This window comes from Candidatus Binatia bacterium (assembly GCA_029248525.1).
Lineage (GTDB): Bacteria > Desulfobacterota > Binatia > UBA12015 > UBA12015 > UBA12015.
Genome location: JAQWJE010000013.1, coordinates 57,672 through 115,342 on the forward strand (window position 1 = coordinate 57,672; position 57,671 = coordinate 115,342).

46 protein-coding genes and 1 pseudogene (2 of these 47 cut by a window edge) are annotated in these 57,671 nt (G+C 59.1%); 25 read left to right on the forward strand and 22 right to left on the reverse strand.

The genetic code is table 11. The features are described from left to right. Nucleotides 1-867, reverse strand: the 5' portion of a protein-coding gene (gene radA / locus P8K07_02905) for a DNA repair protein RadA (protein MDG1957468.1). 510 nt of this gene lie to the left of the window's left edge; 867 of the gene's 1,377 nt are visible here — the first part of the coding sequence; the start codon lies at nt 865-867; its stop codon lies beyond the left edge, outside the window. Nucleotides 868-971: 104 nt separating this feature from the next. On the opposite strand from radA, the gene P8K07_02910 reads away from it, so the two are divergent. Beyond that, entirely contained in the window at nt 972-2,882 is a 1,911-nt protein-coding gene (locus P8K07_02910; protein MDG1957469.1) for a glycoside hydrolase family 15 protein, read from the forward strand. Between the two features lie 65 nt (nt 2,883-2,947). On the opposite strand, the gene P8K07_02915 is transcribed toward P8K07_02910, so the two are convergent. The 3 genes from P8K07_02915 to P8K07_02925 form a co-directional block, all read right to left on the reverse strand. Continuing rightward, nucleotides 2,948-4,195: a cytochrome P450 gene (locus P8K07_02915; protein MDG1957470.1), complete on the reverse strand. Its 1,248-nt coding sequence runs from the start codon at nt 4,193-4,195 to the stop codon at nt 2,948-2,950. Between the two features lie 138 nt (nt 4,196-4,333). Continuing rightward, nucleotides 4,334-5,149: a Coq4 family protein gene (locus P8K07_02920; protein ID MDG1957471.1), complete on the reverse strand. Its 816-nt coding sequence runs from the start codon at nt 5,147-5,149 to the stop codon at nt 4,334-4,336. 77 nt (nt 5,150-5,226) lie between these two features. After that, nucleotides 5,227-5,382: a hypothetical protein gene (locus tag P8K07_02925; GenBank protein MDG1957472.1), complete on the reverse strand. Its 156-nt coding sequence runs from the start codon at nt 5,380-5,382 to the stop codon at nt 5,227-5,229. 210 nt (nt 5,383-5,592) lie between these two features. On the opposite strand from P8K07_02925, the gene bioF reads away from it, so the two are divergent. Genes bioF through P8K07_02940 form a run of 3 tightly spaced genes read left to right on the forward strand, consistent with a single transcriptional unit; the run spans nt 5,593 to nt 9,103 of the window. Beyond that, nucleotides 5,593-6,756: an 8-amino-7-oxononanoate synthase gene (gene bioF / locus P8K07_02930; GenBank protein ID MDG1957473.1), complete on the forward strand. Its 1,164-nt coding sequence runs from the start codon at nt 5,593-5,595 to the stop codon at nt 6,754-6,756. Further along, nucleotides 6,753-7,415 (forward strand): dethiobiotin synthase, encoded by a 663-nt coding sequence (gene bioD / locus P8K07_02935; protein ID MDG1957474.1) that lies wholly within the window; start codon nt 6,753-6,755, stop codon nt 7,413-7,415. The genes bioF and bioD overlap by 4 nt, the downstream gene beginning before the upstream one ends. Next, complete coding sequence (locus tag P8K07_02940; protein ID MDG1957475.1) at nt 7,412-9,103, forward strand: acyl-CoA/acyl-ACP dehydrogenase; 1,692 nt, start codon at nt 7,412-7,414, stop codon at nt 9,101-9,103. The genes bioD and P8K07_02940 overlap by 4 nt, the downstream gene beginning before the upstream one ends. Here P8K07_02940 and P8K07_02945 read toward each other — a convergent pair. After that, a complete protein-coding gene (locus P8K07_02945) occupies nt 9,090-10,547 on the reverse strand; it encodes a mechanosensitive ion channel (protein MDG1957476.1) in 1,458 nt (485 codons plus the stop codon). The two genes, P8K07_02940 and P8K07_02945, sit on opposite strands and share 14 nt — an antisense overlap. A gap of 58 nt (nt 10,548-10,605) precedes the next feature. Next, complete coding sequence (locus tag P8K07_02950) at nt 10,606-12,510, reverse strand: S9 family peptidase (protein ID MDG1957477.1); 1,905 nt, start codon at nt 12,508-12,510, stop codon at nt 10,606-10,608. Between the two features lie 29 nt (nt 12,511-12,539). On the opposite strand from P8K07_02950, the gene pgm reads away from it, so the two are divergent. Then, nucleotides 12,540-14,192, forward strand: coding sequence for a phosphoglucomutase (alpha-D-glucose-1,6-bisphosphate-dependent) (gene pgm, locus P8K07_02955; protein ID MDG1957478.1), 1,653 nt, complete (start codon nt 12,540-12,542; stop codon nt 14,190-14,192). A gap of 42 nt (nt 14,193-14,234) precedes the next feature. Here pgm and P8K07_02960 read toward each other — a convergent pair whose 3' ends face one another. From P8K07_02960 to P8K07_02975, 4 genes are read right to left on the reverse strand one after another with little or no spacing between them, the layout of a single operon-like run. Beyond that, nucleotides 14,235-16,148 (reverse strand): DUF3604 domain-containing protein, encoded by a 1,914-nt coding sequence (locus tag P8K07_02960; GenBank protein MDG1957479.1) that lies wholly within the window; start codon nt 16,146-16,148, stop codon nt 14,235-14,237. Continuing rightward, entirely contained in the window at nt 16,145-17,491 is a 1,347-nt protein-coding gene (locus P8K07_02965; GenBank protein MDG1957480.1) for a glutathione S-transferase family protein, read from the reverse strand. Before P8K07_02965 ends, P8K07_02960 begins: the two co-directional genes overlap by 4 nt. Further along, nucleotides 17,488-18,771, reverse strand: a complete 1,284-nt coding sequence (locus P8K07_02970; GenBank protein MDG1957481.1) for a metallophosphoesterase — start codon at nt 18,769-18,771, stop codon at nt 17,488-17,490. The genes P8K07_02965 and P8K07_02970 overlap by 4 nt, the downstream gene beginning before the upstream one ends. A 55-nt stretch (nt 18,772-18,826) precedes the next feature. Further along, entirely contained in the window at nt 18,827-19,705 is an 879-nt protein-coding gene (locus tag P8K07_02975; protein ID MDG1957482.1) for an SDR family oxidoreductase, read from the reverse strand. A gap of 100 nt (nt 19,706-19,805) precedes the next feature. On the opposite strand from P8K07_02975, the gene P8K07_02980 reads away from it, so the two are divergent. The 5 genes from P8K07_02980 to P8K07_03000 are packed head-to-tail and all read left to right on the forward strand — an operon-like array spanning nt 19,806 to nt 23,514. After that, nucleotides 19,806-20,603, forward strand: a complete 798-nt coding sequence (locus tag P8K07_02980) for an alpha/beta hydrolase (GenBank protein ID MDG1957483.1) — start codon at nt 19,806-19,808, stop codon at nt 20,601-20,603. Next, nucleotides 20,600-21,751, forward strand: coding sequence for an acetyl-CoA acetyltransferase (locus P8K07_02985; protein ID MDG1957484.1), 1,152 nt, complete (start codon nt 20,600-20,602; stop codon nt 21,749-21,751). Before P8K07_02980 ends, P8K07_02985 begins: the two co-directional genes overlap by 4 nt. A 4-nt stretch (nt 21,752-21,755) precedes the next feature. Then, nucleotides 21,756-22,157 carry a Zn-ribbon domain-containing OB-fold protein gene (locus P8K07_02990; GenBank protein ID MDG1957485.1) on the forward strand — a complete coding sequence of 134 codons (402 nt, stop codon included), beginning with the start codon at nt 21,756-21,758 and terminating at the stop codon, nt 22,155-22,157. A 37-nt stretch (nt 22,158-22,194) separates the two neighbouring features. Continuing rightward, on the forward strand, nt 22,195-22,827 hold the full coding sequence (locus P8K07_02995) for a PHP-associated domain-containing protein (protein MDG1957486.1): 633 nt from the start codon (nt 22,195-22,197) through the stop codon (nt 22,825-22,827). Nucleotides 22,828-22,839: 12 nt separating this feature from the next. Next, a complete protein-coding gene (locus P8K07_03000) occupies nt 22,840-23,514 on the forward strand; it encodes a 1-acyl-sn-glycerol-3-phosphate acyltransferase (protein ID MDG1957487.1) in 675 nt (224 codons plus the stop codon). Here P8K07_03000 and P8K07_03005 read toward each other — a convergent pair. Continuing rightward, nucleotides 23,494-23,667 (reverse strand): hypothetical protein, encoded by a 174-nt coding sequence (locus P8K07_03005; protein MDG1957488.1) that lies wholly within the window; start codon nt 23,665-23,667, stop codon nt 23,494-23,496. The genes P8K07_03000 and P8K07_03005 overlap by 21 nt on opposite strands. Before the next feature lie 241 nt (nt 23,668-23,908). On the opposite strand from P8K07_03005, the gene P8K07_03010 reads away from it, so the two are divergent. The 5 genes from P8K07_03010 (at nt 23,909) to P8K07_03030 (ending at nt 28,367) form a co-directional block, all read left to right on the forward strand. Next, nucleotides 23,909-24,829: a lysophospholipid acyltransferase family protein gene (locus P8K07_03010; GenBank protein MDG1957489.1), complete on the forward strand. Its 921-nt coding sequence runs from the start codon at nt 23,909-23,911 to the stop codon at nt 24,827-24,829. Nucleotides 24,830-24,869: 40 nt separating this feature from the next. Beyond that, complete coding sequence (locus P8K07_03015) at nt 24,870-25,292, forward strand: hypothetical protein (GenBank protein MDG1957490.1); 423 nt, start codon at nt 24,870-24,872, stop codon at nt 25,290-25,292. Between the two features lie 116 nt (nt 25,293-25,408). Beyond that, complete coding sequence (locus P8K07_03020; protein ID MDG1957491.1) at nt 25,409-26,656, forward strand: alkyl sulfatase dimerization domain-containing protein; 1,248 nt, start codon at nt 25,409-25,411, stop codon at nt 26,654-26,656. A gap of 47 nt (nt 26,657-26,703) precedes the next feature. Beyond that, on the forward strand, nt 26,704-27,363 hold the full coding sequence (locus P8K07_03025) for a TetR/AcrR family transcriptional regulator (GenBank protein ID MDG1957492.1): 660 nt from the start codon (nt 26,704-26,706) through the stop codon (nt 27,361-27,363). Beyond that, nucleotides 27,360-28,367 (forward strand): NAD(P)-dependent oxidoreductase, encoded by a 1,008-nt coding sequence (locus P8K07_03030; protein ID MDG1957493.1) that lies wholly within the window; start codon nt 27,360-27,362, stop codon nt 28,365-28,367. The genes P8K07_03025 and P8K07_03030 overlap by 4 nt, the downstream gene beginning before the upstream one ends. A gap of 50 nt (nt 28,368-28,417) precedes the next feature. Here the strand turns inward: P8K07_03030 and P8K07_03035 are convergent, their stop codons facing one another. Then, nucleotides 28,418-28,882, reverse strand: coding sequence for a nuclear transport factor 2 family protein (locus P8K07_03035; GenBank protein MDG1957494.1), 465 nt, complete (start codon nt 28,880-28,882; stop codon nt 28,418-28,420). A 171-nt stretch (nt 28,883-29,053) separates the two neighbouring features. On the opposite strand from P8K07_03035, the pseudogene P8K07_03040 reads away from it, so the two are divergent. Next, nucleotides 29,054-29,329, forward strand: a pseudogene (locus tag P8K07_03040) (HNH endonuclease). 36 nt (nt 29,330-29,365) lie between these two features. After that, complete coding sequence (locus P8K07_03045; protein ID MDG1957495.1) at nt 29,366-29,932, forward strand: CoA pyrophosphatase; 567 nt, start codon at nt 29,366-29,368, stop codon at nt 29,930-29,932. A gap of 17 nt (nt 29,933-29,949) precedes the next feature. On the opposite strand, the gene P8K07_03050 is transcribed toward P8K07_03045, so the two are convergent. Then, nucleotides 29,950-31,644: an ATP-binding protein gene (locus P8K07_03050; protein ID MDG1957496.1), complete on the reverse strand. Its 1,695-nt coding sequence runs from the start codon at nt 31,642-31,644 to the stop codon at nt 29,950-29,952. A gap of 321 nt (nt 31,645-31,965) precedes the next feature. Between P8K07_03050 and gor the strand changes: the two genes are divergently transcribed. Both gor and P8K07_03060 read left to right on the forward strand, forming a co-directional pair. Continuing rightward, a complete protein-coding gene (gene gor / locus P8K07_03055) occupies nt 31,966-33,321 on the forward strand; it encodes a glutathione-disulfide reductase (GenBank protein ID MDG1957497.1) in 1,356 nt (451 codons plus the stop codon). A 43-nt stretch (nt 33,322-33,364) separates the two neighbouring features. Next, nucleotides 33,365-34,597, forward strand: coding sequence for an LL-diaminopimelate aminotransferase (locus P8K07_03060; GenBank protein ID MDG1957498.1), 1,233 nt, complete (start codon nt 33,365-33,367; stop codon nt 34,595-34,597). Nucleotides 34,598-34,621: 24 nt separating this feature from the next. On the opposite strand, the gene P8K07_03065 is transcribed toward P8K07_03060, so the two are convergent. From P8K07_03065 to P8K07_03080, 4 genes are all read right to left on the reverse strand, one after another. Beyond that, complete coding sequence (locus P8K07_03065; protein MDG1957499.1) at nt 34,622-35,446, reverse strand: hypothetical protein; 825 nt, start codon at nt 35,444-35,446, stop codon at nt 34,622-34,624. After that, nucleotides 35,443-36,591, reverse strand: a complete 1,149-nt coding sequence (locus P8K07_03070; GenBank protein MDG1957500.1) for a DUF6077 domain-containing protein — start codon at nt 36,589-36,591, stop codon at nt 35,443-35,445. Before P8K07_03070 ends, P8K07_03065 begins: the two co-directional genes overlap by 4 nt. A 13-nt stretch (nt 36,592-36,604) precedes the next feature. Beyond that, nucleotides 36,605-39,616, reverse strand: coding sequence for a methyltransferase domain-containing protein (locus P8K07_03075; GenBank protein MDG1957501.1), 3,012 nt, complete (start codon nt 39,614-39,616; stop codon nt 36,605-36,607). 108 nt (nt 39,617-39,724) lie between these two features. Further along, entirely contained in the window at nt 39,725-42,631 is a 2,907-nt protein-coding gene (locus P8K07_03080; GenBank protein ID MDG1957502.1) for a S8 family serine peptidase, read from the reverse strand. Nucleotides 42,632-43,063: 432 nt separating this feature from the next. Here P8K07_03080 and P8K07_03085 point away from each other — a divergent pair, with 432 nt between their 5' ends. Beyond that, the gene (locus P8K07_03085) at nt 43,064-43,852 is read left to right on the forward strand and encodes a sulfite exporter TauE/SafE family protein (GenBank protein ID MDG1957503.1); all 789 of its coding nucleotides are present in this window, start codon (nt 43,064-43,066) and stop codon (nt 43,850-43,852) included. Here P8K07_03085 and P8K07_03090 read toward each other — a convergent pair. After that, the gene (locus tag P8K07_03090; protein ID MDG1957504.1) at nt 43,849-46,644 is read right to left on the reverse strand and encodes a M1 family metallopeptidase; all 2,796 of its coding nucleotides are present in this window, start codon (nt 46,642-46,644) and stop codon (nt 43,849-43,851) included. The genes P8K07_03085 and P8K07_03090 overlap by 4 nt on opposite strands. 93 nt (nt 46,645-46,737) lie before the next feature. Continuing rightward, entirely contained in the window at nt 46,738-47,091 is a 354-nt protein-coding gene (locus tag P8K07_03095) for a hypothetical protein (protein ID MDG1957505.1), read from the reverse strand. Between the two features lie 284 nt (nt 47,092-47,375). Here P8K07_03095 and P8K07_03100 point away from each other — a divergent pair, with 284 nt between their 5' ends. From P8K07_03100 to P8K07_03110, 3 genes are read left to right on the forward strand one after another with little or no spacing between them, the layout of a single operon-like run. Continuing rightward, nucleotides 47,376-48,080 carry a DUF1573 domain-containing protein gene (locus P8K07_03100; GenBank protein MDG1957506.1) on the forward strand — a complete coding sequence of 235 codons (705 nt, stop codon included), beginning with the start codon at nt 47,376-47,378 and terminating at the stop codon, nt 48,078-48,080. 45 nt (nt 48,081-48,125) lie between these two features. Beyond that, the gene (mfd, locus tag P8K07_03105; GenBank protein MDG1957507.1) at nt 48,126-51,689 is read left to right on the forward strand and encodes a transcription-repair coupling factor; all 3,564 of its coding nucleotides are present in this window, start codon (nt 48,126-48,128) and stop codon (nt 51,687-51,689) included. Beyond that, nucleotides 51,686-53,626, forward strand: a complete 1,941-nt coding sequence (locus P8K07_03110; protein MDG1957508.1) for a potassium transporter Kup — start codon at nt 51,686-51,688, stop codon at nt 53,624-53,626. The genes mfd and P8K07_03110 overlap by 4 nt, the downstream gene beginning before the upstream one ends. Here P8K07_03110 and P8K07_03115 read toward each other — a convergent pair. From P8K07_03115 to P8K07_03125, 3 genes are read right to left on the reverse strand one after another with little or no spacing between them, the layout of a single operon-like run. Next, nucleotides 53,623-54,498, reverse strand: coding sequence for a 5'-3' exonuclease H3TH domain-containing protein (locus P8K07_03115; GenBank protein ID MDG1957509.1), 876 nt, complete (start codon nt 54,496-54,498; stop codon nt 53,623-53,625). The two genes, P8K07_03110 and P8K07_03115, sit on opposite strands and share 4 nt — an antisense overlap. Continuing rightward, on the reverse strand, nt 54,498-55,724 hold the full coding sequence (locus P8K07_03120) for a HupE/UreJ family protein (GenBank protein MDG1957510.1): 1,227 nt from the start codon (nt 55,722-55,724) through the stop codon (nt 54,498-54,500). Before P8K07_03120 ends, P8K07_03115 begins: the two co-directional genes overlap by 1 nt. Then, nucleotides 55,721-56,617, reverse strand: coding sequence for a peptidylprolyl isomerase (locus tag P8K07_03125; protein MDG1957511.1), 897 nt, complete (start codon nt 56,615-56,617; stop codon nt 55,721-55,723). The genes P8K07_03120 and P8K07_03125 overlap by 4 nt, the downstream gene beginning before the upstream one ends. Before the next feature lie 124 nt (nt 56,618-56,741). Between P8K07_03125 and P8K07_03130 the strand changes: the two genes are divergently transcribed. Beyond that, nucleotides 56,742-57,317 carry an HD domain-containing protein gene (locus P8K07_03130; protein MDG1957512.1) on the forward strand — a complete coding sequence of 192 codons (576 nt, stop codon included), beginning with the start codon at nt 56,742-56,744 and terminating at the stop codon, nt 57,315-57,317. Nucleotides 57,318-57,440: 123 nt separating this feature from the next. Further along, nucleotides 57,441-57,671: the 5' end (the start) of a steroid 3-ketoacyl-CoA thiolase gene (locus P8K07_03135; protein ID MDG1957513.1), read on the forward strand. It continues 939 nt past the right edge of the window; 231 of the gene's 1,170 nt are visible here — the first part of the coding sequence; its start codon is at nt 57,441-57,443; its stop codon lies off the right edge, out of view.

Genomic DNA, 57,671 nt, shown 5'->3' on the forward strand with positions numbered 1-57,671 from the left:
CTCGGCGAGCAGGAGAGCAGACGGATTGTTCACATCGACAAGGCCGCGCTCTCCCATTTCGAAGACCCCGACTTCATTTGTGGGACCAAAGCGATTCTTTACGGCGCGGAGCAGACGAAGCCCGCCATCAGCATCGCCCTCGAAATAAAGAACCGTATCCACCACGTGCTCGAGAACACGCGGTCCGGCGATGGTCCCTTCCTTGGTGACATGCCCCACCAAAATTGTCGGGATGCTAGAGGCCTTCGCCCGGGTCACCAGAGTCGCGGCGCATTCTCTCACCTGTCCGACGCTGCCCGGCGCGGAGGTCAGTTCTCGTGAATGCACGGTCTGGATGGAGTCGATCAGCAGAATTTCAGGGGCGACACGATCGGCATGCAGCAGGATTTCTTCGACACAGGTCTCGGGCAAGAGGATGATATTCTCGTCAGCGCCAAGCCGGTCGCCGCGCAGTTTGACCTGCTCGGGAGATTCTTCTCCGGTGACATAGAGAGTTTTTTTACCGGCCTTGGCGAAACCGGAGAGAATCTGGAGTCCGATGGTGGACTTCCCGATACCGGGGTCGCCGCCTAAAAGGATCACCGAACCCGGAACGAGACCACCGCCGAGCACGCGGTCGAGCTCTTCGAGTTCGGTGCTGGTGCGCGCATGGCTTTCCGGAGTGACCTCGGAGAGCTTGATGGGCGCCGCGTTACGCGCAGCCCCGATAGCCAGAGAGGTTCGACTGCTTCCCGCGGCCTTGGTCGGAGGTAGAATGGTCTCCTCGACCACGCTTTCCCATGCCCCGCAATCCTTGCATCGGCCCACCCATTTGGGGTGCTGGCAGCCGCATTGCTGACATACAAAGCTGGATCGTGTTTTCGCCACTAGGGGTCTTCCAACCATATCTGCGCGAGAAGTACAGCTGATCCGGGTGCGGAAGGCGCTATTTGCCGTGACCTGACTCGAGACCTGCGCTACTTTGTTGGCACATGGATCTCTACAGCACCGCCAAACACATCGCCGATCCCTATCTGATTGATGAATCCCTCGATCTGAATCATCTTCCGATCGGGGCGCACGGCGTTATCGGGGACGGATACTCAGCGGCTCTGGTGCGGGTGGACGGGGCGATTGACTGGCTTTGCTGGCCTCGTTTTGACAGCCCCAGCCTGTTCTCGGCTCTGCTGGACCCGGAGCGTGGCGGGTATACAGCGATTACCCCCATAAAGCGGCCGTTCGAGAGCCTGCAGCGGTATGACCCCGACACGAATGTGCTGGAGACCCTGTTCAAGGTCCCCGGCCGCGGCGTGGCTCGATTGACGGATTTCATGCCATGGACAGATGATCCGCGCGCGTCGATCCATGAAGTGCATCGTCGGATCGAATGCCTGGAGGGGGAAGTCGAATTTTCGATCGTTTTTGATCCGCGCTTTGACTATGCGCGTGTGGCCCCCCTGATCGAGATTGCCGAGCACGGGGTGGTGGCCGAGAGCCCCAGTGGCGAGCGCGTGATCGCGGTGGTCGGGCAGGGTCCGCATTGGCAGCATCGCCCAAACGGTGGGGTAGAGGCGAAGGTCAAACTGCGAGCGGGTCAGCGAATCTGGATGATCATCTCCTGGGACGCGGCTGATCCCGAGCCGCCCGCGGCTTACCGCCCCTTCGATCTGCTGAGAACCACGCGTCTGCGGTGGCGACAATGGTCCTCCCAGTTGCAATACGATGGCCCGTTTCGTCATAACGTCGTGCGATCTGCCCTGACCATGAAACTGCTGACCTATGCGCCAACCGGTGGCATGGTCGCCGCGCCGACGACCTCGCTTCCCGAGTGGATTGGAGGTCGTCGAAATTGGGACTACCGCTACGCCTGGATTCGCGATGCGGCACTGGCGGTTCGCTCGAATAATCTGGTGGGTTGTCGGACCGAGGCACGGGACTTCTTTCACTTCATTCGAGATACGATTTCGACCGATAATGGCCTCGAAGTGATGTATGCGATCGATGGGAAGCGGGTGCCCGAGGAGGAGGAAATTCACCATTTGCGCGGGTATCGCCAGTCGGGCCCGGTGCGGATCGGCAACGGGGCCCGCGAGCAACTACAGATCGATTCGGCGGGCGCGCTCGTGGATGCCGCTCATCTCTACGAACATTTTGGCGGGACGCTCACCGTGCGAGCCTGGCGAAAGTTGCGCCGAATCGTGGAGGAGATGCGCCAGATTTGGCGAGAGCCAGATCACGGAATCTGGGAGCCGCGGGATGGCAAGCGGCAGAATACTCACTCCAAGTTGATGAGCTGGCTGGCTCTGGATCGAGGGGCGGGTATCGCGCGTGCTTTTGGCGATATGCCGCTGCATAATGCATGGCTGGAAGAAGCGCGGCTGGTGCATGCCGATATCTGTGCCAATGCGCTCGACAGCACGGGTAAGCATTTTGTCGCGGTCTATGGCGAAGACCGTGCGGACGCGACCCTGCTCCTTCTGGCGGGGCATGGATTTCTCCCTGAAGACCATCCCTTGATTCGCTCCACAGTCGATTTTGTTCGCCGAGAGTTGGCCACCGGTCCTTACCTGCACCGCTACCGGGCGGACGATGGCGTCGGGGGGGAAGAAGGTGCCTTTGTCCTCTGCGGATTCTGGTTGGCCGAGACTCTGGCGCTGCAGGGGCAACTCGATGATGCGCTGGAGGTTTTCACAGCGCATATCGATGCATCCAATCATCTTGGTTTGTTGGCCGAGGAGATCAACCCGTCGAGTGGCGAGCTTCTGGGGAACTTTCCCCAGGCCTTCAGCCACCTCGGTCTGATCAACGCAGCGATGCGATTGGATCAGGCCCTGCGTTTTCGTGATGAGGGCCTGCACTCGGTGCCCCATTTGATCGGTGGGACGCCCCGGCGCATCGGTTAGGTCCCTGGTCTCGTTTCGCTCGTGGCGTTACGCTTGTGGCGCGGCGGCCGGGCTTGCGGAGTTCTTTATGCGGCGCGGAGTCGGTACCGAATCGGCAGGCGTTTGATGCCCCCGACGAGATTGGAGTGCAGTCGGGAGGGTTCGCCGGCCAACTCGATTTCTTCGATCCGCGGAAGGAGATGCTTGAAGATCATCTCGAGCTCGAGCCGCGCGATATGGGCGCCTGCGCAGAAATGTTCTCCCACGCCAAAAGCGAGATGGTTGTTGGGAAACCGATCGATGCGGAACTTGTAGGGGTCCGCGAACAGATCTTCCTGGCGGTTCGCCGAGGGGAAAAAGATCGCGATATGGTCGCCCTGTTTGAATTTGGTCCCCTGAAGTTCGGTGTCGCAGGACGCGGTTCGTGCGAAATGAATGATCGGACTGGTCCAGCGCAGGATCTCCTCGAGCATCGGCTTCATCAGGTTATCCGGATCGCTTTGGAAGAGATGGAGCTGGTCCGGATTGTCGATCAGAGCCATGAGTCCGCGGCTGGTGCCATTGCGGGTGGTTTCATTGCCGGCGACCATGATGATCTGACACCAGGCGAGAATCTGAATCAGCTCGAGAGGCTTGCCGTCGACTTCGGCATTGCAGAAGAGGCTGATCAGATCGTCCTTGGGATCCTTCTTTCGTTTTTCGACGAGTCCGGTGAAGTAGGTGAACATTTCGACGAGCGCGCGGGTGGCCACCACGCTGGCGTCCTCTTCCCCCGAGTACTCCGGATCGTTGCTGCCGAGTTGCTGGTTGGTCCAATCGAAGATCAATTCCCAATCCGATTCGGGAACCCCCAACATCCAGGCGATGACGGCGATGGGGACCGGGGCCGAAACCCTGTCGACAAAATCAACTTCCGTATCACCACCCTGTTCGAGAAGGTCATCGACGATTTTGCCGCAGATCCGTTCGATATCGGGGTGGAGTTTCCGGACATTCCGTGGCGTGAACTTTTTGGCAATCAGCATTCGATGCTGAGCGTGCATGGGAGGATCCATTTCGATCAGGGTCGGCGGTCGATCGAAATCGAGATCGGTGGACTCCTCCATATTCCCGATGATCAGTCGGGGTCCGTTTTGCCAGATTTCCGGGGTTTTCCCGACCTGAGCGATCGCCTCATGGCGTGTGACGGCGTGGAAAGGAATGTCCCAGTCGAGAAACGGGTGAACTGGGGATTGGGCTCGAAGGATGTCCCATTCCCGCCAGGGGTACCCCAAGTTGCCGTAGGCATCGTCGCTGATGATCCGCTCGGCGGTGATTTCGCTTAACTCGCTCATTTGGCAGGCTCCCTTGCCGCGACCGGTTGGATGGTTGCGGATCCAGAAGGATATAAACGAACGATCGTTTGGGCAAGCCCGAAACGGCTGGATCAGGGCAGTTTTTCGACCGATTGGCGGCGAAATTGACCTGACGCGTCAAGCAGCTGTCGCGACCGCGGGTCGGCTCGGGAATCCCCACACAACTTCGCCCATGCCGGCGTTGCCTTTGCTCCCCTTGAGGATCGCAATCCCGGTCGGGTGGAAGGCTGCCGGCTCGGGGATTCCGAGGCGCTGGCGCACTTCGTCGAGCGGCAGCGGCAGGAGTTCTTCGTAGCGGACCTGAGGCAGGGTTTTGGCCAGAGTGCGCCCGCGACGCCAGGCCTGGAACAAATAGCGTCCCCAGGTCGCGGTCTTGAGGTTGGGTTGGACAAAGACTGAGGCCATCGCGATGAAGGCCATGCCCGGGTTGGGGAATTGCGAGACTGAAAAGGCGAGGTTCGCGGCTTCGCCGGCCTCGTCCATGCCGTAGCCGCTCAGAACGTGCCAGAGGTCGTGCTGATCGCGCAGGCGCTGGCCGAAAAATTCTCGATTGGGATCGATTTCCAAATCGTCCGGGCGATCCAGGCGCTCTCGCGCAATCTCGCCGGCCTCCATCAATCCCGCTGGGGTGATTCCGCCGCGTTGCATGAAGTCCGCATAGACCTGCCCGAAGGATCCTTCGGGCAGCCGCTGAAGGGCCTCCCGATCGGACAACGTCGCAAAAAGGTCGGGTCGATCCCGAAGCAGCTGCTGGCCACCGGAGGATTTGTAGAAGCGCTGGTAGGCTTTCTCGAAACTGGGCCCCGCGAGAGCATTGATGATCTCGATGATATCATCGGTTCTCTCGGGGTTTTCGATCACGCGCCGGATCACTCGAAAGGCTAAAGGCCAGTCTCTCTTGGGAATTTCGTAACGGGGGGGATCGTTTTTCATTTTATCACCTGATGCTTCGTCTCTGTTTTCGGGTCTTGCCGACGGGAGAACCTCTGCCGCAAAGCGATGCTGCTTGCCTAGGATTCGCTGGCCGGGATCTGGAGCACGAGGGCTTCCCGATCATCCAACCAAAAGTTTACCCCCACAATCAGGGTGATCACACCCCCGAGGAGTCCGATCGGTGAAAGTCCGGTGGTGAACAGTCCTAAAAGCGTTGCCAATGTAATTGTCATATTCATAACCTCCGATGCTCTGACCAATGCAGTTCCTGTGCCAACGAGTTCGGCGCCCCTGAGGGTTGGTAAATAAGGGCTTTCGCGCGGGGATCCCAAGCGGTCTGCCTAATCCGTTGTGCAGAACTGTATGTTTCCATTGGCAGCCATGCGGTTGGTGAATCTTGCCGGATCCCATGCGGTTGTGGGGATTTTGGGGTAGATTATCCCATGACCTTGTCCCACGATCTCGGCACCGAGCTTGCCGCTCTCGAGGATCAGGACCTGCGACGAATCCGCCGGACGGTGGGCGGATTGCAAGGTCCGTCGATCGAGTTGCATGGCCGACGCGTCCTCTGTCTGGCTTCGAATAATTATCTGGGGTTGGCGGGCGATCCGCGCGTGGTTGCGGGCGGTGTCGCGGCACTCGAGGCGGGCGGCGCGGGTGCAGGAGCTTCGCCCTTGATCAGTGGCCATATGCAGGCGCATGAAGCCTTCGAGATCGCTCTGGCTGATTGGCAGGGAACCGAAGCGGCTTTGGTCTTTGGTTCGGGCTACCACGCCAATATCGGCGTGATCGGAGCTCTGGTCGGAGCGGGAGACGTCGTTTTCAGCGATGAATTGAATCACGCCAGCTTGATTGATGGTTGCCGGTTGTCCAAGGCGCGGCGCGTGATCTACCGGCACCGCGATCTGGCGGACCTCGAGAGCAAGCTGCGCGAATCCCCGGGGCGAAGGCGCCTCATCGTTACAGACTCGGTATTCAGCATGGACGGAGATCTCGCGCCCCTGGAAGGGCTGGTTTCCCTCGCCCGACAATATGATGCTGAAATCCTGCTCGATGAGGCTCACGCGGTGGGCGTCTTTGGTGACGAGGGTGGGGGGTATGCGGATGCTCTCGGCCTCGGAGCCGAGGTCGCGATACGGATGGGAACTTTGGGCAAAGCGTTTGGCAGCTACGGCGCCTTCGTCTCGGGTTCCCGCGAGTTGATCGATTTGTTGGTGAATCGCGCGCGAGCCTACGTGTTTTCAACGGGTCTACCGCCTGCGACCGTGGGTTCGGCGGCAGCGGCCCTCGAAATCATTCGCAGCGAACCTGAAATCCGCGAACGGCTCTGGCGCAATGCTCGCCGACTGCATGCCGGATTGGCCGAACGAGGGTGCGCGATGCAACCCTTCGAGAGCCCGATTCTCCCCGTGGTCATCGGTAGTTCCGCCGACGTTCTGCATGTGGCGCAGCAGTCTCTTGCCGAGGGCGTTTTCGCGCCGGCGATTCGTCCGCCGACGGTCGCCGAAGGTACGGCACGGCTTCGCGTGACACCGATTGCCACGCATACCGAGGCTGAAATGGATGCCGCGGCGCATATTTTGAACGCCGCCAGAGAGCGTCGATGAAGGGCATCTTTCTGGTGACGGGCACCGATACCGGGTGCGGAAAGACTCACGTGAGTTGTGCCCTTCTAAATGCCTGGCGGAGGCAGGGGTACTCGGTCGCGGCCCGCAAGCCGGTGGAGAGTGGTTGCGCTGCCGACGGGGAGAATCTGGTGCCTTCCGATGCGGTCGCCCTCCGGATCGCGGCCGGCGCTACGGAATCACTCGAGACCGTCTGCGCGCTTCGACTGGAAGAGGCTCTCGCGCCCGGGATAGCGGCAGCGCGTGCGGGCACCACCCTCGATCTGGAGGAAATTGCCGCATCCTATCGCAAGCGTGCAGATGCCGTAGATGCTCTTTTGGTGGAGGGAGCCGGCGGATTATTGGTACCTCTGGCCGGAGACATTGATTGCGTCACTCTCGCTGGGTGGCTCGGCGCCCGCTTGATCGTGGTGGTGGGCGTTCGGCTGGGAGGCCTCAACCACGCCCTGCTTACCTTGCAGGCGGCCCGTGCTCGGGATTGTCCGGTCGAGGGCGTCGTCCTGAACCACCTGCAAGAAACACCTGATTCGGCGACAGTGACATTCCGCGAATCTTTCGCCACACTTGATCCTGCGCCTATACTGGCAGAGATTCCCTTCGCCGATGATGGCATTGAACTCCTGGAAAGGTACCTCAAATGATTCTTCTCGACCCTCGTAAATTGAACAAGAAATACGAAGATCCTCGATCGACCGAGGTCATGGAAAAAACGATCGATTTTTTCGAGAACAAAGGGAAGAAGAACCTGCTGAAGGACTACTACGGCCAAGGTTGGTATGATGATTTCATCACCTACGCCGGCAAGGAAGGCCTTTTTGCGACCATCAGCACGCCCAAGGGCTATGGTGCCGACGACTCTCGTTGGGACACTTGGCGCATCTGTGAGTTCGCCGAGATCCTGGGCTTCTATGGCCTTCAGTATTGGTACGTCTGGCAGGTCTCCGTTCTGGGCCTCGGTCCTATCTGGATGAGCGATAACGAGGAAGTCAAAGAGAAGACAGCGCGCTATCTCGAAGAAGGGGGGATCTTCGCCTTCGGTCTTTCCGAGAAAACGCATGGTGCGGACATCTACTCTACCGAAATGGCCCTCGAGATCGTGGACGAGGGACGCTACGTCGCCAACGGGCGGAAATACTATATCGGCAACGGCAACAAGGCTTCGATCGTTTCCACCTTCGGTCGACTCGGCGAGGACTATGTCTTTTTCGCAGCGGATCCGAAGCACGAAAATTACGAACTGGTCAAGAATGTCGTTGCCAGTCAGAACTATGTTTCTGAGTTTGCGCTGAACGATTACCCGGTGACCGAAGCGGATATTCTGCACAAGGGGCAGGACGCTTGGGATGCAGCCTTGAACACCGTGAATATCGGCAAGTTCAATCTGGGCTGGGCCTCCATCGGTATTTGCACCCACGCCTTCTACGAAGCGATCCAGCACTCAGCGAATCGGATCCTCTACGGGATGCCGGTGACGGATATGCCTCATGTCCGCAAGATGTTTGTGGATGGGTGGGTGCGCCTGATCTCGATGAAGCTTTTTGCATTGCGTGCGTCGGATTATCTCCGGGCGGCCTCACCCGAGGACCGCCGCTACCTTCTCTTTAATCCGATGACCAAAATGAAAGTGACCACCCAGGGTGAGGAGGTTGTGGACCTTGTCTGGGACGCAATTGCCGCCAAGGGATTTGAGCGAGACCAATATTTCTCGCAGGCAGCGATCGATATTCGAGCGCTTCCGAAGCTTGAAGGTACCGTGCATGTGAATATCGCCTTGTTGGTGAAGTTCATGCCCAATTACTTCTTCAATCCGGGCGAATTCCCCGAGGTTCCGCAGCAGAACGCGGCGGTGAACGACGATTTCCTCTTCGAGCAGGGCCCGACTCGGGGCCTCAGCGGCATTCAGTTCCACGACTATAATGAGGCGTTCGAACTTTTCGATACCCCGAACGTGCAGCTGTTCCGGCGCAAGATCGAAGTCTTCAAGGGAATGCTGCAGGATTGTCCGCCGACCAAAGAGCAAAGTCGCGATGTCGATTACCTTCTCGCTGGTGGCCAGATCTTTGCGCTGATTGTCTATGGCCAGTTGATCCTGGAAAACGCCAAGATCCACGGCCTCGGCGACGATCTCGTGGACGAAATGTTTGACGTATTCTGTCGCGACTTCTCTCGCTACGCGCTCGAACTACACGACAAGCCCGGAACCAACGATGACCAGATGGCGCGATGTCTTCAGATGCTGGAGAAACCGAAAGCCAACGATGCCCGCTACCAACGTGTCTGGGAAGAACACGTCCATCCCCTGAAGGATGGCTACGTCATGTCTGACTGACCGGGGAGGGGTTCACGGCGCGTAGGTCGGAGCCCGTGGGGCTTTGGAATACGCGCAAGCCGAACTCGGGTGCTGCGGCCAGCAGGTGATCGAAGATATCAGCTTGAATATCCTCGTATTGGGCCCAACGGTTGTCGTTCGTGAATACGTAGAGCTCGATGGGCAAGCCGGCGGCCGTCGGCTCGAGGTGTCGGACAAGGAACGTGAAGCCTAATTGGTGAATTTTGGGGTGAGCGTGGAGATAGGCTGCGCAGTACGCTCGAAAAACACCCACATTGGTTTGTCGACGGAAGTTGATCTCGGCACGGTCCTTGGTCGCACATTCGGAGTTCCATGTTTCGATCTCGGAGATTTTCTTGTCGAGGTAATCGCCCAAAAGAGAAAAGCGACGAAAATTCTCGAGCATTTCAGTGTCCACAAATCGAATCGAACTCATGTCGACATGAATCGACCGCTTGATGCGCCGACCGCCGGAATCGACCATGCCACGCCAGTTGACGACTGTTTTGGAAATCAGGTCGTAGGCAGGCACGTGTACCGTTGTTCGATCGAAATTCTGTACACGCACGGTCGTCAGCGTAATGCTGGTGACGTCACCATTGACCGGAGTTCCGTTGATTTCGATCCAATCGCCGACGCGCACCATATCATTCAGCGCGAGAACAATACCGGCGACCAGACCCAGGATCGTGTCCCGAAAGATCAAAACGACGACTGCGGTCAGGGCACCGAGACCGGACAGGAAGAAGATCGGGGTTCGGTTGAAGATGACGCTCAGGGCGCAAAGGATCGCGATCAGGGCGAGGAAGAGCTTGGAGGCTTGCTCGATGGTGTTCAGCGGCAGCGAGTTCATCTCGGGACGAAGCTGGAGCAGTCCCAGCACAAGTCCGACGATGGCATTGCAGAGTGTAAGCAGGATCCAGATGCCGTAGAGTTCGATGATCAGAAGAAGCGCGCCGTCGAAGCCGAGGACTTCCATGATCGGCATGGCGCCTGCCAGCAGCGCCAGAGGGGCGATATGGGCGAGGCGGTCAAGAACCTTCTCTTCCTGAAAGACGCGAGCCCAGTCTTTGCTCCATCGGCTGAGCAGCTTGACGAGAACGAGCGGGATGATCCGCGCGGTCAGCCGAAAGACGAGATTCGCGAGAACCGCGAGAGCAATCAGGCTGACAAGTGCCGATATGAATGCCGGCCATGGATCCGGAATGCCCAATGAGCCAAGCCAATCCGCAAAACTGGCATACGCCTGCGCAACATATTGCGAGCCTCCGGCTGACTGGAGCCGAGCGACGGTTGCCTGCTGGAACCCCGTGAAAGCTGCGGTGGGGCTGGGCAAGGGCGAAGGGGTCGGGGTCAATGCGATGGTGGCGATCGGCGACGCGACGGGTGCCAGGTTTGCGGCTTCGACCGCAGCGACCGCGGGCGCACTCATTTCATTGGGCATGAGAGCTTGTACAACGCCCGCCAGCCCGGGTCGAGTTCTCTCGGCCGGGCGGTTTGGCTCAGTCCGGATTTCGGATGCCCAGGACCTCCCTGAAGAATTTCAATTCGGCGCCGAGAACGGCACTGATCGATTCGGCGCGCCGAAAGCCATGGCCCTCGCCGGCCAAAGGCATATATTCGACGCGAATCCCCTTCGCCTTGAGTGCGGCGACCATTTCCTCGGCCTGATTGGGTGGGACGACCTTGTCCTCCAGGCCCTGAAAGAAGATTACCGGACAACCGAGTCGGTTGGTATGCGCGATAGGGGACCGTTCCCGGTAGACGGCCTCGCCCGCAGGCCAGGGTGCTACCAGCGAGTCCGTATACCTTGACTCGAATTTATGCGTGTCGCGCGCGAGTGCCGCCAGATCGCCGATGCCGTAATGGCTGGCACCGCAGGCGAAAGTCTCGGTGAAGGTGAGCGCGGCCAAAGTTGTATAGCCGCCGGCACTGCCGCCACTGATGGTCAGCCGGGAGGGATCGACCGATCCTCTTGCGGCGAGGAATTTGGCGGCGCTCTCGCAATCGTCGACATCATGGATGCCCCAATTTCCCTTCAGAGCATCCCTGTATGCACGCCCGTACCCGGTGCTTCCGCGATAATTGACATCGACGACGGCGAAACCTCGGGTCGTCCAGAATTGGATTCGGGGGTCGAAGTCGGGCCGCGCGGCTCCCGTCGGCCCGCCGTGCGATTTGACGCGAAGGGGAGGGAGTTCGCCGGGGGGCGCTTCGAAATCAGGGTTGCGGGGCGGATAGTAAAAAGCGAAGGCCACCTCGCCATCGCCGGTCGGGATCTCTACAGGTTCCGGGATCGAAACGAATTCAGGGTCGAGGATACGTGCGCCGGACTCGCGCAGGATTTCGATGCTTCCGTCTCCAAGATCGAGTTGTGCGAGAGCTGAGGGACCGCTGCTGCGACTTCCAATGAAGCTGGCGCGTCCTTCGCACACCCGAAGCCCGTCGAAGCCGCTGAATTCGGTCGTCAGAACTTGAAGCTCGCCGCTGGCGATCTGCAGTCGCGCGAGGTTCCAAAAACCATCCCTGCCAAAGGTGCAAATGATTTCCTCCGTACCGACGAAGGCATAGGTGCGCATTCCGAATACCCACTGCGGCAGTCCGAATTCGGCGTCCATCGCGCAGAGATTGCGCGGCCCGGACGGCTCCATTCGGTAGAGATTCCACCAGCCGGAGGCGTCGGAAACAAAATGAAGGATACCGTCGGGCGACCATTCTGGCTGAAATACCGATTGATTCGACCCACCCATGATTTGCTCGGGCTCGCCCGGGTGGCCGTCGGCGTCGAGGGTGACTTGCCAGAGCTCGGAATCATCCCAGGGCATATTGGGGTGATCCCACGCAATCCATGCCAGATTGCGGCCATCGGGCGAGATTCGCGGTGCCGCAACGAAGTCGCGTCCGGTGACGATCGGCACGATCTCGCTGCCATCGAGAGCAATCCGGACGATCTCGTTGGCGGGCTCGCCCTCGCGGGTATGGTCTTCCCGGACACAGAAAAGAAAGCGGTCGTCCGGCGAGAGGCTGATATCCGTCCAGGAAAATCGGCCTTCGGGTGTCAGGGGTACGCGCCCCTCGCCGTTCAGGTCCATCGTGTAGAGGCGTCGATCGCGATCCGACGAGTAGACGATTCGATGCTCGCTCGCCGCCAGCGCCCCGCCGCCATATTCATGGACCCTTGTGCGGACACTTCCGTCCGGTGCCAGCAGGTCCTGAACGAGTCCCTCTGACGAGCGGGCGAGGAGAGCGACGCGCCCCCCTTCGGTCGGTCGAGACTCGGTCCATAGAAGGGATTTCCGCAGCGGGTGAGGTGCGCCCAAGCCTACCTGATCGGCAAGCATGGCCTGCGATGAAAGAGGAGAGGTCCAGGCCCCGAAGGGAGCGATTTTTTTTGTTGGAGTCGTCATCGGATGACTTGGGTGGTACCTCCTGATCGATGGCAACGCACGAACTTGCCGGCAAGCCGGCTCCCCCTGAAATTCTGACCAATATACCTCGGCTCGTCACGGCCTATTTTACCCGGCGCCCCGATCCCGAGAATCCTGCCGAACAAGTGGTTTTCGGCACCTCGGGTCACCGAGGTTCAGCGCTGCACGGTGCTTTCAACGAGGACCATGTGCTCGCCATCACGCAGGCTCTCTGCGAGGTCCGAGCGGCCGACGGGGTCGATGGCCCACTCTTTGTCGGAATTGATACGCACGGGTTGTCCGAGCCGGCGCTCGTGACAACGGTCGAGGTTCTGGCCGGCAATGGTGTTTCGGTTGTCCTTGAGGAGGGACTGGGGGCCACACCGACACCCGTGATCTCACATGCCATTCTCTGCTGGAATCGTGGTCGGAGCGGCGGGTTTGCCGACGGAGTGGTTATCACGCCGTCGCATAACCCGCCTGAGGATGGAGGGTTCAAATACAACCCTCCGAACGGAGGGCCTGCGCCCAGCTCCGTTACGAGTCGGATTCAGGATCGCGCCAACGAGATTTTGTCGCAAGATCTCGCCGGGGTGCGACGTCTGCCCTGGAAGCAGGCCATGGCCTCGAGCGATGTCTGCGAGCGTGACCTGACCGGACCCTATATTGAGGACTTGCCGAGCATTCTGAATATGGAGGCAATCCGGGGCGCGGGTCTTCATCTGGGCGTGCACCCTCTCGGCGGTGCCGCGCTGGATACCTGGACCCGTCTTGCTGATCGCTTTGATTTGAATATCGAGATTGTGGATCGCCGGATCGATCCTAGTTTCTCGATGATGACGGTGGATCGTGACGGTAAAATTCGGATGGACTGCTCGTCCCCCTGGGCGATGGCGAGCCTGGTCGAGTTGCGGGATCGATTTGATATTGCGTTCGGCAATGATGGCGATGCGGATCGCCATGGGGTCGTTACCCGCGGATCTGGCCTGCTCGCACCGAACCCCTACCTCTCGGTCGCGATTCAATATTTATGCGAGACACGCACGGCTTGGTCGAAGGATGCCCGAATCGGCAAGACTCTGGTCTCGAGCAGCATGATTGATCGCGTAGCGGGATTGGTTGGTCGCTCGGTCGCCGAGGTCCCCGTCGGCTTCAAATGGTTTGTCGACGGATTGCTTTCTGGCGCGTATGCGTTTGGCGGGGAGGAGAGCGCAGGGGCCTCTTTCTTGCGTCTCGATGGAACCACCTGGACCACCGACAAGGATGGACCGCTTTTATGCCTGCTCGCGGCAGAAATCCTTGCCACCACAGGGCGCGACCCGGCCGAGCATTATGCCGCGCTGGAAGAGAGGTTCGGTAGCCCGGTCTACGATCGAATCAGCGCACCAGCTTCACCTGAGCTGAAAGCAGCCTTCAAATACCTCGACGCGGGCAGCGTCGTGCGGGACGAATTGGCGGGCGAGAAAATCGAGGCAAAGCTGACGGAGGCTCCGGCGAACGGCGCCTCCATCGGTGGCCTCAAGGTCGCGACCGAAAACGGTTGGTTTGCTGCTCGGCCATCCGGAACCGAGGCGATTTATAAAATCTATGCGGAGAGTTTCCGCGGGGCCGACCATCTCCAGCAGATTCAGCAGGATGCGCAGGAAATTGTGGATGCTGCGCTGGCGAGTTCCCTGAAGTAGATCGCCCGGCCGGGTGCGTCGCGCACCTCTCGACGCGAGCGATCAGGCGGCGGGTGCGTACCAGATGGGGGAGGTCCAGGCGCGTTCCTGCTGGACCTGGGCGACACTTCCGTCATCGCAAGCGGGTGGTCGCTGGCTGCCGGAGAGTTTCAGGCATTCCCACGCGGAGTAGCGGCAGCTGGGATTTTCCAGAATCCGGGCATAATAGACAGCCTCGATGGCCGGATCGAAATCGGGGTCTTGCCACACGGCACAGAGGCTTTCATGACCAGACCCTCGAGGCTGGCAAGTCTTGGGGTCGATATCTGCGTCGTTGGCGCCGCCAGCGATGTCGAAGATGGCTTGATGCGTTCGTCCCTCGGCATCCGCCCATCCTTTGATGATCTGAATTCTCTGCAGTAGCCCACCGGCGGAGTCTTCGGTTCCCGGATCGCGGAGTGCGGTGAGGAGAAACATTGGAGTCTTTCCCTCGGGCGGTTTTGAGAGTTCCGAACCCATCGGCACACCTGTTGCGTAGGCCCTCGAAATCATCCGCGGGTCGTCGCAGAGAGTTGAAGGAAACTCCCAGCCGGCAAAGAACCGCGGGCGGATGCGTGGGCCACTCGTGCCAAAAACTTCTCTCCGCCGCATCGAATCGAAAAGCGAGTCTCGCGAATTTTCTTCAGCCCAGATCCCGATCAGACCGCCGGGGTTGTTTGAGGTGTTGCCATCTTCGGTGTTGAGCGCTGCGCGTTGGGTAGCAGAGGCATCGGCTGAGCCAAGATGTCCGGCAAAGCTTTTCTCCTCGACAGAACCCGGCATTGCGTTGTGCGTGTCCGTGCTGGCCATGAATCCGAATTGAAAGGGGTTCAAGCCGAGCCGTCGTTTTTCCTTCAGCCCCTCTGTCAAGGCATACCGTGCATAGCTCAGTTTCGAGATGCAATCGGGGCCCAAGTGGGGCACCCAATCCGCGAACGACCCCTCGTAACATTCACTGGGTGCCCCCCAGCGCTTCAGCGGCAGGTCCTCGAACTTCTCAAACCCACAGAACTCATCTGGTCCGCCAAGGACAGAGGAGATTCCGTTGCGGCATTCCGAGTCGCCCTTATGTTGCATGACCTCGATAATCCGCTCGAGGCGCATCCGCAGCCGTACGCGCTCCCGTTGTTCCTCGCGGGAATTGGTGTCGGGATAGTCGACGGCGAACATACGCCCGTTACTGAGGTTGGAATTATGTGGGATCGCAAGAACGTCGCAATCCCCTTCCGCGTCCAGGCACTCGGAGCGGAGACGTTCCCAGAGTTCCCATTCACGTGTGACCTCCAGATAGCTGAGGGGATGTTCGGGCACATTGGCGTTTCGAAAAATGATATTCCGATGAAAATTCGAGCCCAGCCGATGCGAACTCCATTCGTATGCGGGGAACGTGACATGAGCGCATGAGGAGCTGGTGTCATTCCAGGCTTCGGCGATCGAGACGGTATCAGCCCAGGTCGAACGTGAGGCAGTGATGCAATCCTGATCCTTGTCGCCACAGAGCTCGCTGTCTCGCCAGACGATGGGGCTCATGATCCGCAAAAGCAGCTGCGGATGCCGGCCGCCAGAGTTGATGATTTCGCAGAAAGAGGAATTCTTTTTGGGGTGGTCCGGATCGACGCATATCGCACTTTCGCCCAAGAATTCCGCATGATCTGTGACCGCTGCGAAGTCGAGAAGGCGATCGATTTTTACCCCGCGTGTGCCTCGTCCCTCCCGGTCGAGCGGCGGTATGTGAATGGTTTCCCCAAACGCGTACCGATAGGCGTCGTCGGGACCCAGCCGTACATCGAAGCCGAAGGCATCACTTGATAACGCTGTATGGACGTGGAGATCGCCAAAAAAAGCTTGCCTCAGGGGCGTATGATGAGCACACCGGGAGTCGCCATGGGCGGTTCCCGAGATACCGATGAAAAAGATCAGGAGGCAAATTGTCTTCAAGCGATCTCCTCGGAGAAAAGGAGGCCCCCTTCCTTGCGGATCCGACATCCGCGTAGAGCTCGTTCGAGCTCCAGGAAATTCCGATGCCCGGGGAAATCTTTCAGCATGGTTTCGATAGAGATCCTGGCGGCGGGTGTGGCCACGCAGGCTTCGAGAACCGGCAGAAGTCGCTGCAGCATCCAGGATTGATAGGGAATAACCATTCTCTCTCCTGCGACGCCTCCCAGTTCGAAATCGTGAGTGAGGGCTCCCGAGCCGGTCTGGAATTTTTCGAATCCGGGCGTGACCGTAAAACTCTTCCCCGGTAATTCCTCGCCCGGGCGATGATCGTCGCTGGCTATAAACGAGGTGAGCGTTCGCAGGCTGCACTCCAGTGTGGGCCACATCTCTTCAAAAAATATTCCGAGCAGGGGTAGCAGCGTCTCGGGGACCTGATCGTCGGGCAGGATGAGACCCTCGTCGGAGGTCGCGGGCTCAGCCTGCAGTTCTCCATCCTCGCCCAGACGATAGATTTTTTGGTCGTAGGTTCGTGCACTGAGCGCATTGGTATGATTGGTGCGGTCGACCCAATCCGCGATGAAGGGGAAATGAGTCCGCAGGAAATAGCCCGGGACGGGATCCCGATACAGATGCGGATAGAGCGGTGCCATCAGCGCGAAATCCGCCAGAGTTGGCTGTCCGCCGAGGCAGAAATCATGTTCTGCGAAATGGTTGTCGAGAACCTCCAGGATGCGCACCATACTCAAATCCCAAGCGCCTTCGGTCTGGGGTGTCACGCCGAGCGCTTGAGCTCCGGCGTAGGTGCCTATGGGCCTGGTGCGCGCATGGGATAATCCGAAGAGGACTTCGAAGAGGTTTTCGCCCGCAGCGAGCCGCTCTCGTGCATTTTTGGTCTGGCTGTCACCGGAACCCCATTGCAAGGCATTGTAGCGCGCGTGATTGGCGCTGACGTCTGGCAGGGTGTGTCGCCAGCGTTCCCAGAATCCGAGCGGCAACATCCACTCATCCGCCAGAAGTTCGATGATCCAGACGGCAAGGCATTGTCGCGGGGATTTGATGGGGTCGGGGGCTACTGCCGGTGTGGGGTGTGCGCGCTCGATCTCATCAATGATTTCGCTGGAGTCCTGAAGGAAGGTTCCATCTGGTTTCTGGAGTTGTGGGACGGCCATGGTTCCGGTCGCCGGCAACAGGAGTCCGGCCAATAAATCGTTGGTGGCGAGGATATCCTCGAAGCCCTGCGGCAACCCACCGAGCCGCTCCTTCCATCGCATATAGGCGCGGACTTTCCCGGAAAAATAACTCAGTTCCCAGGAGAAGAGTCGATAACCATTTCCGTCCGTCATATGCCGTCCTCGGTGGCCAGGTGGATGTCGAGTCGAGAGGCTTCACCCGGCACGCCGATGCGCAGGGGGAATCCATAGAACCCGGTTCCACGATGCACGTAGAGTCGCGATCGCCCTCGCACGAACAAGCCATTATCGGGCCAGCGCGTTTTGGAAAGTACGGTCCAGTCGATTCCGAGACTGATCAAGCCAACTTGTCCGCCGTGCGTATGTCCGGAGAGGACGAGGTCAACATTATTTTCTGGAACATGGTCGAACGCGGCCGGATCGTGCAGCAGGAGAATGCGTGCGTGGCCGGCGCGGCGAGGGCAATTTTCGAGAAGTGCGGGGATTTGTTCGCTGCGAGATTTGCCGCGCCAGTCCGCTCCGACCAACTGTACGGGCCCCGCAGGCGTTTCCACGAGAGCTTCGGCATCATCAAGCAGACATACCCCGGCAGATTCGAGAGCCGAACGGACTTCGGCCGGCCATTCGTGATCGTGGTTGCCGAAAATGGCGAAGCATTGGCCGGGGAGGCGCCTCAAGGGCGCGAGAGAGCGTGCCAGTGCTCCCGGGCTTCCGGCCCCTTCCATGGTGAGGAGGTCGCCGGTGATCAACACCAGATCGGGGTCGAGATCGATCAATTTTTCGATCCGATCGCGCAGCCGATGAATGGGTTGCCATGGCCCCAGGTGCGGATCGGTGATCTGCACAACGCGGAGCACGCCTGTCTCTCTGGGCTTGGCAGATTTTAGCGAATTGCGGGTCGCCTCAGCGCGGTGGAGCTGGTTGGATTCTTCTCCTGCCAGAGAGAAAGTGACGATCTCCCATCGAGCGCCGCGGGATGTGGATACCGATGCGAGGGCGATCGCGGCCGGAATCAGATCCAGCCAAATCATCGACTGGCGCAGCTCGTCGGCACCGAGAAGAGCCAGCAGGAGTCGCAGCGGGAGCAGGACCAGGAGCCAGGGTACGGATAGTGCTCCTCCGGCCATGAACGCCATGCCGGGCATGCTGATCCCGCGGCGGAAGGCGGGAGTCCGGAGGCGCGGTCGTGCGAGGGCGATCATATGGGTTGCGGTAGCGGCGAGGCCCCAGGCGTAGATCAGAGAGGCCATCTCGGCGAGTCCGGGGGATAGAATGCCGTGAATTCGCGTGAAGACGATACAGGCGGCGGGCAGCGAAAGCACCAGCGTGATCAGCGAATAGATTCCATAGGGACGGCCCCGGGCGCGCAGTGCCACGAGCGGCACGGTCAGCATCACCGCGATTGTCGCAAAAATCAGGAAAGGTACGGGCATCTCGAATCTCCAGACAACCTTTGCGGACGGAATGCTGCAAGCACTGAGATAGGAATCAATCGGGCAGAGAAAAAGGCTCCAGACCGCAGAGCTCTTCGCTGATCTCCCACAACCGCCGGGCTGTTTCCGGATCCTTTGCGAAGGCCTTGGGTTTGCTGATCCGGCGATTGGCGAAGTAGAGGCCGGACGTGTCCGAGAGGGAATCTGCCATGGCGAGATGAAGCGAGGTTCGCGCACCTTTTGCGGGTGTTTTCAGAACGAACATGGCGACGGGACGAATCAGGTTGGCCAGCCAGCTGGTATTATTGGACCCCAGTCCGGTGCTGACACCCCCCGGATGCAGGCTGTTGGCTGTAACCCCGGTTCCTGCGATCCTCCGAGCCAACTCGCCGGTAAAGAGAATATTGCAGGCCTTGGAGGCTCCATAGGCAGAGATGCCGCTGAAATTTTCGAAAGGCTGCAGGTTTTCGACGTCGAAGCTGACGAATTTATGGGCATGAGAGGCGACGTTGACGATTCTTGCGGGGGCGGATGTCAGCAGGCGGGGCAGGAGGAGGCGGGTGAAAAGGAAATATCCCAAATGATTCACCCCGAAGGTCGACTCGATCCCGTCCTGCGTCTCTTGCCGGTCGAGCACAAAGACGCCGGCATTATTGATCAGGCAATCGATTCGAGGATAGCGCGTGAGGATTTCTTCGGCAGCACCGCGGATCGAAGCGAAAGAGGCAAAATCGCAGAGGATGATTTCTGCCGGCACCTCCGGGGCCTCGATCAGCAGCCGCTCCCGAGTCTCTTCAGCCTTGGCCGCATTACGGGCAACCAGAGTCACATGGGCTCCGGCTTTTGCGAGTCCAATCGCGGTCGCCTCGCCGATGCCTGATGTCGCGCCCGTCACAAGGCAGCGCTTTCCTTCCACGTTCCACTTCGAAGCCATCCTCTGATCCTAGCCGGGAATGTGGGCCATGGGAAAAGGAACCCGATAAAACTGGATGCATATATTGCTCTTGCGGGTGGTCGAAGGATAGACCGGATTCGTGCCGACGAAATATCTCTCATGGGACGACGATACCGCGCTGCGATATCTGCATGCCGGGCCGACCACGCCGCCGGATGTCGTCCCGGACTGGACTCGCGGGGCTACCGTGGTGTTTCTTCATGGGGAAGGTGGCAGCGCCTCTCATTTCGATCCCCAAATGGCGTTCTTCGGCGAGAGCAACAGCCCGCTGGCTCTGGATCTGTTCGGTCACGGGCGGTCGACCGGGTTGACCGGGGCGGGGGGGATCGAGGCCTCCGCCATCTTGTTGCTCGGAGTCCTGAAGAGATTGTCCACGCCGCCAGTGGTTCTGGTGGGGCATGGCTCCGGGGGCCATATCGCCTTGCGGGCAGCAGCCATCGGGCCCGACCAGGTGCGGGCGGTCGTCACGTTGGGGGTCGGGGAATCCAGTGAATGGCCGGAGGCGGAGTTCTCCAAGTTGGAGGCCGTGGTGGCTGGACGAACGGGTCAGTTCTTTGACACGCCATTTTTTGCTCCGGAGACATCGCCGGATGTGATGCGAGCCTTCTGGGGCGGCATGTTGCAGACAGATCCTCGTGTTCGGTTGGAGGACCTTCGCGATTTCCGATCCTATCGATCGGAAGGACGCTTGCCCTCATCGAGTCTTCCCGTTCGCATTCTGAGGGGCGCGTCAGATGCTCTTTGTTCTGCTCCGGGTGCGGCGGCCTTGGCGGCAGCGTTGGGGGCTTCGGTCACGGAAATCCCCGACGCGGGACACGTGCCCCAGCTGGAAAACCCGGCCGCCGTTCACGAGGCAATTCTCGAGGTGTCCGGATGAGTTTTGCCGGAGGGATTGCTGTTGTGGGCGCATTTGAACATCCCACTCGTTTCGCACCGAATCGCACCGCCTACCAGATCGCCGCCGAGTCGGCTCGGGGAGCGCTTGCGGACGCGGGCCTGACGTTGGGGGATGTCGATGGCTACGCGACCAGCGGTGTCGGGCCCATGGGTGTTCTGTCCATGTGCCATCACCTGAATTTACAGCCCGATTGGGTGGACTCCACAAATATCGGCGGCTCCTCCTTTGTCGCGCAGGTCGCGAATGCGGGCGCGGCGATTCAGGCGGGTCTGTGCACGACGGTGTTGATCACTTACGGGAGCACTGCTGCTTCAGATCGTTTTGCGGTCGGTACCGGGGGCGGGATGAGCGGGGACCCCACGGATGCATTCGTCTTGCCCTATGGGCCGACCATTGTCGGCGCATACGGAATGGTCGCACAGCGTCATATGCACGAGTTCGGAACGACAGCCGAACAACTCGCGGAAGTTGCGGTCACCATGCGGAACCACGCCGCTCTGAACCCACGAGCCAAGTACCGCAACCGGATCACTGTCGAAGATGTTCTGGCCTCGAGGATGGTTTCTTCCCCGCTGCATCTTCTGGATTGCTGTCTGATCTCGGATGGCGGCGGGGCATTGGTCGTGACTTCGGCCGACCGCGCGCGCGATTTGCGCCAAAAGCCCATCCCCGTTCTGGGTAGTGGTCAGGCTGTGCGCCACTCCGGAACCGGTCACCGGGACCTCGTCGATATCGCTGCCCGACAATCCGGGGCTCATGCGTTTGCTCAGGCGGGGCTCGTTCCGAAAGATATCGATTTCTGCATGATTTATGATTCCTTCACCATCACCGTCCTCGCGACGTTGGAGAATCTGGGTTTCTGCCCGATGGGGGAAGGTGGTTCCTTTGTCGAAAACGGTGCCATTGGTTTGGGCGGTCGCCTTCCGCTGAACCCTGATGGTGGCGGACTTTCTTCCAATCATCCGGGGATGCGAGGGATCTTTTTGGTGATCGAAGCGGTTCGACAGTTGCGCGAGGAAGCCGGAGATCGACAGGTGGCAGGTGCGCGGACGGCTCTTTGCCATGGCACCGGTGGTTGGCTTGGGGTGATGCACTCCGGTGCCACATTAATTCTGGGAGAAGGGTAGGTCGATGTCGGAGCGTCCATTACCGCGAGTCGACGAGGAGTCCCGAGGGTACTGGGAAGCTGCCCGACGTCATCAGCTTCTTCTCCAGCGCTGCCGGGCTTGTGGGGCTTATCGACACCATCCACGGGCGGTTTGTCCGAATTGTCTCTCCTCGGAAGTCGAATGGGTGGTTTCTGTCGGGCGGGGCGAGATTTATACGTTCACGGTCACCTACCAAAACCAGTCCCCCGGTTTTGCTGGCCGCGTCCCCTACGTGCTTGCCTATGTCCTTTTGGAAGAGGGCATCCAGATTCTGACAAATATCGTCGATGCCGATCCGGCGGAGATCCGAATCGGTCAGGCGGTTCGGGTCTGTTTTGAGGATCTTGCGGAAGAGATCTCGATTCCTGTTTTTCGGCTTCTTTAGTGCAGGATCCGTCTGTCCGGGTTAGGTTGATCGAAAGATGATCCTCGATCTTCATGTGCATTCGGAACTGTCCGACGATAGCCGCGCCGGCGTGGAGACTTATCTCAAGGTTTTGCAACGCAAACGGGAGGAACGCCCTCTCGACGGGGTCGTTTTGACGGAGCATCGTCAGTGGAACGAGGAAGTCGACTATCGCCCTCTCGAGGATCAATACGAGATGAAAATCTTGCGGGGGGCCGAAGTCGAAACGGATTACGGACACGTCCTGCTTTATGGAGTGACTCCAGAGATCGCTTCACGGTTCGATTTTGCGGATGTTCGGCTGCCCGCCCAGAAGTTGGTAACCGAGGTCGAGGCGATGGGCGGCGTAGCGGTGCCGTGTCACCCGGGTCGAACGAATATCGGTCTATGTGCGCATTATGAAGACAAACCGCCGCTTGAGGGCGTCTGCGCTGTGGAGGCCATCAATGGTGGCAGCCGGGGCGACGAGGATGCACAAACCGCGTTGTTGATCGAAGAGCAGGGGTACGCGAGTTTTGGTGGAAGCGACGCTCATCTGGTGGCCTTCATCGGCCTGTGTGCGACAAAATTTCAGGATCCGATCGATACGGAGCAAGACCTGGTCGCAGCGCTGCGTGCAGGCCGATGCAATGCCGTCGATTTTCGCTGAGAAGGGATAGTGATGGCGGAAAATTCCGAAAGCGACCGCAGTGCAGGAGAATCAGTTCAGCGCCGTGGTAAAGATGCTTCCAAGCCGTACGGAATTTTTCTGCGGACCCTTGGTTGGCTTCTTTTGAAGTTGGGAGGATGGACGGTCACCGGGGAACGCCCCACGGCCAAGCGCCTGGTTGTCGTTGCCGCACCCCATACCTCGAATTGGGATTTCGTTTGGGTTCTGGCATTCGCGACGCATTACCAGCTGCGCATCTCATGGTTGGGAAAGAACACCCTGTTCAAAGCCCCGTTTGGAGGCTTTATGCGCTGGCTGGGAGGGATTCCTGTCTATCGCCAGAAAAAGACGAATCTCGTGGACGAGTTGGTCGAAACCTATGGGGAGTATGAAGCTCTGGCACTCACGGTTCCGCCCGAGGGAACCCGGGGACAGGCCGACTATTGGAAATCAGGCTTCTATCATATCGCCAAGGGAGCCGGAGTGCCGATTCTCCTGTCCTACCTTTGCTACGAGAACAAGATGGGCGGGTTTGGTCCGGAACTATGGACGTCGGATGATGTGCGCGCGGATATGGACAAGGTTCGGGCTTTCTATGCGGGCAAAGTCGGCAAACGTGCGGATCTAAGCTCGCGGATTCGATTGCGCGAAGAGGACGCGGCAGCCTCAGCCCCGGTCGAGCAGTGAGGGGTTGAACACCTCGGGTGGGCCCGGGTAGGGGTTCTTCTGACGAGCGGGGCAGCCTGCCAGCAGGAAGGTCATCACCACAACGAGGACCAGAGCCGTCGGTTTCTCGGAGCACGCAATCCTTTCCCCAAGGCAAATCATCGATCGCAACATTGTGCGTGAATATACACGTCGGACCATCGGGAAGGAAGGTTTGTCGGTATACCGCCGGCACTGATTATCTCCTGTATCTGGACAATCCAGCTCATGAATGAGTGGATCAGGAGCCTGTCGAGCGTTTCTCGGCTTGAGGGTCTCGATCGGGCAAGCAGGCTGGCAATCGTCATTCCCATGGATAAGGTTCGGACGGGCGCACGCTTCTTGTGGAAGAAGCCTCTCGGCCGAGAGTGCAGGGATGGAGGGAAACTTTGTGGGTGGTCTTCGGGGCAGGAATCTGAGTGATCGAGCAGAAGCGGTCGGCTTGCGGCTTCTGCTAGGGACTCTCGGCAGCCTGCCGGAGCCCTGGTCCGTGGGGTTGGCCTCCGGCGTTTCGCGAGGAGCGATGCGCTTTCTCGAGCGGCTCCATGGCCTCGGTTTGGCCAATTTGGAGATTGCCTTTCCCGACAAGGACGATGCCTGGCGGGAGGCGACCCTGCGCGATTCTTTTGACAATTTGGGCCGTCTTGCCGGCGAACTCGCACACTTTTCGGAACTGAACACCGGCAATATTCGGGATCGCGTTGGTTTTGCTTCGCCGGCGGACGAGCAGCGCTGGCGAGAGGGCGTCGTTCAGGGGCCATGCGTGGTCGCGACCGGTCATTTTGGTAATTGGGAAATGTTCGCGCAGGCTCAGGGGTTTCTCGGGCACCCGATTTCGCTGGTCTATCGCCGATTCAAGAACCCGCTGGTCGAAGCGCAGATCGCGGCGATCCGCAGTCGTCCGGGCACTCGGATGCTCGCCAAGCGATCGGCTGCCCGGGAGTTGTTGCAGCGCCTCCGTGGTGGCGAACTCGTCGCGCTGCCGATCGATCAGCACGAACCAGCGGGGCATGGTTTTCCCGTGCCGTTTTTTGGCCGGCCGGCCTCAACCACGCTTGGTCCGGCACGACTGGCACAGCTGGTACAGGCACCGCTTCAAGTGGCGGTGATGGCGCGAGTCGGCCGCACGAATCAGCACGAGATCATCGTGCAGGAGCCGATCGCTCCGCCGCCCAAACGCGACAAGGATCCGGCTCTGCTGATTGAAATGATGACGAAGGTGAACGCCTCCTACGAAGATTGTATTCGCCGATATCCGGGCCAATGGCTCTGGATGCATCGCCGCTGGCGAGGCTGAGGCCTTTGTCGGCTCGCGGATCTCCTGATAAGCAAAATCCATGGCTACAGCGGCGAAGCGAAAGGCAGGGGGGGAGGCGGGAAAGCCTGCTCGGGGTTCTTCCTCCGACGAGCTCGCTCTTCTCCGCAAAGAGGTCGAAGGTGCCGAGGCGAAAAAAACGCGAGCTATCAATCGAGCCACCAAGGCGCTGCGCGTCGAGAATGAGGAGCTGGAGGCTCACCTGACCCATGCGGTCAAGGAAATCGGTCATTTGCGATTCGTTCTGGAAAAGGTGGTCAGTCTCGAGAGCGAATTGCGCTCACGTGATCAGGAGATCCAGCGGCTCAAGGATGAAATCGTGCGCCTCGAAGCGGCAGTGGCCAGTGGTCGGCCGACGGCGCTCGCGGCGGCGGCGGCGGCCGGTTCTACCGGCTCTCGGGGGATGGATGCCCTCCTGGGTCGCAAGCGCGCCCCGGGCTCCTGACCACTTTCGACCGAGATTTCCAACCGATTTTCCGCCGACTTGTCGACAAAATAGCCGTGCCAGTCGACTTCCAACCTCCGGGGGCGAAAATCCGGAACAGCTGATAGGTTGGCAGCATGGCTATGGACTCCAATCCGATTCTCGCACCTTCATTTTTGGGCACGGCCGCACCGGGTGTGCATGTGCTTGGTGGCATGGGCAACGCACTTTCCGTGGAGATGGAGCAGGGGGTCCTCCAGCTCGACACCGGGAATTCCGCCGAGAAGGCACGCGAGATGTTGGATCGTTTGCGGGAGATCACCGAGGCGCCAATTTTTGCGATTGTCTATTCGCATGGTCATCTGGGGTACAACGATGCGATCGCGACCTGGTTGGAACATTGCGAGGAACGAGGTGATCCTCGGCCGCGCGTGATTGCCCACGAGAACCTTGTGACTCGCTGGAAGCGATATCGCGAGACTGAAGGGCTGCAAAAGTTTTTTGCCGAGATCCAGCTCCGGCTACCTGTGGGAATTCTCGGCGATCATCCTCTCACCTTGGAGATGCCCAACGAGACTTTTACCGACGCGATGGTTTTCGATGATGGCAATCGACGTGTCGAGCTGCTCTGGGCTCCCTCGGAAACCGACGATGCAGTGGCCCTTTGGTTGCCGCAAGAAAAAGTTCTCTACGGGGGAGCGGCGGTCACACCGAATATCCCCAATATAGGCACACCTCTCCGCACCCAGCGCTATGCGGTGCGATGGGCCGAGACTCTTGAGAGACTGGCTTCGCTGGACGCCGAGCTGATGGTCATGGAATTTGGGCCCTCGGTGGAAGGAAGCGAAAAGATTCGTACCGTCTTGCTGTCCATGGCCGAAGCGCTGCGATGGGTGCGGGAACGAGTGGTCGAGGGCCTCAATGGGGGGATGGGGATCGAGGAAATTCTTGCCGGTATCGAGTACCCGGAAGCCCTTTTCGGCCTACCCTGGATGACGCCAACCTATGGACATCCCGATTTCATTGCGCGGGATATTTTCCGTTCCGAGACCGGATGGTGGGACCGAAATCCGACGAACCTGCATCCGGCGACCCCGGATGCGTCTGGCCGGGCGATCTTGTCGGCAATTGCCGACAAAGGCGCGGTTCTTGCCCGTGCGCAGGAGTTGCTCGATGCAGGCGAACCGCAATTGGCACTGCACGTGATCGATTTGCTCGCGCTCGCCCCGGGCGACACCGCCGAAGTCATCGACGCTCGCAAGCTCAAGGCTCGACTTTGCCGTATTCTGGCCGAGGAGGCCCCGAGCTTTGTTTCCCAAAGCCTGTATATATCCAGTGGACGAATTTTGAAGCGCGGCGCCCCGCATCCGACGGGTATCCGTTGATATCTTCGAAGCGCCCTCCCCTGAATTTACAACATGAAAAAAACGCGATGAAGACTGCCAATCAATCTGCACAACCGAAAGTTTCGACCAAGGAGAAAATCCTCGCCGCCGCGCAGGAAGTTTTTTCCGAAAAGGGTTTCAAAGGCGCCTCCACGCGTGAGATCGCGGCTCGCGCCTCGGTTAATATTTCGAGTCTCCACTATCATTGGGATTCGAAGGAAGTTCTTTTTACGGCGATCCTGACCCAGGTGCAGGACCAGTTGGTATCGCGACTGACGGATGTCGTCGGCGATCGCACCCCGGAGACGCCTGTCGAAGCGCGTCGCACCGTCGAAGTCGCTATGGGTGCTGCCTTCGATTTCTTTGCTGAAGATTTGACGGTTCCGCGCTTGCTGATGCGAAGGATGATCGACGGGACCGAAGACATGAGTGAGGGCGAGCGCGAGGCGCTCGACAACTCCTGGTCGACTTTCCTCGATTGGGTGCGAACCTTCACGGGCGGCAAGGTGGATCCGGCCGAAGCGACCTTTTATATGGTAACCATCCAGTCGGTTGTTCTGGTCTTGATGTTGGACAGCCCGATGGTTTCTGCGGCTGTCGGCGGCGCTGTCGAGGAAGATTCCGTTCGTCAGGAATTACGCCAGCGCGTAATTGCACTGGTCGAAAAACTTTTCGATGTGGACGAAGCCTCGGGAAGGTCATTTTGAAAGCTTTTGTCACCGCGCCGTTTGCGGCGGATCAGCTGGAGCGGCTGGGGAGCATCATGCCGTTTCATCATGAGGATTGGCGCGAGACGAAGAATATATTCTTCGAAGGAGCTGCATTCGCGGAAAGGCTTCGTGCGGAAGGTTGTGATGTCATCATCACTGAAGCCGACGAAATTCGGAAGGAACTACTCGACCTCGTCGATATAAAGATGATCGGAACTTGTCGCGGTAGTCCGGTGAACGTGGACCTCGACGTGGCTGCGACCCGCGGTATACCTGTCTTCCATACGCCGGCTCGGAATGCCGAAGCGGTTGCGGATATCACGCTCTGCTTTATGTTGATGATCTTGCGCCATATCCATCCGGCCATCGAATGGGTAAAGTCCGACCGGTCGTCGCTCCCGGATGCGAACGAGTTCATCACGATGTACGACGCGATGACAGGGTCGGAGTTGCACGGACGAACGGTCGGCTTGATTGGTTTCGGCGCGATCGGCCAGCGAGTGGCGCGTCGGGTGCAGGCATTTGGTGCTCGAGTCGTTGCTCACGATCCGCATGTAGCGGAAGCGGTTTTCGAGCAAAACGACGCTCGCTGCGGAAGCCTGACCGAAGTCTTGCAGCAGGCCGATCTTCTCTCCTTGCACGTGGCGGACGTGCCCGAGACCAAGAATTTGCTCGGACCCGAGGAGATTGCCCAAATGAAGCCGGGTGCTTATTTTATCAATACGGCCCGGGCGGCGTCGGTGGACGCCGATGCTCTTTATGACGCTCTCGCGTCGGGCCGCCTTTCCGCGGCCGCGCTGGATGTTCTCTGGGAGGAGCCCGTCCGTTCAGACGATCGGTTCGTGCTGTTGCCCAACGTGATAGCGACTCCACATATCGGTGGCGCCAGCCGAGATGTGATCACGCACCAGTCTGCGATGATTGTCGACGCAATCGAAGCCTGGCTGCGTGGCGATCGACCGAACCATTTGGCCAATCCGGCGGTGCTGGATCATCGTTAAGCAGCTTGGCCGAGGCACGCGTTGATTGCCGCTGCGGATGCTGTTCCCACTCAGCGCGGAACCGGGCTTGGCGGGGTTTTCATCGGGCCGGCGGGTTTCCAGCCGCTTTCCTTCATGACCTCGAATACGTGCACCATATTCAGATGATCGTACTCGGAGGAGAACTTTCCGTCCCCGGCATAGTCGAGAACGGAGAGCCCGGGGGCTTCATAGAAGCTGCCATCAGCGCGCTGACCGGGTAGCCGATTCATCCAGGCGGACACCAGTCGATTCCCATCGACCATCGACCACTGGTGCGGGAAGGTCCAGCCTTCGAGTCCTTGCATGGAATCTTCGAAGAAAGTTTCGATGGCCTGCCGGCCGTGGACGCGTCCCCAGGCAGGATCGACAAAGGTGGCATCCTCGGTGAAGAACTCGGAGAGAGCAGACCAGGGAAGTTCCCCGGTTTCGACGCGATCGCGCGTTGCGACCAGCCGTTTGTAGGTATTCAAAATTTCCTCATCAAGTTTGCTCATTGAGATGAACCTCCGGCACCTAACTCAGGACAAATCGGATCGAAGTGCAAGCAGATCCAGTTTTTCGAACGAGATCGGGCTTGATGGAGGATCTCTCATGGACGTTGAACTTCGCTTTATGCGGGCAGCGTGACTTGCTGGCAGCCTCTCAGCACCCTTAGACTGCTGATAATGTCTCCCGAGTCAGGATTTCTCGTGCCGGTCAGCGAAGAGCAGATTCGTCGCGAACGCCAGAAGGCTCGCGAGATTCGGAAAAGTCCCTGGTGGAAACGGCGAAAGTCGTCGGGCCTCTGCCACTATTGTGGCGCGGATGTCGGTGCCGCAGAATTGACGATGGATCATATCGTTCCGGTGATCCGTGGCGGGCGATCCGCGCGCGGGAACCTTGTGGCGGCTTGCAAGCCCTGCAACACCGAGAAGAAACACGCTTTGGATTTTGAATGGGAACCCAAGGGCGAGATGTTGCGCTCCATCGAGTCCCGGATGCGAAAAGCGGAGGCGCAACTTCTCGACGAGAAGGACCCGCACCGTGCCGCTGTCGCCATGGTTCTCGCCCCTCATCCGGATGGCCCCAAGGTGCTGATGATCCGGAGAGCCGAGCATCCCGAGGATCCTTGGTCGGGGCATATGGCTTTTCCGGGCGGCCGCAGCGAGCCTGAAGATCTGTCGCTGGTCCAAACGGCGATTCGGGAGACGCTGGAAGAGGTAGGCGTTGACCTGACGAGTCACGGGGAGTTGATTACCCCGATGAACGAGTTGCCAGCCTATTCCAGTGGTCGCCCCGTCGGGATGGTGGTCAGCCCATTTCTGTTCAGTCTCGACCGCGTCAGGGAGACCAAAATCGACCCGGAGGAGGTGGCCGCGGCACTCTGGCTTCCGTTGGCGTCCTTCCGGGATAAATCAAACCACCGTCAAACGCTTATCGATACGCCGAAATTCAAGTCGGAGGTTCAGGCTTTTGTGGTGGAGGAGCAGATCGTCTGGGGACTGACGCACCGCATGATCGAGAATTTTCTGGCCGCCGCCTTTGCGGAGGGACCCGATAGCTAGCGCGGTCGGGTTGGCACTCAGAGCGCGGGATCGATCGTGAGTTGAAAGTTCGATCCCTGACCGAGCCGGGACTCAACTACCAGATCGCCGCCGAGAAGTTGCGCCAGGTGTCGCGAGATTGGCAGGCCGAGGCCGGTTCCTTCATGGGTGCGTGTCGTGGACATATCGCCGAGAGTGAAGGGCTCGAATATTCGATCGATCTGGTCTGCGGCAATGCCGGGGCCGGTATCCTCGATATCGAACCGGAGGCGACGCCCTTCGGCGATTGAAGAGACTCGGACCACGATGGACCCCTCTTCGGTAAATTTGGTGGCATTGCCGACCAGATTTACCAGAGCTTGTCGGAGTCGGAGAGCGTCGGTGTGGACGAGTACCGGAACATCGGCCTCGATTTCGCAGCGGACGGCCAGGCCCTTCTGTTCCGCCTTGACGCTGACAAGCTCCACGACTTCCTGAAGGATTTCCTTGGGGTCGCAATCTGCCTTGGCCACAGGGAGTTTGCCCGATTGAATCGCGGTCAGATCAAGCAGGTCGTTGATGATATGTAGCAGATGGCGACCGCTTTTCTCGATCGAGCTGGTGAATTCAAGACGCGAATCCTGTGGCAGGCCGTCGTCTTGCAGAATTTCGGCAAAGCCGAGAATGGCCGAAAGAGGAGTTCGCAATTCGTGGCTCATATTGGCGAGAAACTCAGTCTTCGCCCGGCTGGCATTTTCAGCAGATGACAGGGCGCTGCGGAGGTGATTGGTCACCTGCTGGCGCTGCTCAGCCTCGGTCTCGAGCTGGGTCGTGGTGACCTCGAGGTCACGGGTGCGCTCGGCAATCTGTCGCTTCAGACGTTCTTGTTCGCGGAGCTCGGCTACCATCACGTTGAATTCCTGAATCAACGGGCCGAACTCGTCGGCGCGGAGGAGGTCGATCTGCACGTCCAGGTCTCCGGTCGCTACGCTCTGTGCGGCGTGGCGCAGTTTTTCGACGGGCTCGACCAGCAGTCGAGACATCAGCCAGGCACTGACCAAAGCGAAGCCGACGGCCATGAACGAAACCGCACCCGCAAAAAGTCGATCTGCTCCCATATTGTCCGAGCCGAGAACCAGAAGGAGCAAGGAGAAAACCGGACAGACCGCGGCTGTGACCAGCCAGAGCATACCGCGACCACGCAGGGAAAGCGGATGGACACCGGCGGACTCCGAGGGGGCTATGTTCTGGAAGAGACGCCCATAGAGCCAACGCTCCGTTGCCAGTTCGACAACGAACACCCCCTGGCTGACCGATGTCAGACCGGCGATCGCAATCGAGATCGGCATATGAGTCAGGAGCCGGGGGTCGAGAGGGGTTTCGGCCATCAGCATGAGCGGAATCAGCAGGCCCGGAATACAGAGCAACCACCCGGCCGCGGTTACGCCACCGAACCACCAAGGCAGGTGAACCGCACGGCGTTGCGCTCGCTCCAGCATCGGCTGAGACAGAGTCTCGCCTTTTTCCAGACGGCTCAGCGGGCGATAAAGCCAAGCGACCGCGAGGAGCCAAATTCCTGTTAATACAGGGTAAATAGTAATATTAAAAAGGAAGATCGTGCGCGTGAAGAGCTTGATCTGATCGCCCACCAGGAAGGGCGTGACGTGGGTCGTATTGTACCAGATGTTGAAAATGCTGCCGATAATCTGGGTCAGGAGGGGCAGGCCGGCGACCATCAATAATGTGCGGCTCACAGAGCGGCCGGGGACCTTCCAGTAAGGGGAAGAAGATGCGTCGCTGCCCCGGGAAGACATCTGCCCCCTGCCTGCCGACGCCTGACCGAAAGGACTTGAAGGCGTGACGATCGACGCGGCATGGCTGCCGATTTTTGGAATCATTTCCCCCACAGGGTAAATTATCGGCCCTCTGCGAGATTAAAGAGTAGGTGTAAATACCTACTTCGGCCTTTTTTTTCCGATTTTTGGGCCATTCTCGCTAGAATTCGCCATCGAGTCTGCACGAATCCGCCCACAGACGATTGTTCCTGCGGGCATTAATCGCGAGAAGGAAGAGTTATGAGCCGTTTTGATTTTGATCTTTTCACGATCGGTGCCGGGTCCGGAGGCGTCCGCGCCAGCCGTATGGCAGCGAGTTATGGGGCGCGCGTCGCGGTTGCCGAAGAGCAAAGGTTGGGGGGCACCTGTGTCAATGTCGGCTGCATCCCCAAAAAACTATTGGTCTACGCCTCACATTATTCCGAAGATTTTCATGACGCTGCAGGGTTCGGATGGACCGTCGGAGAAACCTCCTTCTCGTGGTCGGCCCTGATTGCGAACAAGGACGCGGAAATCCTCCGCTTGAACGGGATCTACCAGTCCATTCTGGAGACAGCCGGCGTCGAGATCATTCACGGTCATGCGAAGCTGGTGGATCCGCATACTGTCTCGGTCGATGGCAAGCTCCATACGGCCAAACACATCCTTCTCGCGACGGGTTCGTCGCCCGTTTGGCCGGAGATCGAGGGCTCCGAGATCGCGATTACCTCCGATGAGATGTTTGCGCTTCCCGATCAGCCCGAGCGGATTCTCGTCGTTGGGGGCGGCTATATTGCGGTGGAATTTGCCGGCATCATGCGGGGGTTGGGATCGTCCGTGACGCAGATCTATCGCGGGCCGCTTTTTCTGCGTGGCTTTGATAACGACGTCCGCGCGGCGCTGGCTGAGGAGATGCGAAAGAAGGATATCGATCTGCGCTTCGACACGGACGTGGTGCGACTCGAGCGCATGGAGACCGGGATCCGAGTCGTTCTGAACAACGGCCAGGAGCTGGAGGTCGATCAGGCTCTCTATGCGATTGGTCGTCGTCCCTTGACCCGCGATTTGGGTCTGGCTGAAGCCGGTGTGGCGGTCTCTCCCCAAGGAGCTGTTCTGGTGGACGAATACAGCTGCACCAATATTCCGAGTGTCCATGCGATTGGCGATATTACCGACCGGATTCAGCTCACTCCTGTGGCCATCCATGAGGGCATGGCCCTCGCGGCGACGCTTTTCGATGGCCGACCGACCCCGGTCGACCACGCGAATATACCTTCGGCTGTGTTCAGTCAGCCCAGTTTCGCATCCGTCGGGATGACCGAGGAAGAGGCTCGCGAGGTATCTACGGAGGTGGAGATTTTCCGATCTCGTTTTCGCATCTTGAAGCATACCCTCACGGGCAGCGATGAAACCATGATGATGAAGTTGATTGTCGAGCGGAATAATCGGCTTGTTCTCGGGTTGCATGTGCTGGGTCCCGAGGCGGGGGAAATCGTGCAGGGATTTGCGGTGGCGATCAAGGCAGGACTGACCAAGGAGCAATTTGACGACACCGTCGGGATCCATCCGACGGCCGCCGAGGAACTGGTCACCATGCGGACGCCGGTAGGCGAGTAAACTTCCGGTTGGCAGAGCTGCATTGGTTGGTTAACTCTTGGCCATGGCACGGATCAACGAGAACTATCTCAAGCTGCAGGCAGGTTATCTCTTTCCCGAAATCGGACGCCGCGTCGGTGCGTTCAGCAAGGAGAACCCGAAGGCCTCGATCATCAAATTAGGTATCGGCGATGTGACCGAGCCTCTGGTCCCTGCGGTGGTCGAGGCGATGCATGCCGCGGTTGACGAGATGGCAACTCAGGCTGGTTTTCGGGGCTACGGCCCCGAGCAGGGCTACGACTTTCTGAATGAAACCATTCGGGAGCATGATTTTGCGGCTCGCGGAGTCGAGCTGTCTGCGGATGAATTATTTATCTCGGACGGATCGAAATGTGATAGCGGCAATATTCAGGAGATCTTCGGGCTCGATAATATTGTCGCCTTGACCGATCCGGTCTATCCCGTCTACCTCGACACCAATGTCATGGCTGGTCGCAGCGGCCCTGCGGGTGATGACGGCAAATATGCAGGAATCGTCTATATGCCGGCGACTGCTGAAAACTCCTTTACGCCGACGCCTCCCGATGTTCCGGTCGATCTGATTTATCTATGCTCCCCGAATAACCCGACAGGGATGGCTGCGACCCGGGAGCAGTTGGCGATGTGGGTGGCGTACGCCAAGGAGAATAGCGCCGTCATTCTCTTTGACGCTGCGTATGAGGGCTTTATCTCCAACCCGGATATTCCGCACTCGATCTATGAGATCGAAGGCGCTCGAGAAGTGGCCCTGGAATTTCGAAGCTTCTCGAAAAGTGCCGGATTCACCGGGACACGTTGCGCCTTTACCGTCGTTCCGAAGGAAGTCATGGGAACGACTGCCGCAGGCGACAAGGTGCCGCTCAACGGACTGTGGAACCGTCGGCATTGTACGAAATTCAACGGGGTCTCCTATCCCGTCCAGCGCGCGGCTGCAGCCGTCTATACGCCCGAGGGGCGACAGCAGACGCGCAAGATCGTCTCGTTCTATATGGAAAACGCAGTCCGGATTCGTGAGGGACTTGCGGACTCGGGGTTCGAAGTCTTCGGTGGGGTGGATGCACCCTATATCTGGTTCCGGACGCCGACCGGCACGACTTCGTGGGACTTCTTCGATCAATTGCTGACGCAGGCCGAAGTTGTCGGGACGCCTGGGTCAGGCTTTGGCCCTTCGGGTGAGGGGTATTTCCGACTCAGTGCCTTCAACTCTCGGGAAAATGTCGAAGAGGCGTTGCGCCGGATCTCTGCGGTCTCCTGGTAGGAGAGGAATCGGCCGGAGGAAATGTCAGGGGTCGACCGGCCTTCTCCATACTTCGTATCGATCGCTCATCAAAATTTTCTTGCACCCAGCGTCCTGAGCAGTCTCGCGTATCTCGTCTGTCCAGGGGGTCCCGCGGTGAAAGACGACCACATCGATTTCCCGATCGCGAAGAATTTGCCGGAGGGCCGTGGGCCCCATCCGGAACCTTTCCATGCCTTCGACGTACTGCATGAGTTTCCAGCGCTTTTGAGACTCACGCCATCCGAGGTGGGCACCTAGTCGGTGAGCCCAATACAGGCGATTCAGATAGGGGTAGTCGTGGCCGCGGGAGACCGGAATCCAGGTCGCGATGGCATCGGGAGCGAGAACAATGAGCCTGCCCGCGCTTGCGGCCGAAATTTCTCGCGCCAGATCGAATTCGGCTGGAGGGACTTTCAGTCCGGGGAACCCGAAGCGCACTCGATTTTCGGGGCGCATCGTACTGGTGGGGCCAATAAACGCTGCCACCAGGAGGGCCAGTACTGCCGTGCCCGTCAGGAACCCGCGGAGGCGTGCGGAGGTGGCGCAGGCGAGCAAGCTCAGGAGGCCCGCGGCGGCAATGGCCGCAATCGGGATTGGCCAGAAAAAAAGACGCCAGGGTTGAAAGGTTGGCACGACGGTATCGAGGACCCAGCTTGTCATTGCGGGCGAGAGACGGACCAGGCTCAGTCCCAGAAGAACGATGGCGGCCGAGCGCCGTAACAGGCTGCCGTGGGGCGCAAGCCATGCCGCCCCGAGGACTCCGGCCAGAAGGAGCCAGAAACTGGGGCCACTCCCCAATACCTCCGTGAAGGCACTGATGACGTTCATAGGACCCCCAAAAGCATCGCAAGAGCCACGGGATAGAGTGCGGTCAGCAGTCCGCAGAACATTGTCTGTGCCGATTTTCGATCAGGAGACGAGGAGGCGACGAGTACGCCGATCAGGGCGACTGGTGCAATCACGATTCCCGTCGAGGACACCCCGGTCGATGCGACCATCGCAAGAAGAAGGACACACCAATTCCTTCCCGTGGGCGTGCGCATGTAGTGAAAGCCCGAGGCAATCATCATCGGAAGCACCGCTGCAAGCAGGATGCCCTTCCCCTGATGAATGCGAACAAAGGCAAAATTCCCATACCCTCGGTGACTCTCCCCGAGCGCGAAGAGGATCAGAATTGTGAAAATTGTGCCCAGAAGCCATTGCCGCGGCCAGAAGATCTTCTGCAGTTCCGCTTGCGCGAATACGGCCAGCAGGGTGGCCCAAAAGGCGAACGCGATATGCAGCAGCGAAATCGGAGAAAAGCCGGTCGCACGGGCCAGGATGCCCGCTAGAATTTCCAGAGTATGGGAGCGGTAGGCTGCTTCAGGCAGCGGGATGTCCGATTCTGTCAGAGAACCGTCAAAGCTGAGAAGTGTCCGGTCGGGGAAGTCCGCTGCCGTCGTCGCGATATTTACGTACATGGCATCGTCAGCATCGGGACGGTGCGCACTGGCGGTAATGAATGCGATGAGAATCGCAAGGATCAGAAGTCCTCGCTCGGCTCTCGGGGAGGAAGAGGGGGATATCCAAAGCGGTGGCCGGCGGATCTCGAGCATGAGAATTCCGGTCGCAATAATCGCCAACGCCCCGGCCAGGATCTCAGGTTCGGCTGCGAACCCCGCAAGAGCAAGCATTACAAAGCTCAGAAAAAATGGAATCAACTTTTGCCAGGACGACAATTTCTCCGGCGTCGGAGGCGCCGTTGTCCTCGGGGGATCGACCGCATGAGAGCGCGCAGTCGAGCCTTTTTTGGACTGATACAGGGCTTTGGCGGCGAAACCGGCGAGGAGGGCCATCATCAGAAGGAGGACAGAGATCCCCAACTGTCGGGGTGTACCGCCGGCGAGAGCTGTGCCTTGGGCGAGGAGCGTCCAGAGACCAAAACCGACGATCGATCCGCGACTGAAGCGACTGCCCAAGGAAGATTGGCTCATGCCGAGATGTTCCCTAGTGCCGTCCAATTAATCGGCGCCCGAATCCGCTCAGGCCTTCGATTTTCCAGATGCGGCGGATTTTATTGGCGCGAGTTGGATCCTGAATTTTCTGGACAAGCCCGCGAACCCTGTCGAGCACTCGCAGCGCGCGGGTGGGAACCTCGAGGCTGGCGATGAGTTCAGGGTTGAAGGATGTGGTTCGCGCTGGATAGGGCTCGAGGTGATCCACGAGTTCCTGCCAGGCGGCGGCCGCATGTTGCGACCCCAGTTCCTGATTGGCCGCTCTTTTTGCGGCAGTCGCGAGAGCCTCGCGACCCGCGGCATCATCGAGGAGATCATAGATGCTATTTGTCCAGGCCTCGGTCTCATTGATAGCTAACCGGCCGGTGACTCCATCGATCACGACTTGTGCGTACGGCGCGACATTGGAGCAGATCGCAGGCACTCCCGTCTGTGCATAATCGAGGAATTTGATCGCGCTTTTACAGCTATTGAACCGAGACTCGTCCAGCGGGATCAGGCCGATTGCATTCGGGAGACTCTGGAGGAAAAGGCGGAAGTTCTGGTAGTTCAGATTCTTGTTCCTCTCGATATCGAGCCCTTGATCAGCCAGATAATCACCTGGAGGTCCGATCCCGATCAAGCGAACCTGATCTCCCCTGCTTGCTTGTACCTCGCGCAGGCAATCGGTGATGAAATCGAGCCGAACCGTATCGGATGAAGCAACCACAAGCGCGACACGCTCATCCTTGGTCGCGATTTCCGGGTGTGGTGCGATTGCGGGCGAGGTGTTGGGCACAACAAAAATATTCGGGTTCAACTCGCGGTAGGCTTCGCGAAGAGGCTCGGTGGCAACAGTGACCGCATCGACGGTAGCGATCGTCTCCTCGAGAATTTTGCGCTTCGCTGTCGTTGTTTTGGCAGAGAGCAGGTAGTCCGGAATCTCGGTGAGCAGATCGTCAATATCGAAGACGATTTTCTTGCCGTAACCTTGCAGCTGCCGAATCAAGGCGAGCGTCGGTTCATTGGCCTCGCGCTGGAGCACAATAATCTCGGCCCAGGCGATATCTTCCGGCAACGGGATGATCAGGTTGCCGCATCGGAAATGACCACCGAGTTGTTCACTCCATTCACGCAGTGGCTGTCGGATGCGGATATCGACCAGAGTGCTGTCGGCGACCGGCGGTAATGCGAGAATGCGTTTCCCAGTCCGGGCAGGGAAGTTCACCGGAATTTCGATGGGCTTGTCGATATTGGTGGGTCGCGCAAGAATGACGAACTGGAAGACATCGGCTTCGTCATCGTTGCAAAACTCGGTAGCGGCCGCAGTCGAAGCTGGTTGAACGGGAATTCCGGTTGCTGACACGGGCAGCACTGTCTTCGCGATTCTCTCGACGGTGAAGCCGGCGTGCGCAAAAAGTTCGAGAATGCTGTCGCGGGTAAAGAAGCGCAGATGGGTCTCGTCCATGATGCCGAGTTTGCTGTACTCGAATCGACCTTCGAGAAGCATGCTGCGCACGGCGAGATGGGCGACGTTGGGTATCGATGCGATGACGCAGCCTTGGGGGCCGAGAAGCTCGCGGGTCTGGCGTAAAATCGTCTCCGGGTCAGCAATATGCTCCAGCACATCGCCAAATGTGACGAAATCAAATGCCGAGGGGCGATCTTTGGTCTCGAGAAACTTCTCGATTGTCCCCACGAAAACGTTGTCGAGAGATTCTTTGGCGACAGCGGCGGCTTGATTGTCGGTCTCGACCCCCCAGACCTCATGGCCAAACGCGCGCAGAGCATTGCCGAAATAACCCGAAGCGCAGCCGGCCTCCAGGATCCGACAAACGCGGCCCTCGCTGGCTTCGGTCAGAAAACGAAAGGCAATTGAATGAGAGTTGTTCTCTATCGAGAAATCGATCGAGCCCTTGTAGGTCAGACTTTGGCTCTCCTCGGGTCTCGTTGCCGGGATGGTGAGAGTTTTCTCGAGATTCTGTGAGAATTCCAGAGGAGGGCTTTTGCCCTCCGGCAATCGGGAGAGAATCTCGGGCACGGGCGTCTCGGGACTGATCACTCCTAATTCCCGCAGTGTATCCAGCGCCGTCTGGAACCCGTTGCTGACATCGTCAAGCTGCTGGTCCCGCTGCTTGAGGGCGTCTACAGATTCTCGAAATGCAGCCCGCGTCTCTTCCAGTTCGTGCGCCATTTGGTTGTGCGTGGCGTAAAATAGCGAACTGCTAGCGTTGGTCCGCTCGCGGATGTGCTCAAGTGCACGGCCAGGATTGAAGGATGAGTCGACAGCCGCCCTTTGGAACACCTCCCAGGCTTCGGCCACCATCGGGTTTTCCGGAGATGTGAGTTGATGATGGCGCAAACTCGGTGCGGCAAAGGCAGACAGAGCTTCACGGCTGTCTTCAGGAGAGGTGGCGAAGGGCACGTCGAGGTGGTCCGCGATCTTCTGGCAGGTTGCTGTCGGGTTCTCGAGAATCTCTTCGAACGTTATAAACAGGCGCGGTAGGTCTCGAGTAACTTCCTCGGTGCTCAGCATCTGGGTGAGCCACAGCAACAGGCTGCGCTCCTCGGAGAACTGGTCGCGTCTTTCGAGCGAGGCCGCAATTTCGGAGGGTTTCCGCAAAACAATAATGGCTTTGGCCGCGCGAGCCTCCTTCCTCATGATATCGGTCCATAGGGGCAGCAGTCGAGCGAGCCGGGGGTCCTTGACGCCGATGACGGGCCCGCGAAGATCCTGATGGGCGATCGACCGAAGGTGCCGTTGCTCGGCAATACCACTGGCGCCATGCCACCAATCCTCGGGGAGGGCGCAGGGGTCGGCCCAGTCGGACCCCAGAAGCGTGAGAAGCTGATCGTGGACCTCGAGGACCTGGCGGTGCTCGAAAAAACCCTTTTCGTTCACGTCTTTTCGGGCTGGGACCATATCGGTTCCGAAGTCGACGCCCAGAGCGGCCAGGCACCCCGCCATCAGGGAGGTCCCCGACCGGTGCATGCCGAGCACGAAAAGAGCGATTTTTTCGTTCATGCCCAATCTTCCCTGTTGGACTCGGGGAAGTAAAACGCTTGGTCCCAACGGTCGCGCTGTTTGGCGAGTGATCCGACGGCCTTGACGGTCGTCGGATCACTCACCCGATTAGTCCGTCATCACGGCGACGCTGGTCGAGCCGCGAACAGCACCGCCGGAGTCGGCGAAATCGACATAGATGCGTGAGCCCGCCGGATCGAGAGGAATATCGCCGTTTCCTTTTACGAAAATGGAGTAGGTCGGCGTTGCGTTACTGTCGATCACGGTCGTCACGCTCGCCGCGGGCGGCCATTCAAGACAGGCGGCCGTCGCCGGGTTGGTCTCGCAGACCGATAGCTCGAGGCCGAGGTTCTGTTTGGATACCCTCGGGGTTACCGTCAGGCTGTCCGAGGCTCCAACGTTGATGGACGCCACTGCGAAGAATCCGGTCCCCGCACGACCGGGAATGTGTACGATGCCGTCATTCAGCACAGTAGCCGAAAGGGCGACGACATCTGCCGGTTGGCTCTGCGAGGCCGAAAGAAGCAGGGTATTGATACCCACGAAGACCGCTGCCGGTTCAGAATTGAGGCAGTCGTAAATCAGCTCCACATCGACGGTCTCGAAACTTTCCGTCGGGACGATCTTGAATGCCCATGTCGAGTAGTCGTTAGCCGCAATGCTGGTTGTGGGGTTGGGGCCGCTGATAGTGCCATTGGTATTCCGGTCGGTCAGATAGCTCGTGAAAATCGCCGGAATGTCGGTTCCCATGGTGATCGTACAGTTGACCGCCGGAAAATCCGAGGCGTTGACGATGGTCGCAAAGGCGCTCGCGTTGGCGTTGACCTGGACCGAGCGGCTACCGGGCAACGTGGAGCTGAAAATCACGGTGGGCCCTTGGATCACGGGAATAGTCGGGGTTGGGCTCGGTGTCGGCTCGGGGGTGGGTGTCGGCTCGGCGGTAGGCGTCGGCTCGGGGGTGGGCGTCGGCTCGGGGGTGGGCTCCGGCGTCGGACTCGGCGTCGGGCCAGGCGTCCATTCCGGGTCGACAACACCCGCGGGCATTTGCAGGAATCCATGGCCGCTGAAGGCATCGAAGCCTGCATCGTCCGCCTGCGGGAGAGCCGCGTCGATCAGTTCCTGTCGTAAATCGGTCACGCTCAAAAGCGGCAAAGTATCCGTGAGGCGCTTTCCTTGGACGACGGCTGCCACACCGGTGACGGCCGCAACCGCAGCCGATGTTCCTTGTAGTAGCCCACTGTCAAAGAATGCGTAGTCCGCGGTGTAGCTTTGCACTTCATAAGGGCCGGACAATTCGGGCTTGAGGATCGCGGGATCCGCAGTCGGGCCACGCGAGCTATACTCGGTGACGCTGATCTCGTCGCCGGCCGCAATGGTCAATGCGTTCGCAACGACCGCGATATCGGCAAGGCTGTTGGCTTGTGACTCGTCGCGGTCGATGTCGAACATGTCAAATTCGAGTCCGGGCGCACACATGATCCGAAACTCGGGGAAGACATTCGGGTCGGCGGTTACACTGCGATAGATGCCAATCGTATATTCTTCGTCGGTTTCGAAACTGGCTTGAAAAGACGCAGTCGCGCCCATGTTTTTTGCCAGAGTTGCGCCGTCACTGCTGCGATCCGACGGGCAAACGGGAGGATATTCACAAGGGTTGTTGAGGTCATTATCGCAGGGGGGCTCGTCCCAGCTGACCCGATAAATGCGAAATTTGTAGTCATTTGCATTGACGTTCTCGTTCTCTTCGATCGCCGTCATGCAAGTCACGTCAAAAGAGGGCACATCATAATAGCCCCACTCAAAATCATAGCTTGTCTCAAGGCCGCGCAGGAGCGGGATCTGGAATGTCGGGTCTGGCTCGAAGCTATGAAAGTTCGTATCGTCGTTGGCGTCCAGACAAATGCCATCGTCGTTATCCGGATCGTCGATGCTGACGCACGTATCGCAGGAACGGAAGACGTCCTGATAACTGCGCATCGAATCGTTGCCGGCACCGACGATAACAAGAGTGTCGGCGGCCGTCGCGTAATCAATTGCCGTGGTGAAGCGATTGGTTCCGCCGTCTTCGATCGCGACCGGGTCACTCATGGTCTCGATGGACGACAAGGCGACGGCGATAATCTGCGCACCCCGATCCGTGGCATCGATGATCGCGGCCGGGATGCCCGCGATACCTTTGACGCCGTAGAGACGAAACTCGGCATCGGGCGCGATCTCCGAGATGGATTCCAACATCGCGGTGCCGTGCTCGCGGGTGCCCATATTATTAACGTTGCCCAGAATGCCTTCGAAGAAGGAGCTGCCGCTGGCCTGCTTCTGTTTGAAGCGATTGTCGGCGGGTACCACCGGGAGCTGTTCCGGCTCGAGGGTGGGAATTGTATCCAGCAGGCCCCATTCGCTGTCGATAATGGCGATGGTGATGCCACCCCCTCGGTGTCCTTGTTCGCGTGATCGGTAAAAATCAAGGCCGGGAGCAGGATCGCCCCAGGTCGAGTCGTAACTCACGTCGGGAAAAGAGGCCGGTATGGGCTTGTTGGGTGTCTTGATCCGGCGCACGAAGGGTAGCGCCGCCAGAGTCGCGCGCGCAGCTTTGGGCGCTGAGAACTCCATGGAGACAAAGTTGATAATGGCGCTTTCGCCGAGGTCAGCGCCGTGGCTTTCCAGGATGCGGATCGTTTCGCTCAGAACCTCACGAGAATCCCACGAGCGGAGAAGGCGGGTTTCCGAGGCGAGCGCGATATCGATGGCTTCGCGCCGCTCCCGGAGCCGGGCGAAATCTGCAGTCGGCAGCTGGTCGGCACGCAAGGTCAGGTCGAGGCGTTCGAAGCTGTCGGGCGACAGGGCGGCGGCCACCGGCGATTCGCTCGGGGCGTTCGGCGCCACTTCCGCTCGAGCCGAGGCTACGAGCAGAATGCTTCCGATGGTGAAAGCTGCTCCCAGAAACCAGAAAAGGCCGGAAAGTCGCCGAGTCTCGTTCGAATGTGCGTATGCCGCGTCTTGCCTGTAAGTCTTCAAAAAAATCTCCTTTGGTACCGAATGAAACGAGAACCGTGGGGGGAAGTCGACTTGCAGGAGGAGGGCGCTCGGGACGGGAACATGCAATTTTGTAGCCGTTTCATGTCCGGATTCACGGTACTTTTACTCTTCGTGGACGTGCAAAGTTGCACGTTCTTGCAACTGTGAACAGCTTTACTCTGGAGAGAGGGAAACGGGAGCCTTGCGGTGGGCCCGGTCCCGAAAATTTGGTTGGTCTGGATCATTCCGTCTACTTTCTGATCTATCGGCAATTCTGCAGGAAATCGGACGAATAGAGCAACAAGGAATTCATCCCGGAAAGCCGAGATGGCCCGGCAAGTGCCATGCGCAAGCGAAGCTTCACGCGAGGAATCCTGATAATCGCATGTATTCTGGTCTATTCTCCGTGGTTCGGTTAGTATCCTTCGAATCATGGATCCTTATCTCAGCTTGTCTGGCCTCGGGGTGGGCATTCTCGTCGGAATGACGGGCGTAGGGGGCGGCGCTTTGATGACGCCACTGCTGATTCTGGTCTTCGGGATCGCTCCGACGACGGCGGTCGGGACGGACCTGGCCTATGCGACAATCACGAAAATCTTCGCGTCTGCAAGCTATATCCGTCGGGGCCAAGTCAACTGGCCCTATATCCGCTGGCTAATCGTAGGATCGGTACCGGCGTCGTTATTTGCGGTGATGTGGTTGTTGCCCAGACTCACGGCCAGCGGAGTGGACCCCGAGAGTTTCGTGACTCACCTGCTCGGCATCATGCTTCTGGTTGTCGGCGTCGTAAACGTACTGGAACATTGGTTTTTCTCGGGCCAGCTGCGGGATTCGAAGCTCATCCGGAACCGTCATGTCCAGAAGCGGTTCAAGGAACCCATTCTGGTGATTGGCGGCGTTCTGATCGGCTTGGGCGTCGGGCTTACCTCGGTGGGCTCCGGATCGGTGTTGATGGCTGTTCTCTTGCTGGTTTCAGAACTGCCGATTCTGGTGTTGATCGGCACGGACATCGTGCACGCAACCATTCTTCTCGGTTCGGCCGGTCTGGCGCATTGGTTTTCCGGCAATGTCGACTGGGGGATTGTCGGCTCATTGCTGGTGGGTTCGGTGCCCGGAGTGTATCTGGGCAGCCGCCTGGCGCAGCATGTCCCGACCGGGCCTCTGCGTTTGGCTCTGGCTTTGCTGTTGGTCGCTACCGGACTCAAGCTGGCGATTGGCTAGGACCGATCCTCCAACCAACTTGAAAGGTCTGCAGCACAGCGTCGACGCAGCTCCTCGCCGATATCAAACCGCTCCATCGCGATCTTCAAAGCGCGTGCGCCCGTGGGTACTGGGTTCGTCCGGAAGAAAGTCGATACCTCGCGACGGTAGTCTTTGGTTTGCAGCGATGCGGTTGCTTCCACGAGGCGCGAAGCCATCATGGGGGGGAGTCGGTCCGAGAGCTTCTTCCAGTTGTCGCGGATGAAATTCCAGGTCTTGGGCCGTGCCACGCGATTTGCGAGCGAGCGCATCAAGACGAATCCGACATCCTGTGTTGCGACCTCCGGGGTCAAGGTCATGTTCAAGCACTGGTCAATGGTTTTAGGCTCGCGAAAGTCAGCCAAAGCCAGCTGGTGTCGGCGTCTTTCCTGAGGGGTTTCCGAAAACTCGAGGGAACTGCGCAACTTGGTGAAGCGCTCGAGGTCGCCGTTGCGAGCCGAAATGGCCACCAGAGCGTCGGCGAGATTCGGATCCAGAACGGTAGCATCGTCGAGGTATGCGTCGAAGCGGGCCGACGCCTCGTCTGCGATCACCGGATCCTCGCCCAGCAGGCCGACGATACGGAGCAGTGAGCCCCGACGGAGTCGGGACGAATCATCTTGGGTGCCGGTCCAACCCAACTCCCTCCAGGCAGGCCCCCAAGTGTCGCGGATCCAACTTTGGAGGGCGGCGCGAGTCGCATCCCCGGCAGCGCTGGCGATCTGATCGTCAAGCGTCGCGAGTGGAGCTGCGATTGCGTCGAGCACTTCGAAATCGGCCTCGTTCCCCAGCCGGTTGAGAAGGTCCAGGATGCTCGAGAGTTCTGCTCGGCCCGCTCGTACCAAGGCCCATTGGTGGCCGACAAGCCCCATGCGCTCTACGGCCTCGAGTTGCGGTCCCCCGTCTTTGGCGAGCGCGGCCAGGCCCTCGGCGTCGTGGAGCGGGCGGTAGAATCCGCCCTCCGCGGCATTGCCGTAAAACCATGGCACCGGCGCACCGCTGGCGAGGGGCACCCATTCACTCTTGCGTTTGACCAGTGCTCGCGTTGTCGCCTTGCGCCCGCGCCCCGGTGTTTTGACCAGGAGAGGGATCGGCCATGTGGCCGGGCTGGCCTTGGTGATTTTGGTGGTTGGACTGCCCAGGAATCGATCCTGCTGCACGCGCAGGCCGGCTGCGCCTTCCTTTTCCTCGGCGGTCAGGCTGACAACCGGGAATCCTGGCTGGGTAATCCATGCCTTGACGATTTTTTCGACCTCGACGCCGGATGATTTGGCGAGAGCCTTCCAGAGGTCTCGACCCTCGGCGTTCGATTCACTGTGCTCCTTGAGGTAATTGCGCACGCCTTTCTGGAAGGGCTTTTCGCCGAGATAGGCTTCCACCATTCGAACGACCGAGGCACCTTTTTCGTATGTGATGGCATCGAAGTTTTCGGTCGCCTCGGTGGCATTCCTGACGGGAGCGTAAATCGAGTGCGTGTTGGCCAGCGCGTCGAGTCCGAGAGCGGCCGCGCGGTGTGGCTCGAAGTTCTTCCACATCTCCCATTCCGGCTTCCACTCGTCGATGATCTTGAAAGCCATCCAGGTGGCGAAAGCCTCATTCAGCCACAGGTCGTCCCACCACTTCATGGTGACCAGATTACCGAACCACATATGTGCGAGTTCATGAGCGATGACCTCGGCCACCCTCTTTTTTTCGGCCATGGTGACCGTATCCGGATCCAGAAGAAGCAGTGTTTCCCGGAAGAAGACCGCACCTGCATTTTCCATCGCACCTGCTTCGAAATCCGGTACCGCGACGAGGTCGAGTTTTTCGTAGGGGTAGGGGATGCCGAAGTACTTCTCGAGCAATTGCAGGGACGCGACTGCGCAATCGAGAGCAAAGCCGGCGAGATGTGCTTTTTCGGGGACATGCCATACGCGCACGGGGACGGTGCCGAGATGACGTTGTTCTTCGCTTTCGAGTTCCCCCACGCCGATCGCGCAAAGATAGGTGGACAGCTTGGGTGTTTCAGTGAAGTGCCACGTCGTGGTTCCATTGGCATTCGTCTCCGAATGCCGCATGGGGTTGTTCGAGATGACGGTGAATCCGGACCGGGCCGTGACCGAGAAGGAAAACTTCGCCTTGAAATCAGGTTCGTCGAAACACGGGAAGCATCGTCTGGCATCGGCGGCCTCCAGCTGGGTGAAGGCGTAGCGGCGGTTGCCACTTTGGGCGGCGTAGAAACCACGTAATTTGTGCTGAAGGTTGGCGTGGAATTTCAGCCCCAGCGAGTAATTCCCCGGCACCAACCGGTTCGGGAATTTGATTTCCATGGTTTCCCGACCTGGCCGTGGAGTTACGGATGACGCTATTTCCTGCCCGCGGGCGCCTCTTTGTGCAGGCGTCGCGCTCGGGGGTGGCGCGCTGGGTCGGTAGATCTGCCCGCCTGTCGGCACGATTTGCGCGTGATCCAGATCCATATCGGCGGCGTGTAATTCGATGGTCGATGTCGCCTTGAGGATCTGGATTTCGATCAAGGCTTCGCCGCGGAAATGACCGCGGTTTAAATCGGGAACCAGGTGGATCTGGTAGTGGACGGGGAGAATATCCCGGCTCAGTCGGAATCCCGCATCAGCACGGCTGGGGGCTTTCGGGCGGGTGACGGTGATTGTGGGGCCGCTTTTGGCCACCGTCTTGCGCCTCGGGGTTGGCTTGGTGGGCGCTTTTTTCTTGTCGGAAGCGCCGTTTTGAGTCGATCCTGCCTTGCTGTTTGCTTCGCTATTTGATGCGGCCACGCGAAATCCTCCTCCATGTAATTGGCGAGAGGAGGGCGTCTTCGCAAGGGTTGTCTCGCGGCCGCACCCTAAAAGTATAGTTTTTTCAATACCTTACGGCTTCATATTTTTTCGGTGGTGGGCATGAGGATCGCCCTTCGGCACCTGATTGAGGCACGCGGGATCGCTTTTTTGGGTGATTTCGACGGTGGCGCCGCTGCTTCGATCCACTCGCACCAGATCGCCGGGTGCAACCTCGCCGAGTTCGGTCAGAGGGTAGGCCAGCGGGGACAAGGGAGGCGGCGCATTCAGGTCGATCAAAACTACGACCTGGGACTCCTTCTCCACCTGCAAAACGCATTGAATATCCGCCTCGGGGGGCGTGTCTGCCGCGAGACCGGCCCGAGGCCCGAGCAGCATTACCAAAATGATGGCGCAGAGAATTTTTCCCGGATGATTGTTTTGCATCAAATTTCCTCGATTCGACCTGAATCAAACTTTGATCAGGGGCTCATGAGCTCGAACCAACTCGGCTCGAATGGGCCGTTCGTGCTGGCGGTTGCTCAGACCTCACGCGAGGCTGAGAATCCAGCCGGCACGGTATCTTTGATTTGTACGGGAAGGAGCGCGCCTCAGAAGTGCCCATGTCCTCGCATGGTACTCCGAGCTCGGACAATTAGCGAGTGCTTTCCCCCCGCGTATCCTGTGCAAGGGAGTCGCCGCGAGGTAAGTGGCGGGTGACGATGTCCTCGATGGCAAAGAAATACTATCTCATTCTTCCGGGACTTTTTTTGCTCGTCGGCTGTTTTGTCGCCCGTCCGGAGCCTCCATTGGAAATTCCCCCGAACGGCATTATGCGACATGAATTCGGTCGGATTGCGGCAGGTGCTCCGTTGTCGAAAACCTTCGTGATTGCCAACCCGGGCTCGCAACCGATCGGCCTGCAGGCAAAGTCTGCGAGTTGTTCCTGCCTGGCTTCCCCGGCGGCCGGCGTGATCACGGCCGGTCAATCGTTGGCGATGGACGCCCGCGTCGATACGCGAGCGCTCCGGGGACCGGTGGAACTCGTCGCGGTTTTCGCCACGACAGAGCCGGATCGTCCGTACCTGCAGCTGGTTCTTTCCGGAGAGGTGGTCCCGCCAGTGCGCGTTCAACCGGAAGTCCTGTATTTCGGCCAATTGGCACCCGGAGCCAATCACGTCCGCCACATCGAAATCGAGCCGTCCGGGCCGGAGCAGCGGATTCGTCGGATCCGGAGTGCGAGCGGCCGCTTGGGGTTGCGTCAGATTGCCTCTCGGTCGAAGCTGGCAAAGCAGAAGCGGCGGGTGACCCTCGAAGTCACGCTGCCGCAGGATCTGGGTTCCGGAGGATTTGAAGATCAATTGCTCATCGAGACAAACGATCCTTTGCTGGCGGTCTATCCAGTACCGGTGTTGGCGATTCTTCTGCCAAATTAAGTTCGGATGGCTCGTGACTTGTCGGATGCTAGGTGAGCGAAACGCATGAATGATGAAGAGCATCTTTCGGAAGCCGAGCCGCGCCGGTCGCTGATCGATGTGGCGACAGAGCTTGCCGCCGGATTGACCGGATCCGCAGAGTTGCCGGTGGCCGGCCTCTCCGGGCCGGCTCGGGCAGCCTTTCTCGCGCTGCTGGCTCGGGAGCGGCCACGTCCCATGCTCGTCCTCGTCGCAGACGCTCGCGCGGCGGAAACGCTGGGCCGGGACTTACGATTTTTTCTCGGGGAGGGGCCCGAAGATCTCGCCGCTTCGGATCGGGTCCATGTCTTCCCTGCATGGGACACAGCACCCTTTGCCGCTCTTTCGCCGAGTCCGGAAACGATTGCCCAGCGGATCGAGGGCCTGCATCGATTGGCGCAGACTCACTTCCCCATCGTGATTACAACCCCGGAGGCGGCCATGCAGCGCGTGATACCGCCGACCGATCTGGAGAGTGCGGTTCAGAATCTGGTCGAGGGGGATGATATCGACCTGGGGAATCTGGCGGCACGGTTGACGGACTGGGGCTACCGGCGACGGCCTCTGGTCGAAGATCGAGGAGAACTTGCGATTCGCGGCGGCTTGATCGACGTTTTCGTGACGGGTGCTCCCGAGCCGATTCGGATGGAACTTCTCGGGGATACGATCGAGTCGATACGCAGTTTTGACCCACGATCACAGCGACGCATGGAGGATCAGGAAGAAGCCTTGATCCTCCCGGCAACCGAGTTGCCCCTGCACCTCCGAACGGACGCACGACTTCTGCGGCAGGTCGACGAGCGTGCGCGGGAACTGGAGATGCCGCGTGCCGATCGTCTTGCTTTGGTCGAAAATTTGCGGGAGGGCGGGGAGGTCCCCGGACTGGAATCCTGGGCGCCTTTGTTCTCGGAAAGAGCCGGGCTCTCGGCGTATTTGCCGGCGAAGACTCTGGTGGTGCTTGATGATCCGCATGCCCTCAAAGCGGCCTGTAAGGAACTCTGGGACTCGATCGATATTCATGAGCAACAGGCAATCGACGAGCGCCGACTGCATCCCGAGCCGACCCAACTCTACTGCACGGTCGAGAACTTCTTCGAGATGCTGGAACCTTTTGCCCGCGTAGTGATGGAGGGGTTGGACGTTTCACCCGACGCCGCCGCTCGCCCGCATGCCAAAATGCCATTCGCGATTCGCGGCCGACGAGTCTCTCACGAGGAAAATGGTTTTGCACTTCTCGTCGAGCGCATCCGAGCCTGGGAGAGTCAGGGCGCGCGGGTGGCTCTGGTTGTGGGGAGTACGGTGCAGGCGGAAAGGCTCAGGTTGATCCTGGAGGCCGAAGATCTTCGGGTCGGATTTGCCGCAGGTTCCTTGCCCGCAGAATTGGAAGCAAGAGATGCACCCGGCAGTTTTATTGTCGAAGGAGAACTCTCCGAATCTGTGGAACTGCCAGCAGACCGCCTCGTCTGTCTCGCCGAAACAAACCTTTTCGGCGAGCACCGCCGCAGCCGTCGGCGCAAGCAGGTGGCCTTGACCCTGGATCAGGTCATGAAGTCGTTAGCGGAATTGAAACCGGGCGATTTCATCGTGCATCTGGATAATGGCATCGGTCGCTATCACGGACTGACGCACCTTTCGGTAGCGGGTAGCGAGGGCGATTATCTTCATCTGGAGTACCACGGAGGCGACAAGCTCTACCTGCCGGTCGATCGCGTCAATCTCGTCCAGAAATATGTCGGGGGAGACGGGGCTCGTCCGGAATTGGCCAAGCTTGGCTCGGGCAATTGGGAGAAGATCAAGCAGAAAACCAAAGAGTCGATTCTCTCGATGACCCGAGAATTGCTCGCACTCTACTCGACGCGGCAGCGTAGTGCGGGCTACGCTTTCTCGACGGGCGACCCTTATTTTCAGGAATTTGCCGCAAGGTTTCCCTTCGAAGAAACACCCGATCAGGAACGCGCGATCGAAGAGGTTCTCGGAGATCTGGGAAGTTCCAAGCCGATGGACCGGTTGGTGTGCGGTGATGTGGGCTATGGCAAGACGGAAGTTGCAATGCGCGCAGCTTTTGCGGTCGCGATGGCCGGCAAACAAGTCGCGGTATTGGTGCCCACGACAGTGCTTGCACAGCAGCATACGGAATCCTTCCGCAAGCGGTTTGAGGGGTATCCTGTCGAGATCGAGACGATGTCCAGTTTCCGGAGTCGGAAGGAAAACCTGGAGACTGTCGCAGCGATTCGAGCTGGCCGCGTCGATGTTGTTGTCGGCACGCATCGATTGCTTTCGGGGGATGTGGAATTCGCCAACCTTGGACTGCTGGTGGTCGATGAAGAACACCGCTTCGGTGTCCGGGACAAGGAGCGAATCAAGCAAATGCGACAGCTGGTCGACGTGCTGACGCTGACTGCGACGCCAATCCCTCGAACTTTGGAAATGTCGCTCTCGGGAATCCGGAATCTTTCGGTAATCGAGACACCTCCTGTAGATCGGCAGGCGATTCGCACCTACGTAAGCCGGTCGGACGATCATGTAATTCGAGATGCGGTGCTGCGGGAACTGCACCGCGGGGGGCAAGTCTTCTTCGTCCACAATCGCGTCCAGACCATCGAGGCGCTGCATGATCGGCTTCGCTCGATCGTTCCGGAAGCAAAGATCCGTGTGGGGCACGGACAAATGAAGACGCACGCTCTCGAGCGCGTCATGTTGGGCTTCATGGAGCATGAATTCGATATTCTTCTCTGTACCGCGATTGTGGAGTCGGGCCTGGATATTCCCAATGCCAACACGATTTTTATCGATCGAGCAGATACCTTTGGTCTCGCCCAACTCTATCAGCTGCGGGGCCGGGTCGGGCGCTCACCGGCGCGAGCCTATGCCTATCTTCTCGTGCCTCCCGAGCGTGTTCTGACGAGGGAGGCGCAGAAGCGACTTCAAGTTCTGCGGGAACTGGACGAGCTCGGCGGTGGTTTCAAAATTGCCGCACATGATCTGGAGATCCGCGGTGCGGGGAATTTGCTCGGGAAACAACAGAGCGGCCACATTACCGAGGTTGGTTTCGAACTTTATACCAGCATGATGGAAGATGCGGTCCGCGAGCTTCGCGGCGAGGTGGTCGAAGAGACGATCGAGCCGGAAATCCAGATTGGCGCCAGCGTTTATATCCCGGACACCTATATGGAAGACGTCAACCAGCGTCTGGTCTGGTACAAACGTCTCGCCGCTCTGCGGGAGAGCGGCGATCGCGGAGTCCTCGCAGAGGAATTGGAGGACCGCTATGGACCTATCCCGCCAATTGTGGACTCATTGCTGGACGTGATGGAATTGCGCCGCCGAATGAAGGATATGTCTGTGAGCGAGGCTCGCTTGCGCGGAGACACTCTCTCGCTGCGACTGCATGAGGGATCCTCCATCGATCGAGACGCTCTGATTGATCTCGTCAAGCAAAGTCGAGGACAGTGGGAGGCATCGCCGGGGAATGTTCTAAGGCATCAAGTGCTAGGGCTTTCGAGTCCGGTTGCCGAGCTTGAGGCTGCTTTGTTGCGGTTGGACGCATTGCCACGTCGGGATATGGCTCCGACTGCCAGAGGTTCCGCATGAGTGATTCAACACCTTCGCTGACGGCAGCAGCCGGTCAAAACTCCGACCCACCGCATTCAGACGGTCCTCTCGCGGCGTTGTCGCTGGGCGCTTTGGGTGTGGTTTACGGCGATATCGGGACATCCCCCCTCTACGCTTTGCGCGAATGCTTTCTTGGCCACTACGGAATACCGATTGATGAGGCCAATGTTCTGGGTGTTCTATCCCTGATGCTCTGGTCCCTGATCTGCGTCATCTCGGCCAAGTATCTCACCTTTGTCATGCGTGCGGATAATCATGGCGAAGGAGGTATTCTCGCCTTGCTCTCCCTGACGCGTGCGGGTGCTGCCGATCGCGGCGCGCCGAGATCGCGACGCGGACTTTTGATGTTGGGGCTGTTTGGGGCGGCGCTGCTTTATGGGGAAGGCGTGATTACACCGGCGATTTCGGTCCTGTCTGCTGTCGAAGGTCTGAGTGTGGCCACCCCGGCATTCGAACCTTTCATTATTCCGATCACGGTGGGCATTTTGATCGGTTTGTTCTCGGTCCAGAGCCGAGGGACGGCGGGTATTGCCCGGGTTTTCGGTCCCATCATGCTGGTGTGGTTTTCGACCATTGGTATTCTCGGGGCACTCCGAATTTTTGGCGATGGCGCCGATGGCCTCATCGTGCTCGGGGCGATCAATCCTCTCTATGGTGTGGAGTTCCTCTTCCAGTCCGGCGGGATCGGCTTCCTGGTGCTGGGTTCGGTCGTCCTGGTGATCACAGGGGGCGAGGCGCTCTATGCCGATATGGGGCATTTCGGACCGCGACCGATTCGTATCGCCTGGTACACGGTTGTGCTGCCGGGTCTGCTGCTGAACTATTTCGGTCAGGGGGTTTTATTGCTGGAACACGGTGCGAGTCTGGAGAACCCATTTTTCCAGATGGCTCCGGACTGGGGTCTCTACCCACTGGTCGTCCTGGCAACAGCCGCTGCCATCATTGCTTCCCAGGCCCTGATTTCGGGAGCTTTCTCGCTGACTCAGGCAGCTGTGCAGTTGGGCTATACGCCGCGGTTCGCCATTGTTCATACATCCGGAGACTCGGAGGGGCAGATCTATATTCCCCCCGTCAACCGGGCTCTTATGGTTCTCTGCATCTGTCTCGTGATCGGATTTGGTGAGTCGAGCGAGCTGGCAGAGGCCTACGGAATGACGGTGATGGGGACCATGACGATCACCTCGATCATCTTCTACGCAGTCGCCCGAGAAAAGTGGAAATGGTCTCGCTTGCAGGCGGGTCTTCCCGTCGCCCTTTTCCTGATTTTTGATCTGACATTCCTCGCGGCCAATCTGCTCAAGTTTTTTGAGGGCGGATGGTTCCCTCTGGTGATCGGCGGAGTGCTCTTCACGATCATGACGACATGGAAACGTGGCCGCGATGAGGTTCGTCGGGTTCTCGGAAGTGCAGAACTACCTCTCGATCTATTTCTTGGCGACGTGGAGAACAGCCAACCTCATCGGGTCAGGGGAACCGCTCTCGTCATGACCTCGAACCCGGAGGGAACTCCTGCGGTCCTCCTGCATCACCTCAAGCACAACAAGGTTTTGCATGAGCGTGTCCTGCTGCTTTCGTTCGTGCAGCGCCGGCGACCGGAAGTGACTGGCCCGGACAAGGTTGTGATCGAGGAACTGAGCGGAGGCTTTGTGCGGATTGTCTTCCAACTGGGTTTCATGGAGCAACCGCGGATGGAGCGAGTAGCGGAATTTTGCGCGCTTCAAGGATGCGTGATCGATTTTTCGAATACGACATTTTTCCTGGGGCGGCAGAGCCTTTTTTCGACAGGGCGTTCGGGTATGGCGATGTGGCGCAAGAATCTTTTCCGCATTCTTTTGCGTAACGCTCCGACGGCGACCGATTATTTCGGGCTTCCACCTAATCGAGTTGTCGAACTCGGGGCTCAGGTCGAGATCTAGAGGTTCTCGGCGAGGCGTGCAGCGCGCTCGGCGATATGGTTGGCGCGCAGATGTTCGCAGACGGCTGCAAAGGCGGGGGTTGGGCCTTGCCACCTCCACTGATGGGGTGACTCCCCGATATCCGCGGAGGTGCGCAGAGTCGCGAGGTCCTTGAAGAGCGCGGCGTCCTCGCGGCCCTGCTGCAAAGATTCGGCGAGTCGCTTGGCGCCGCGTATTTTGACATCCCAGTCGTCTTCGTTCGCGGGAATTTCCTCCAGCGCGATCCAGCGCGCCAGAATTGTCGCAGCGGATTTTGCGCCCCAGCCTTTCAATCCCGGAAATCCATCGGCGCTATCCCCCATCAAGGCGAGATAGTCGGGGATCGAGGCGGGGGAGACACCGAATTTTTCTCGCACGCCATCTTCATCCAGAATGAGATCCTTGCGTCTGTCGACCATGACCACGCGATTACCTTGAACGCATTGAGCAAGATCCTTGTCCGGGGTGAGCAGCAGAATTTGCTCGACATCGGGCTCGGCCCAGGCCAGCGCGGAGGCGCTGGCCAGTCCATCATCGGCTTCAAATTCCTTCATGCGCCACACGGTGACGCCGAGAGCTTCGAGAGCATCTTCGAGGGGATGAAACTGCCCGAAGAGATCGGGATCGATCCCCTCGCCGGATTTGTAGCCATCATAGAGGTCATTGCGAAACGACTCGACCACATGATCGGTCGCGACACCGATATGGGTGGCACCTTTTTCCAGAAGGGAAAGCACAGTGCCCAGGACGCCGCGCAGGGCGCCCACATCGGCTCCGCTTTTGTCCGCGTGAGAGGGCACCGCGAAAAAGTGCCGAAACAACTCGTAGGTTCCGTCGACCAAATGTACCTTCATCAGCCCCAGTTTCGTAGCACAACCCAGTAGATTCCAAGACCGGCAATCGCTGCTGAACCGATTTCGGCCAGCCAACGGTACCAAAGTCCCTCGTGGACCTGCGCGAGAAGGCGGAGAAGGGGCCAGACCAGCAAGACGACCAGTAGTTGCCCCAGCTCGACGCCGATATTGAAGCCGAAGAGGGCGGGGAGCAATCGCTGCACAGGCAGGTCAATTTCCATCAAGATACCGGCAAAACCAAAACCATGAGCCAGTCCGAAAGCAAAGGCGACCAGTGCCCGCAGCCGGGCGGGCCGCTGGTGGACCTCGAGAAGCTGGAAGTGACACCAGGAGAAAACCCCCAAGCCAACCCACGTCAATGCACTGAGCTGGCCACTCCCGGAAACAGCGGCAAGCGCACTCACCCCCAGGATGCCCACCATCGCGATGGGTATGGCGTTTCCACGACCACTCATCAGCCACGAGTTTTCGATGGCTACCAAGGCGATCGAGAAGCCGATCAGAACTTCGATGGAGATCGGCTCCGGCCGGTAGAGCCCCAGAACGGCCAACCCCAGCGTGATGCTATGGGCTACGGTGAAGGCGGTTACGAGAGTGGCGACCTCCCGCAAGGATGAGGCCAGGAGCAGAAGAGCCAGCACAAATGCCAGATGATCCCAGCCGCTGAGTATATGCTCCATTCCCAGGATGGCGTAGCCGGGCAGGGTCGTTTTCAGAGTTTCCTCCGCGACCTGTCCTTCAGGGGCGTCGATCGCCCACTCCGGAGTTCCCGCAACGAGCACGCGTTCTCGAATCTCGCCGGTGGCGTTGGCGACCCGAGCGAAGTGAAGGTGGGAACTCAGAACGTCACCGAGGATATCGCTGCGCAAGGTCAGCGGCCCGACGGCCGGGCACGTGACTTTCCATCGAAAAATGGCCCAACCGATGGGGGCTTGCGCCTGCCGTACGGGTCGACTGGCGGTGCACGCTTCGCTGCCGGCACTCAAGCGCAGATTGGATTGCAAATACCCGGGCCAATCGTGCCCGTTGGGAAACCGCGTCAGTTCCAGAAGCGGGAGTCGCACCTGAACGGCGGCGGTTCGGACCTCTCCCGGAGCCTCTTGCGCCAGGTTCCATCGGGAATACGACGTGCTTTTGGTATGCGCGTCGGCCCCGGCCGGCAACGCGAGCAGCAGCAGGAGGCAGGCCGTCAGCAGGGCGGCCGCCCGGAAAGTGATGGTTTTCAACCGCCTGCCTCCCCGGGGGGGGACAAGCGAACGGTTCCACGTTCGCGCAGATCATCCAGATAGGAGCGAAGGGCGGTATCTCCGGCACGCCTCTGCATCTCGGTGCGAACTTCTTTTTCGACCTCGGACAGGGGCGGTTGGATCCCGGGTTGCGCATCGACCATGCGGAGGACGTAGTAGGCCGAGCCACCTCGAATCGGGTCGCTGATCGCCCCCGGCTCCAATCGGAGCGCAGCTCTGGTGGGGCTTGGCCCGAGATACTCGCGTATTTTCGCCGGAGGCAGCATGCCTTGCGGGAACGGAATGATCGATGGGTCGGCGAGAGCGTCGCGCACGTCGGCGGGAGCGGCCCCCGCGCGGAGTTGCGCTGTCGCTTGGGCAGCCCTTGCCGCCGCCTCGGTGTCGGATTCTCCATCGCGTGCATCGAATCGCATCGGATCAACCCAGAGTCGCCCCGTGCGTGCGAAGTAGGTGCGGTTCTCCTCGTAGAAGTCGGCGAGCTGCTTTCCGCTGGGCTCCTCGGGTTGGGCATCCGCGACGATGGAGTCGATCATTTGTCGGACGAGCAAGGCGCGCACGCGTCGATCGTGTTGATCAACACCGAGCTCGCGAGCTCGCTGGACAAGAAGCTCTTCTTCGATCAGACGGTTCAGGACGTGTGTTCGCTCGGCGGGCCCTATTGCATTGCGGGCGTCAGCGGCAAGCAGGCCGACAGCTTGTTCGAAGGCTTCACTTTCGATCGGGACGCCATTGACCGTGGCGGCGATGCCGCTTTCCAGCCCGGAGTCGAATTCGGTTCGCTCGCGCAGAACGCCCAGACCGGCGAGGAACAGGCCCAGAGCTGCTCCAACGATCAAGAAAACCGGGGGGCGATTCGCTGCATTATCCGACATAGGATGCACGGTATCTGATCTGTCACCAAGCTCAATTCAAGCAAGATGAGCTGTTGCTCGGTGGCGACCTTCGGATGCTGGCGGTGGGCTCCGGGATGCTTTAGACCGTAGTAAGGGGGATTTTATGGCTGAGGAAGCGCGAGCGAAATTTCACCGGATGGATGAGGGCACCGTTGAGGATTGGATGATCATCGGCGGGAGTCATATGGAATTTGCGGCCGGGACCGCGCAACGGGTTTTGCGTCACCTCGAACTCCTCGATGGAGATTACGGTGGCTTTGCCGTGGATCGCCTCACCCATAGCCTCCAGACGGCAACTCTCGCGATGCGGGATGGTCGGGATGAGGAGTATATCGTATGCGCTCTGTTGCACGATATCGGAGACACTCTCGCGCCGACCAATCATCCTTCGATCGCGGCCGGGATTCTCAAGCCTTGGGTCTCGGAGCAGAACCATTGGATCGTGGAACACCACGGGATTTTTCAGGGATATTATTTCTGGCATTTTCTTGGCGGGGACCGGAACGATCGAGATCGCTTTCGAGAAAACCCCTACTACGATTCCTGCGAGGAGTTTTGCGAACTGTATGATCAGCGCGCGTTTGATCCGAAAGCCGAGACCCTTCCCCTGCAAGAGTTCGAGCCATTGATCCACCGTGTCTTCGCGGAGGGACGTCCGACGATTGCGGCTGCAAGCTGATCTCTCCCGGGGCTTTTCGAATGCCGGGTGCGAGAACCGACAAGCTGCGTTAGGGAATCATGTGATTTGCTGATGCGCCCGTTCGAGGGTGACCCGAAAACTGAAGACCCCAAGGAGATTCCGATGCAGGAAGTAGTGATTGTAGAAGCGGCGCGAAGCGCCATCGGTCGGCGCAAGGGAGCCTTTGCGGGACTTCAGGCAGCGGACCTCCTCGGGGCCGTTCAAAAAGCATGCATCGAGCGAGCCGGTATCGATCCGTCCGAGGTCGGGCAGGTCGTTGGCGGTTGTGTTTCGCAGGTCGGCGAGCAAAGTTTCAATATCGCGCGCGTTGCCTGGTTGGCTGCAGGATTACCC

Coding starts and splice junctions, on each gene's coding strand:
- P8K07_03075 (MDG1957501.1), bottom strand. CDS start 39,616: ATGAACGAAAAAATCGCTCTTTTCGTGCTCGGCATGCACCGGTCGGGG.
- P8K07_02975 (MDG1957482.1), bottom strand. CDS start 19,705: ATGGCTTCGAAGTGGAACGTGGAAGGAAAGCGCTGCCTTGTGACGGGC.
- P8K07_02910 (MDG1957469.1), top strand. CDS start 972: ATGGATCTCTACAGCACCGCCAAACACATCGCCGATCCCTATCTGATT.
- P8K07_02915 (MDG1957470.1), bottom strand. CDS start 4,195: ATGAGCGAGTTAAGCGAAATCACCGCCGAGCGGATCATCAGCGACGAT.
- P8K07_03110 (MDG1957508.1), top strand. CDS start 51,686: ATGAGTGATTCAACACCTTCGCTGACGGCAGCAGCCGGTCAAAACTCC.
- pgm (MDG1957478.1), top strand. CDS start 12,540: ATGGCAACGCACGAACTTGCCGGCAAGCCGGCTCCCCCTGAAATTCTG.
- P8K07_03065 (MDG1957499.1), bottom strand. CDS start 35,446: ATGAACGTCATCAGTGCCTTCACGGAGGTATTGGGGAGTGGCCCCAGT.
- P8K07_03085 (MDG1957503.1), top strand. CDS start 43,064: ATGGATCCTTATCTCAGCTTGTCTGGCCTCGGGGTGGGCATTCTCGTC.
- P8K07_03100 (MDG1957506.1), top strand. CDS start 47,376: ATGGCAAAGAAATACTATCTCATTCTTCCGGGACTTTTTTTGCTCGTC.
- bioD (MDG1957474.1), top strand. CDS start 6,753: ATGAAGGGCATCTTTCTGGTGACGGGCACCGATACCGGGTGCGGAAAG.
- P8K07_03060 (MDG1957498.1), top strand. CDS start 33,365: ATGGCACGGATCAACGAGAACTATCTCAAGCTGCAGGCAGGTTATCTC.
- P8K07_02970 (MDG1957481.1), bottom strand. CDS start 18,771: ATGCCCGTACCTTTCCTGATTTTTGCGACAATCGCGGTGATGCTGACC.
- P8K07_02920 (MDG1957471.1), bottom strand. CDS start 5,149: ATGAAAAACGATCCCCCCCGTTACGAAATTCCCAAGAGAGACTGGCCT.
- P8K07_02940 (MDG1957475.1), top strand. CDS start 7,412: ATGATTCTTCTCGACCCTCGTAAATTGAACAAGAAATACGAAGATCCT.
- P8K07_03020 (MDG1957491.1), top strand. CDS start 25,409: ATGGCTATGGACTCCAATCCGATTCTCGCACCTTCATTTTTGGGCACG.
- P8K07_03045 (MDG1957495.1), top strand. CDS start 29,366: ATGCGAAAAGCGGAGGCGCAACTTCTCGACGAGAAGGACCCGCACCGT.
- P8K07_03070 (MDG1957500.1), bottom strand. CDS start 36,591: ATGAGCCAATCTTCCTTGGGCAGTCGCTTCAGTCGCGGATCGATCGTC.
- P8K07_03000 (MDG1957487.1), top strand. CDS start 22,840: ATGGCGGAAAATTCCGAAAGCGACCGCAGTGCAGGAGAATCAGTTCAG.
- mfd (MDG1957507.1), top strand. CDS start 48,126: ATGAATGATGAAGAGCATCTTTCGGAAGCCGAGCCGCGCCGGTCGCTG.
- P8K07_03115 (MDG1957509.1), bottom strand. CDS start 54,498: ATGAAGGTACATTTGGTCGACGGAACCTACGAGTTGTTTCGGCACTTT.
- gor (MDG1957497.1), top strand. CDS start 31,966: ATGAGCCGTTTTGATTTTGATCTTTTCACGATCGGTGCCGGGTCCGGA.
- P8K07_02990 (MDG1957485.1), top strand. CDS start 21,756: ATGTCGGAGCGTCCATTACCGCGAGTCGACGAGGAGTCCCGAGGGTAC.
- P8K07_02950 (MDG1957477.1), bottom strand. CDS start 12,510: ATGACGACTCCAACAAAAAAAATCGCTCCCTTCGGGGCCTGGACCTCT.
- P8K07_03005 (MDG1957488.1), bottom strand. CDS start 23,667: ATGTTGCGATCGATGATTTGCCTTGGGGAAAGGATTGCGTGCTCCGAG.
- P8K07_02945 (MDG1957476.1), bottom strand. CDS start 10,547: ATGCCCAATGAAATGAGTGCGCCCGCGGTCGCTGCGGTCGAAGCCGCA.
- P8K07_02995 (MDG1957486.1), top strand. CDS start 22,195: ATGATCCTCGATCTTCATGTGCATTCGGAACTGTCCGACGATAGCCGC.
- P8K07_02925 (MDG1957472.1), bottom strand. CDS start 5,382: ATGACAATTACATTGGCAACGCTTTTAGGACTGTTCACCACCGGACTT.
- bioF (MDG1957473.1), top strand. CDS start 5,593: ATGACCTTGTCCCACGATCTCGGCACCGAGCTTGCCGCTCTCGAGGAT.
- P8K07_03015 (MDG1957490.1), top strand. CDS start 24,870: ATGGCTACAGCGGCGAAGCGAAAGGCAGGGGGGGAGGCGGGAAAGCCT.
- P8K07_02985 (MDG1957484.1), top strand. CDS start 20,600: ATGAGTTTTGCCGGAGGGATTGCTGTTGTGGGCGCATTTGAACATCCC.
- P8K07_03035 (MDG1957494.1), bottom strand. CDS start 28,882: ATGAGCAAACTTGATGAGGAAATTTTGAATACCTACAAACGGCTGGTC.
- P8K07_03010 (MDG1957489.1), top strand. CDS start 23,909: ATGGAGGGAAACTTTGTGGGTGGTCTTCGGGGCAGGAATCTGAGTGAT.
- P8K07_03025 (MDG1957492.1), top strand. CDS start 26,704: ATGAAGACTGCCAATCAATCTGCACAACCGAAAGTTTCGACCAAGGAG.
- P8K07_03125 (MDG1957511.1), bottom strand. CDS start 56,617: ATGTCGGATAATGCAGCGAATCGCCCCCCGGTTTTCTTGATCGTTGGA.
- P8K07_02965 (MDG1957480.1), bottom strand. CDS start 17,491: ATGACGGACGGAAATGGTTATCGACTCTTCTCCTGGGAACTGAGTTAT.
- P8K07_03130 (MDG1957512.1), top strand. CDS start 56,742: ATGGCTGAGGAAGCGCGAGCGAAATTTCACCGGATGGATGAGGGCACC.
- P8K07_03095 (MDG1957505.1), bottom strand. CDS start 47,091: ATGCAAAACAATCATCCGGGAAAAATTCTCTGCGCCATCATTTTGGTA.